Source organism: Microbulbifer regidiadema (SeqCode), from assembly GCF_052466995.1.
This window is the reverse complement of record NZ_CP174297.1, coordinates 3,429,170-3,486,840: the sequence shown is the minus strand read 5'-3', so window position 1 is coordinate 3,486,840 and position 57,671 is coordinate 3,429,170. Positions and strand designations below refer to the sequence as shown.

Here is a 57,671-nt window from a genome sequence, read left to right as displayed (position 1 = left end):
AAATAAGATCGGCGCAGTATACCTTTCCATTATCAGGTTATCCACAAGAAAGGCCGCATCTGTTGAAAAAACTCAGTGAAAAAGTCCATGTAGTCGAGTTTTTGCACAATAATTAGACAGAATCAAGGGGAGGATCGCCATAGATATCCACAGGAGGCTGTGGATATCTTGGGGCCAATAGGTGGGCATCCAGAGATACCCCTGATGGCTCAAAGACTTGTTGAGTTGACCCCATGGATACCAGCTCGTGCATCGACAAAGAGAATTTCACTCCTCTGTCCGTTGCTTTCACTGCTGGCTTTCTATACAATCCGCCGCCTTCGCAGCGCGTAGCTCCGTCTGCACCGGCTCTGTGCCGGACCGGAGTCCAGGCCGCGGCCGGGAAAGGTCCCGAGAAATTTTGAACACAAAGTCTCAGGTAGCAAGACTATGAAACGCACATTTCAACCAAGCAACTTGAAGCGCAAGCGCACTCACGGTTTCCGCGCTCGCATGGCAACTAAAAACGGCCGCAAGATCCTGGCCCGCCGTCGCGCTAAAGGCCGCAAAGTACTGTCTGCATAAGATCTCTTTTCTTTTAGAGATATCTCTTTATGCAGCAGGTGCGCAGCAGCTTCGGATTTGCCAAGACGCTGCGCCTGCTCAATGCGGCGCAGTATCGCTTGGTATTCAATGAAAACCAGGTGCGTGCCGCACACCCTCATCTGTTGATCCTCGCCCGTCCCAACTCCTTGGAACACCCGCGACTCGGTCTCGTTATTGCCAAAAAGCATGTACGCAACGCCTCCGACCGCAATCAAATCAAGCGTATAACCCGGGAAACCTTCCGCCTGCAGCAATACGATTTGCCGCCGCTGGATGCCGTGGTTCTGGCGCGCCCCGGGGTCGCAGATCTGGATAAGGCCGAGCTGGCAAAAATACTGAATAAACTCTGGCGCAAACTGGCCAAGCGGGCGCGACAGCCGCAACCTCGATCATGAAGTGGATACTGATCAAACTGATCCATGTATACCGCTACCTGGCCAGCCCCTGGGTAGGCAACCAATGTCGCTTCTACCCCACCTGTTCCCGCTACTCCGAAGAGGCTATTGAAACCCACGGAGTGGTAAAAGGGGGTTATTTAACTCTGCGCCGCCTTATAAAATGCCACCCCTGGCACCCTGGTGGACTGGACCCTGTCCCCCCAGCAGACACAAGAACACGCTCTAGGTATTAAGATGGATTGGCAACGCTACACGCTGCTCGGTGGAATTCTCGCAGTTCTCCTGGCACTTATCTTCCAGTGGAATGCATTTCAAGAGCAGCACGCTCCTGTGCTCGACCGCGAAACCGTCGTGCAAACGGGCGGCGCAACAAACAGCCAAATTCCCACCGAAATCACTGCTAGCAGCGGCGACAGTGATGTTCCCCAGCTTCACTCCCAGGTGCCCGCGTCCAGCGAAGCGAGTGTCCTTGAGAACAAGCTGATCAGTGTTACCACCGATGTCTTTGATCTGTTAATCAATCCTCGCGGCGGTGACATCGTCAAAGTGGCACTGCGCAACTACCAGGAAAAGCTGGATACCCCGGATCAGCCCCTGATTCTGTTGAATCAGACCCGCAACCACACCTATATCGCCCAGAGTGGTCTTATCGGTAAAAACGGTACCGACAGCGCCGCCGGCCGCCCCCTATTCAAGGTGGAAAAAACCGAGTACGCGATGGTTGAGGGCAACGAGACCCTGATAGTGGACCTGACTCTGCACCAGAACGGCGCCAATATCACCAAGCGCTTCACCTTCACGCGCGGAGACTACCTGATCCAGGTGGCCTATCTGGTGGATAACACCAGTGATAAACCCTGGTCTGCCGCCATGTTTGGGCAGATTAAGCGCGATACCAGCGAGCCCATCACCGACACGGGTTTCGGCATGTCGCCCTTCCTCGGCGCCGCCATACGCACCAACGAGAAGAATTACTTCAAGCAGGATTTCGACGAGATCGCCGAGAACCCCACCCGCGAAACCCTCCAGGGTGGCTGGGTAGCCATGGTGCAGCACTACTTTATCAGTGCCTGGGTGCCGTCTCAGGATGAGCGCAATACCTTTGAATTAAGAGAGCTGTCCAACGATCTCTTCCGCATGGGCTTTACCGCACCGCCGGTACAAATTCCCGCAGCCACCCAGGGCGAGCTGAGCGCTTCTTTCTACGCCGGCCCCAAGGACGTCTACCGACTGGAAGAGATCTCTCCCGGCCTCGACCTGACCGTGGATTACGGCTGGCTCTGGTGGATCGCCAAGCCCCTGTTCGGTGTCCTGCACTTTATCCAGGAGCATATTGTCAGCAACTGGGGCTGGGCAATCATCCTGCTCACCGTATTTATCAAGACCCTACTGCTGCCCCTGTCCGCCGCTGGCACCAAGTCCATGGCGCGCATGCGCAAATTTGCACCGCAGATGAAGAAACTGCAGGAGCAGTACAAGGGTAACCGGCAGAAGCTGGCGGAAGAGACTATGAAGCTCTACCGCCGCGAGAAGATCAATCCGATGGGCGGCTGCCTGCCGATCCTATTGCAGATGCCGGTGTTTATCGCACTCTATTGGATGCTCACCGAAACCGTGGAACTGCGCCACGCGCCGTGGATTTTCTGGATTCAAGACCTGTCGGCGAAGGACCCCTTCTTTATCCTGCCGGTACTGATGGGCCTGTCTATGTGGTTTATGCAAAAGCTGAACCCGACTCCCCCCGATCCGACCCAGGCCCGCATCATGCAGTTGATGCCTGTAATGATGACCGTATTCTTCCTGTGGTTCCCGGCAGGTCTGGTTCTGTACTGGATTGCCAACAACCTGATCACCATTGCGCAAACCTGGTATATCAATAAGCAGGTGGACGCCGGTAAGTACTAATCCGTACTGATCAGTTCACAGCAAAATAAACAAGGGCCGCAAATGCGGCCCTTTTCCGTTCTGTCGAGTAAACTCAGCCGATGACACAACAAAGCCTCAATCGCGACACTATTGCCGCTGTTGCCACCGCGCCCGGACGCGGCGGTATCGGCGTTATCCGCCTATCGGGCACAAGCGCCCCGCAAATTGCCCAACAAATCTGTGGGGACAAACCTCTGCAGCCCCGCTCTGCCCACTACCGAAATTTTACCCACCGAGAACAGTTGATCGACCAGGGACTCGCACTCTATTTTCCCGGTCCCAACTCCTTTACCGGAGAGGATGTGGTGGAGCTTCAGGGGCACGGCGGCCCGGTGATCCTCGATCAATTACTGCAAGCCACGATCGAATTGGGCGCTCGCCAAGCCCGGCCCGGTGAATTTTCCGAGCGGGCTTTCCTCAACGATAAAATGGATTTGACCCAGGCCGAAGCAATCGCCGATTTGATCGACGCCGGCAGTGCCCAGGCAGCGCGCAATGCCATGCGTTCACTTCAGGGCGCTTTTTCCGAGAAAATCGAAGACCTGGTGGAGAGCCTCACCCACCTGCGCATCTATGTAGAAGCGGCTATCGACTTCCCCGAGGAAGAGATCGACTTTTTGGCGGACGGTAAAGTGGCGGCCGATATAGAGACCCTACTGGCACAGATGGTCGGTGTGGAAGCACAGGCACGCCAGGGCGCCATAATGCGCGAGGGAATGCGGGTGGCAATCGCTGGCCGCCCCAATGCGGGCAAGTCCAGCCTGCTAAACACACTGGCTGGTCACGATGCCGCCATTGTCACCGATATTGCCGGTACCACTCGGGATATTTTGCGCGAACATATTCATATCGACGGCATGCCACTTCAATTTGCCGATACCGCCGGGTTGAGAGACGCCCCGGATAAAGTCGAGCAAATCGGTATTGAGCGTGCCTGGGAAGAAATCCACAGCGCTGACCGCGTATTGCTGGTTATGGATGCGGAACAGCTCCACTCCCTGGACCCCACACAAGTTTGGCCAGAATTTACCCGTCAGCTGAGAGATCTCAACAAGCTAACCCTGGTTCTGAATAAAATCGACCTCACCGACTACAGCGCCGGACTTCAGGCACATACCGAAGGCGTACCGGTCATTGCCATCAGTGCAAAAACTGGCGCCGGACTCGATGCTTTAAAAGAGCATTTAAAACAGAGTATGGGCTTCAGTGGTGCCGGCGAGGGAACATTCAGTGCCAGGCGCCGACACCTGGATGCACTCGGCCGCGCGCAAGCCTTTATACAGCAGGGTCAGCAACAACTTCACGCCAGTGGCGCAGGTGAGTTACTCGCCGAAGACTTGCGCCAGGCCCAACAGGCCCTGGGAGAAATTACCGGTACCGTTAGCGCCGATGAGTTACTCGGCAAAATCTTCGGCAGCTTTTGTATCGGCAAATAAATCCCCGCCCACTCACTAAAGTTATCCCAAGGGGGAGGCCACTTTATCCTCCCTCATCTCTCCATTCCCCCCTTCCCAACATATTTCCCACGCCTTGTGCACAGGCTTAACCCCGATTTTCAGTGTTTGAAAATTTAGTCCCCATCCTTTCCCCTACTTATTAAAAAAAAACCGCTAAAAACTTGCTGGAAAACCCAGCGCCATAAAATTTCCCTCCCCTAAAGTTATACATGTCCACGGGGATTTCCCGTGGATATCTTTTCACAGGCTTCTATCACCGATAACCCACATAAATTGAGTGGAGAAATTCACAGACTTATACAATATCCACGTTTACTCACAGCTAGCCCCCAGCTGTTATTACCAACTGCACACAAACGAGGACTTGAAATTGCCAGGTGTGGGTAAAAGAGGGGATAAGCACCTGTGTAAACAACGAATGCTATGATGATAACTTTGCCGCCACAGCTAGGCGCGCAAAGTTGTCCCGGCTGTCCACAGCGCTCTACCAGGGTTGCTCCCCCTCGGGCCAAGGGGTTATTGCCCCCTTTTTCATTGCTGTAACTTATTGATTTACAAAGGTTTTTTGTTTTTATACAGGATTCGGGGCGCCCTAATAGAAATAACTAAAGTAAATACTCTCTATAAGACATAATTTAATTTATCTATATAAACTTAAGACTGATCACAAAATTGCTTTCATCCAAAAGGTCACTTAGCAAGTCATTAACCTGATAAAGATAAAACTGGTCAGTTCAAATCCTTACTACAGGCGAGTGTTCAGGAATATGCAGACTGCTAATTGCTGACAGCTACCCACTGCCTATAAAATGTGCGCCCTCAGTTGTAACCAGTAGCAGCCATTATGGAATTCCCTAAAACCTATGATGTAATCGTGATCGGCGGAGGCCACGCAGGTACCGAAGCCTCATTGGCAGCCGCGCGTATGGGGGCTTCCACACTACTGCTGACTCACAATATCGAGACGCTCGGACAAATGTCCTGTAATCCGGCTATCGGTGGCATCGGTAAGAGTCACCTGGTGAAGGAAGTCGATGCCCTCGGTGGTGCCATGGCCACCGCCACTGATTTGGGCGGCATCCAGTTTCGCGTTCTCAATGCCCGCAAAGGCCCGGCTGTTAGGGCAACTCGCGCCCAGGCCGATAGAGCCCTGTATCGCGCTGCGATCCGCTCCATTCTGGAGGGGCAGGAAAACCTGCAGATCTTCCAGCAAGCGGCAGATGATCTGATTGTTGAAGGCGAACGGGTTGTCGGCGTTGTCACCAATGCCGGAGTGCGCTTTCGCGCCAAGACCGTAGTGCTGACCGCCGGGACTTTCCTCGGTGGCCGCATCCATATTGGCCTGGATAACCATGCCGGCGGCCGCGCGGGAGATCCGCCCTCGATTGCCCTGGCGGATCGTCTGCGCGAACTGCCTTTCCGCGTCGATCGTCTGAAAACCGGCACCCCTCCCCGTATTGATGCCCGCTCAGTAGATTTCAGCGAGCTGGAGGAGCAGTGGGGAGATAGCCCCACACCGGTGATGTCCTATCTGGGCAGCCGCGATCAGCACCCGCGCCAGGTCTGCTGCTGGATTACCCACACCAATGCCCGCACCCACGAAATTATCCAGGGCGGGCTCGACCGCTCGCCCATGTACTCCGGCGTGATTGAGGGGATTGGCCCGCGCTACTGTCCTTCCATCGAGGACAAGGTGCACCGCTTTGCGGACAAAGACAGCCACCAGGTGTTTATCGAGCCGGAAGGGCTGACCACCAACGAACTGTACCCCAATGGTATTTCCACCAGTCTGCCCTTCGACGTACAGATTGAGCTGGTGCACTCCATCAAGGGCTTTGAAAAGGCGCATATCACCCGCCCGGGCTATGCGATTGAGTACGATTTCTTCGACCCGCGCGATCTCCTGCCCTCTCTGCAAACCAAATTTATCCAGGGGCTCTACTTTGCCGGCCAGATCAATGGCACCACCGGCTACGAGGAAGCGGCCGCCCAGGGGCTCCTGGCCGGCGCCAATGCCGCCCTACAGGCCCAGGAGCGCGAAGCCTGGTCCCCACGTCGGGATGAGGCCTACCTGGGTGTGCTTGTGGATGATTTGATCACCAGTGGCACCAAAGAGCCCTACCGCATGTTTACCAGCCGCGCGGAATATCGCCTGCTGCTCCGTGAGGACAATGCTGACCTGCGCCTGACCGAAAAAGGTCGCGAATTGGGCCTGGTCGACGATACCCGCTGGGCCGCGTTCAGTGAAAAGCGCGAGGCGATCGCCCGGGAAACCCAGCGACTGCAAGATACCTGGGTGCACCCAAAGACGCCCCAGGCCGCCTGTGTAGAAAGCAAATTGCCGCAGCCGTTGGCGCGGGAGTACAGCCTGATGGACCTGCTGCGCCGCCCGGAACTGGGCTATCAGGATGTGGCGGGCCTCAAAGGGGAAGCGGTAACCGACGAGCAGGTTGCCGAACAGGTTGAAATTTCGGCCAAGTACGCCGGCTATATCGATCGCCAGCGCGAGGAAATCGAGCGCTTGCAGGCCTACGAAGATACCCCGATCCCGGCGGACTTCGACTACAGCGATATTTCTGGTCTGTCCAATGAGGTTAAGCAAAAACTGGGAGAGACTCGCCCGGATACCCTGGCGCGGGCCTCGCGGATACCGGGGGTCACGCCCGCGTCCATATCCCTGCTGTTGATCCAGTTGAAAAAGCGCGGGCTGCTCAAGCGCAAAAAAGCGGTATAAATCGGTTTTCCACAGGGTATCCCGCGAGGCCCTGCGGGGATGTGAATTTCGCGGGACTACCGGGGGATAGACCCATTTCTCACTCAATGGAACAGTTTCGTCCGCGCCTGTTAGAGGCGGCGGCACAGATGTCGGTGGCACTCAGCGAACGCCAGCAGGATCAGTTATTGGAATACCTGGCGCTTTTCGCCCGCTGGAACAGTGCTTACAACCTGTCCGCCATCCGCGACCCAGAGCAGATGCTGGAGCGCCATATTATCGACAGCCTCAGTGTGGTAAATCTCTGTGGCGAGGGGTCGTTAATCGATGTGGGCAGCGGTGGCGGCCTGCCGGGGATTCCCCTGGCGATTGTGCACCCGGAGCGCGCCATCACCCTGCTCGACAGCAATGGCAAGAAGACCCGCTTCCTGTTCCAGGTGGCCAGTAGCCTGCCCCTGCCCAATATCACTGTCATCAATGAGCGGGTGGAAGCCTTTGTGCCGGAGCAGCCTTTTGCCGGCGTAGTGTCCCGCGCTTTTGCCTCTATCGAGGATATGGTCAATGGCAGTGAGCATATGTTGGCACCCGGCGGTCGTTTTTATGCCATGAAGGGCAAGTTGCCAGAGGATGAGTTGAGCGCTCTGCCAAAAGGCATTAAGGTCGAGCAGGTGCACCGTTTGTCGGTGCCCGGCTGCGACGGTGAACGCCATATGATTCAGCTCTGTCGCACAGCATAAGTGACAGTTGTGCGGGCTTGCCGCCCGCACAATTCAGCCCCATATCCAGGGGCACAACAGCCGCCGCCCGAAGCCGAGCCGGCGTCGGGGCAAACGCACCCGGAAACAACAAAGGACAAGAACCTTGAGCAAGATATTTGCTGTGGCCAACCAGAAAGGCGGGGTGGGTAAGACCACTACCTGCGTCAACCTGGCCGCATCTTTGGTTGCCAACAAGCGGCGCGTATTGCTGATCGACTTGGACCCCCAGGGCAATGCCACCATGGGCAGCGGTGTGGATAAAAACGACTTGCAGGTATCCGGTTACGATGTGCTCGCCGCTGAACTGCCGGTGGAGCAGGCCATTGTATCCACAGACAGCGGTTTTGATTTGATCCCCGGCAACGGTGACCTGTCTGCGGCCGAGGTGGAATTGCTGAACCTGGACGGGCGCGAATCCCGCCTGCGCCGCGCCCTGGCGGCGGTGAGCAATCGCTACGACTACGTGATTATCGACTGCCCGCCGTCGCTGAATATGCTGACGGTAAACGCCCTCTGCGCGGCGAATGGCGTGTTGATTCCCATGCAGTGCGAGTACTACGCCCTGGAGGGGCTGTCGGCTCTGGTGGACACCATTACCCAGATCCAGCAGGCCGCCAATCCGGACCTGAAAATCGAAGGCATACTGCGCACCATGTACGATCCGCGCAACAGCCTCACCAGCGAAGTGTCGGCGCAGTTGCAGGAGTATTTTGGCGAGCGCCTGTACCGCACTTGTATTCCACGCAATGTGCGCCTGGCGGAGGCCCCCAGTTTCGGCAAGCCGGCACTGGACTACGACCGCCACTCGAAAGGGGCAATTGCTTACCTGGCCCTGGCTTGTGAAATCAATCGCCGCCATCCCGCCAGCCAATCTTCCAACAAGAAAAACCGCCCTCTGGCGGAAGCCGTATAAGGGGGAATTACGATGGCCACAAAACGCAAAGGACTGGGCCGGGGGCTATCCCACCTGATCAGCAATAATGCCAGCACCGCGATCGCCGAGGTCACCGCTGAGGCCGAAACCGAAACCCGCACAGTCGACGGCGAGCTGAAAGAGTTGCCGATCGAGTTTTTACAGCGCGGCCGCTACCAGCCGCGCCGGGATTTTCCACAGGAATCCCTACAGGAGCTGGCGGACTCAATTCGCGCCCAGGGCATTATGCAACCGATCGTGGTGCGCCCTGTTGGCGAACAGAGCTATGAAATTATCGCCGGTGAACGGCGCTGGCGCGCAGCCCAGCTGGCGGGACTGGATAAAGTGCCGACACTGGTGCGCAGCGTCTCCGATGAAGCCGCCATCGCCATGGCGCTGATCGAAAATATTCAGCGCGAAGACCTGAATCCGGTAGAGGAAGCTGTAGCCCTCAAGCGTTTACAGGATGAATTCAAGCTGACCCAGCAGGAAGTGGCCGACGCGGTGGGCAAATCCCGCACCGCTGTGACGAACCTGCTGCGCCTTTTGAATCTCAGCGAAGAGGTGCGCACCTTTCTCGAGCGCGGGGATCTGGAGTTGGGACACGCCAAGGCCCTGCTGGGGCTCTCCGGTGCCACCCAGCGCTCTGCCGCGCGCCAGGTGGTCGAGCGCAGTCTCACCGTACGCCAGACTGAGGCGCTGGTGCGTCGCCTGCAACAACCGGCGGCTCCCGCCCCGGAAAAACCCAAGCCCGACCCCAATATTCGCCGCCTAACTGAGCGCCTGGCAGAGAAAGTCGGTGTGCCCGTGTCTATCGATCACAACGAAAAAGGCAGCGGCCGCCTGGTGCTCAAATACACCACCCTGGAAGAGCTGGATGGAATTCTCGCCCACCTCGGTTACGCCGAGGACTGAGCCCGCAGAGAAATGCGCGTCCTGGTGGCGCGCGCAATAACTGCTGGCGAAGACTCACTGCGCGGAGTAATTCCGTGCAAAATCTCCTGAAAATCAAATATGTTGACGACATTTGCCGGTTGAATCGGCGATGCTGTTGCCGCATAATTCGCACGCCCAAATTTTGGGCGGACAGCGCAAAAAAAGTCGGCTTATCCCGTCTATGACAAAACCCCCGGTATTACGAATCGCCGCGGTACAGCTTCTGCTGGTATCGGTGGCCAGTGCGGTACTGCACTTGAATGGCAAACCGGTGACGGCGCTCTCCGTACTGATCGGCGGCGCCCTGTGTGCGCTGCCCGGAGCATATTTTGGCAGGCGCGCCTTTCGCAACGGCGGTGCGCGCGCGGCCCATCGCGTGGTAGGCAACTTCTACCGCGCGGAAACCGGCAAATTTATATTGACCATGGCAGGTTTTGCGACGGTGTTTGCCACCGTCAAACCACTGAATGCCGCAGCGCTTTTTATCAGCTACGTCCTCTGTGTAATCGTGCAGTGGATTTTGGTAGCGCGTATGGTCCGCTAGCCGGTGGATAAGAAAAAAGAATTCTTACTTTTACGATTGTTGAGGAACTATGGCAGGCGAAGCTCAAACCGCGACGGGGTATATCCAACACCACCTGCAAAACATGACTTACGGCAAGCTGCCGGCCGGGTATACCCGCGCCGATGGCTCTGTGCTGAATGAGTCTACTTGGACTATGGCGCATTCCTCTCAGGAAGCTGCGGACATGGGCTTTTGGGCCCTGCACGTAGATACCCTGGGCTGGTCTATCGGCCTCGGTCTGATTTTCTGTTTTCTGTTTGCCCGCGCAGCCAAAAAGGCCAGTGTCGGTAAACCCACAGGCTTTCAGAGCTTTGTGGAGCTGGTTGTCGACTTTATCGACAAGTTGGTTAAGGAAACCTTCCCCCACCGCAACACCATGGTTGCCCCGATGGCCCTGACCATCTTTGTGTGGGTATTCCTGATGAACCTGATGGATCTGGTACCGGTGGACTGGTTGCCGATGGCGGCCGCGAAGATCTCCGGCAACGATCACCTCTTCTTTAAAGTGGTTCCGACCACCGACCCCAACGCGACCCTGGGTATGGCGTTGGCGGTGTTCGCGCTGATGATTTTCTTCAGTATTCGCGAAAAAGGTGCCATCGGCTTCCTTAAAGAGCTGACTTTGCACCCTTTCCATACCGGCAAACTGTACTTTGACATCCTGCTGATCCCGGTCAACTTCCTGCTGGAAGCGGTATCCCTGATCGCCAAGCCGATCTCCCTGGGCCTGCGTCTGTTCGGAAACCTCTACGCCGGTGAAATGATCTTTATCCTGATCGCGATTGTCTTTGGCGTTGGCGTTCTCGGCTTTATCGGTGCGGGCCTCCTGCACATGGGCTGGGCGATCTTCCACGTACTGGTTATCGTGCTGCAGGCGTTCGTATTTATGGTATTGAGCACTGTGTACATGGCGATGGCGCACCATCGCGACGATGAACACGAGCACGATCAATAAGTTTTTAACCCTTTTTTCAACCTTTACAACAACTCTTTAACTTTGATTTGGAGAACACAATGGAAGCATTAGGTCTGGTTTACATCGCAAGTGCACTGCTGATCGGTCTGGGCGCCCTGGGCACCGCTATCGGTTTCGGTACTCTGGGTGGCAAGCTGCTGGAAGGTTCCGCTCGTCAGCCTGAACAGGCTCCGGCTCTGCAGGGCAAAATGTTCCTGATGGCTGGTCTGCTTGACGCGGTTCCGATGATCGGTGTTGGTATCGCTATGTACCTGATCTTCGCCGTAGCTCCTGGTATGGCTTAATTACGTCGTTCCAATTGCCCTTAACCCTATTTAAAGAGCAAGAGGTGTCGGTGTGAATATCAACCTGACTCTAATCGGCCAGTCGATTACTTTCCTGTTTTTCGTCTGGTTTTGCTGGAAGTTTGTTTGGCCGCCGCTTTTGGGCGTGATGAAAGAGCGTGAGCAGAAGATCGCAGATGGTCTCGCTGACGCCGAACACGCGCAGAAAGATCTGGAACTGGCCAAGCGTAAAGCTGCCGAGCAGTTGAAAGAAGCCAAAGATCAGGCGAGCGAGATTATCGATGGTGCCAACAAGCGCGCCAATCAGATTCTCGACGAAGCCAAGCAAGCGGCACAGTCTGAAGGCGATCGCCTGAAAGCTGCGGCCAAAGCTGAGATCGACCAGGAAGTGAATCGCGCTAAAGAGCAACTGCGCAGCCGTGTGGCAGACCTGTCTGTCCTGGGTGCGGAGAAGATTCTCGCGGTCAATATCGACGCTAAGGCGCACGACGACCTGATCGATAAACTGGCAGCCGAGCTGTAAGCGAGGAACCCCATGGCGGAACTCAGCACACTGGCCCGGCCCTACGCTAAAGCCGCATTCTCCTATGCGCAGGATGCCAACCACTTAAGTGGTTGGAGCACTGCGCTGGATACTGCGGCAGCGGTCAGCCAGAACGAAAAAGTGCGTGAGCTGCTGGATAACCCCCAGCTCACCAGTGAAGAGCGCGCAGATAAATTCCTGTCGATCTGTTCAGACGAGCTCGGCGAGCACGGAAGGAACTTCATCCGGTTGCTGGCGGAAAACAACCGCCTGCAGCTGCTGCCGGAAATTTCCGAATTGTTCGAAGAGCTGAAAGCGCAAGCGGAAGCCACCCTCGAGGTGGAAGTTGTTTCCGCGCACGCCTTGAGCGATGCACAGGCGCAAGCGCTGGGTGAGAAGCTCAGCGCGAAGTTTGAACGCGAAATACATCTGCACAGCTCGGTGGACGAGAGCCTGCTGGGCGGCGCGATCATCCGCGCCGGTGATACAGTCATCGACGGTACCGTACGCGGCCGTCTGGCCAAGCTCGCCGAGGCGATGAACTCCTAAATTACTCTCCCCATCGGCGTTAGTCGGCGGGGACTTGAGGAACAGAGCATGCAGCAACTGAATCCCTCTGAGATCAGTGAAATCATCAAGAGCCGCATCGAAAATCTCGATGTGAGCACTGAAGCCCAAAATGAGGGCACCATTGTTTCCGTATCCGACGGTATCATCCGCATTCACGGCCTGGCCGATGTGATGTACGGCGAGATGATCGAGTTCGAAGGCGGCGTTTACGGTATGGCGCTGAACCTGGAGCGCGACTCCGTTGGTGCTGTAATCCTGGGCGACTACAAGACTCTGGCAGAAGGCCAGAAATGTCGTTGCACCGGCCGTATCCTGGAAACCCCGGTTGGTCCGGAACTGCTCGGCCGCGTTGTAGACGCGCTGGGTAATCCGATCGACGGCAAGGGCCCGCTGAACAACAAACTGACCGACGCGGTAGAAAAGGTAGCGCCCGGCGTTATCGCCCGTCAGTCCGTTGACCAGCCTGTACAAACTGGTTTGAAAGCGGTTGATACCATGATCCCGATCGGCCGTGGCCAGCGTGAGCTGATCATCGGCGACCGTCAGATCGGTAAGACTGCTGTGGCGATCGACGCCATCATCAACCAGAAAGGCACCGGCGTTAAGTGTGTCTACGTTGCCGTGGGCCAGAAGCAGTCCTCTATTGCCAACGTAGTGCGCAAGCTCGAAGAGCACGGCGCTATGGAGCACACCATCGTAGTCGCCGCTGGCGCCGCCGATCCGGCAGCGATGCAGTTCCTGGCTCCCTACGTCGGCTGTACCATGGGTGAGTACTTCCGCGACCGCGGTGAAGACGCCCTGATCGTATACGATGACCTGACCAAGCAGGCTTGGGCCTACCGTCAGATCTCCCTGCTGCTGAAGCGTCCGCCTGGACGTGAAGCCTACCCCGGTGACGTTTTCTACTTGCACTCCCGTCTGCTGGAGCGCGCCGCGCGTGTAAACGCCGACTACGTAGAGAAGTTCACCAACGGTGAAGTGAAAGGCAAGACCGGCTCTCTGACCGCCCTGCCGATCATCGAAACCCAGGCCGGTGACGTATCCGCGTTCGTACCGACCAACGTGATTTCCATTACCGATGGCCAGATCTTCCTCGAGACCGATCTGTTCAACTCCGGTATCCGCCCTGCGATCAACCCGGGTATCTCCGTATCCCGTGTAGGTGGTGCAGCGCAGACCAAGGTGATCAAGAAGCTGTCCGGTGGTATTCGTACCGCACTGGCTCAGTACCGCGAGCTGGCGGCATTCTCCCAGTTTGCCTCTGACCTGGACGAAGCTACCAAGGCCCAGCTGGACCACGGTGAGCGCGTAACCGAGCTGATGAAGCAGAAGCAGTACTCTCCGCTGTCTATCGCGGACATGGCTGTTTCCGTTTACGCCGCCGACAAGGGTTACCTGAAAGAAGTAGAAGTTGCCAAGGTTCTCGATTTCGAAGCCGCCCTGCTCGCTTATATGAACAGCGAACACGCAGAGCTGATGGAGAAAGTGAACGCGACTGGTAACTACAACGACGAAATCGACGCAGCTTTCAAAGCCGCTATCGAGAAGTTCGTCGCTACTAGCAGCTGGTAAGAACTCCCTGGAGAGCGCGAGAGAGCGGCGTGTCCGCTCTTTCGGAATCTAACTTCCAGCGAACAAGGTAAATCACTATGGCAGGCGGAAAAGAAGTACGCACAAAAATTGCCAGCATCAAGAGCACGCAGAAAATTACTGCCGCAATGGAAATGGTTGCAGCCAGTAAGATGCGCAGGGCTCAGGATCGCATGGCACTGGGGCGTCCCTACGCCCAGCGCATACGCGCAGTGATCGGCCACGTCGCCAACGCTTCGGCCGAGTACCAGCATATTTACCTGCAAGAGCGCGAGGCCAAGCGGGTCGGTTTTATCCTGGTATCCACTGACCGCGGACTCTGTGGTGGCCTGAACGTGAATATGTTCAAAGCCGCTATTCGCGAGATGCAGGCGTGGTCCGAGAAAGGGGTCGACGTCGAAGTCTGCGCGGTAGGTAACAAGGCGGCCAGTTTCTTTAATGCCATCGGCAGCAAGGTTGTCGCAGCGGTGCGCGATCTGGGCGATGCGCCCCAGGCCAACCAGCTGATTGGCTCAGTAAAAGTAATGCTGGACCGTTACGCACAAGGCGATATCGATCGCCTGTTCCTGGTATCCAATGAGTTTATCAACACCATGTCCCAGAAGCCGCAGGTTGAGCAACTGCTGCCGCTGCCAAAGGACGAAGATGAAAAACTCATGCACGAGTGGGACTACCTCTACGAGCCGGATCCGGTTGAATTGCTGGATGGATTGCTGGCTCGCTATATCGAGTCCCAGGTATACCAGGCAGTAGTTGAAAACAAAGCCTGTGAACAGGCAGCGCGTATGATCGCGATGAAGAGCGCCACCGATAACGCCGGTGAGCTGATCGATCAGTTGCAGCTTGTCTACAACAAGGCGCGCCAGGCGGCCATTACCCAGGAACTGTCCGAAATTGTCGGCGGTGCGGCGGCGGTTTAATCCGCTGCCCCTACCAGTAATGGTCAGCCTAGAAAGAATTTAAAGCTGAGGATCCGGAAATGAGTAACGGGCAAATTGTGCAAGTGATCGGAGCGGTCATCGACGTGGAATTCCCACGCGATTCTGTTCCGAATGTATACGACGCACTGGTGGTTGAGGACAAGAACCTCACCATGGAAGTGCAGCAGCAGTTGGGTGACGGCGTGGTACGCGCTATTGCCATGGGTTCATCTGAAGGTATCAGCCGCGGTCTGCCCGTGCGCAATACTGGCGCTCCGGTTTCCGTACCGGTTGGCCTGGAAACCCTCGGTCGCATCATGGACGTACTCGGCAACCCGATTGACGAGTGTGGCCCTATCGGTGAGAAAGAGCGCTCCTCTATCCACCGCGCTGCGCCGACCTACGAAGAGCAGTCCAGCTCTACCGAACTGCTGGAAACCGGCATTAAGGTAATCGACCTGGTTTGCCCGTTCGCCAAGGGTGGTAAGGTTGGTCTGTTCGGTGGTGCCGGTGTAGGTAAAACCGTAAACATGATGGAACTGATCAACAACATCGCAACCGAGCACTCCGGTCTGTCCGTGTTCGCAGGTGTTGGTGAGCGTACCCGTGAAGGTAACGACTTCTACTACGAGATGGCTGAATCCAAAGTTGTAGACTTGGAAAACAAAGCCAACTCCAAAGTGGCGATGGTTTACGGTCAGATGAATGAGCCGCCCGGCAACCGTCTGCGTGTAGCCCTGACCGGCCTGACCATGGCGGAGAAATTCCGTGATGAAGGCAAAGACGTACTGCTGTTCGTCGACAACATCTACCGCTACACCCTGGCCGGTACCGAAGTATCCGCACTGTTGGGCCGTATGCCTTCTGCGGTAGGTTACCAGCCGACCCTGGCGGAAGAGATGGGCGTTCTGCAGGAGCGTATTACCTCCACCAAGACCGGTTCTATCACCTCTATCCAGGCGGTATACGTACCGGCGGATGACTTGACTGACCCGTCTCCGGCGACCACCTTCGCGCACTTGGACTCCACCGTAGTACTGAGCCGTGATATCGCCGCTAAAGGTATCTACCCGGCTGTTGACCCGCTGGACTCCACCTCTCGTCAGCTGGACCCGCAGGTAATCGGTCAGGAGCACTACGAAGTGGCTCGCGGCGTACAGTCTGTACTGCAGCGCTACAAAGAGCTGAAGGACATCATCGCGATTCTGGGTATGGACGAACTGTCTGAAGAAGACAAGCAGACCGTAGCCCGCGCGCGTAAGATCGAGCGTTTCCTGTCCCAGCCGTTCCACGTTGCGGAAATCTTCACCGGTGCACCAGGTAAATACGTTTCCCTGAAAGAAACCATCCGTGGCTTCCAGGGCATCCTGGGCGGTGAATATGACCACATGCCGGAACAGGCCTTCTACATGGTGGGAACCATCGACGAAGCTGTGGAAAAAGCCAACAAAGCCAAGGGCTAATCGAGAGAGGCATATACTATGGCCATGACAGTACATTGTGACATTGTCAGCGCCGAGCAGTCTCTCTTCTCCGGACTGGTAGAGATGGTGATTGTGAGTGGTATCGAGGGTGAGCTGGGTCTCTCCTACGGTCACGCTCAGTTGCTCACCGCTCTGAAAGCCGGTCCGGTGCGCATCATCAAGCCCGGTGGTGAAGAGGAAGTACTGTTCGTCAGCGGTGGCTACGCCGAGGTACAGCCTAATATGGTGACTATCCTCGCCGATGTAGCCGAACGTGAGATCGACGAAGAAGCTGCGCAGAAGGCCCGCGAAGAAGCGGAACACGCCCTGCACAAGGCGCCGTCTGACGTCGACTACGCGCGCATCTCAGCCCAGCTGGCCGAAGCCGAAGCGCGTCTGCGTACCATGCAGGCAATCCGCAAGGCGGCCGGTAAGTAAGCAGTTCTTACCTTCTCGTAAGGCCTGTTTCCAGGCGATAAAAAAAGCAGCTTCGGCTGCTTTTTTTATATCTATTTTTCGTGTGCCTCCTTAAAGCCTCCCTGTTTATATATGAGCCGCTACTCCTCTAGGTCAAAGAGCATTGATATTGAAAACCTCTATTAAAAACTACTTATTAATAACTTTCCTGCTGTGTTTAATGGTTGGATGCGGAGGCGGTTCCTCTTCAGGGAACAGCGTGGGAGAGGAAACCGATAGTGAATACCCCAGCGCAAGTATTGCCTTCCCCGCTAGCGACGGTCTGTGGAGTGATAAAGAGCAGCTTGTTGTGCGTGGTAGTGCAAATGATAATGTTGGTGTTGCCAAGGTATCAGTAAATGGCGTTGACGCAACATCAGATGATGATTTTGCAACCTGGCAGGCTGAGATAACACTTGAGGAAGGCACTACGACTAGCATTAACATTGAGGTAACAGATGTTAATGGGAATACCTCCCCAGCTGCTGCCTCAGTGAGTGTTAATAGCTATGATGGATTTAATAGCTACAGATTTTGCGGTCCGTTGGCGTTCGATAGCGATAGAAATCTGGCATATACCTTTAACCCCACTAGGGTATTAAATCTGGAAAGTATGCGGGAAGATTATATTTCCTCAGAGTTCTCCGATGTGGTCGGAGCTGAATTTGACCAGGCTACGGGTAATTTCTTAATCATCCAAAATGACCAGTTAATTTCTGTCGATCGTGAGTTTAATAGCTTAAATATCATTTCCGAGTCAGGGGATGATTCCCTGTCATTCGGGAGTAGACCACAAATTTCTATTGATGTTAGTTCTGGGGATATCTATGTACAAAATTATTTTCCGAGCTATCTAATAAAAGTAGATCCCACCACCGGGGAGCGTGAAAAAATATCTTCTTTTAATTATGAAGATGGAAGCTCTGTAGGTTATTTCAATCAGGGATTCGAAATTGTCGATGGGCGATTTTTTGTCGTGAGCGAGGATGGATTACTGGAGTTAAATCCTGTCACCTGGCAGGCAACCGAATTATCAGGAACGAGTGTAGGCTCGGGTGAGTCTCTACAAAGCTTGACAGGTTTAACTATCGATTTGGAAGCTAATTTAGCTTATGCCACCGATTTTCACGGTAAAGTACTTGAAATCGACCTAGTTAGTGGTAATCGAAAGTTATTATCATCAGTATTTGATACAGGTAGTGACAACCTGGATTTTGACTACGCGAGAAACGGAATCATTGATACAGGAAAATCAATCTTAGTTAACTCGTGCTCAACAGGGCATACTTTTTTGGTTAGCAAGGAAGATGGAAGTCGAATATTAGTATCAGAAAAAATAAGAGGAGAAGGTCCTCTTCTCTCGACTAACACTGACTTGGTGTATGATGAGTACAATGAAAGACTTCTTCTGCTTAATGACAACTATGCAGAATCTCGCTACTCTAATTTTGAATATAAAAAAATTGATCAAATAATTGCGATAGATCCACAGAGTGGTAATAGGGAGATTATATCCGGCCCTAATAAAGGAGAGGGGCTGATAGAGGGATACTTCCACGATTTGGCAGTTGATAAACGCAACGGAGATATCTATGTAATAGAGCCAGATTCCCAAAGTATAGTTAAAGTAGACCCTATAACCGGAAATAGATCGATCGCTTCTGGGGGGGATATCGGCTCTGGTGATGCATTTAATGGCGTTAGTGGTATAGCTATAGATACCCTCAAGGATAGAATACTGACAGTTTCTGGGAATTATTTAACTTCTGTAGATTTACAGTCTGGTAATCGTACCCCTATTATATCGTTCTCCACATTGGATATTTGGTATCCAAATCATCTGTCAATAAATGAATCATCTACAAAAATTTATATTTCAGATACTCTTGGAAGTGTTGTTGAATATGATTTGGAAAATGAAGTCTATGGAATCATATCGAGTAATGAAATTGGTACTGGAGAGAGTATTCACGAATTAAGCTATATAGCCTATAGCAGTGAAGATAATCTAATATTTGTAGAAGATTACAATCACACAGAAAGCGATGATGAACCAATTAACATGGAACTTTTGGCTATAGATAGAGAAACCGGAAATAGGACCCTACTTTTAAATGCCGTACAACAAGAGTGGGAGGATATGTTACTTACTCCAGCAGTAGATCAAGCTAATAATATTCTGTATATCTCTATGCCAAATCGAGGTGTTGCTGTTTTTGATGTAGAAACAAAACAATATTTAATGATATCGCAGTGATATATCTAGTCAGTATCGGCTTTATAGTCGCTACCGGACTATAAAAAAGGAGCCTTTGAATCGCTATTCAGGGGCTCCCTAGATCAAGTATAGGAAGACTATAAAAAATAGACTATTTTTTATCGCCCATAATATAAGTGCTGTGTATGGCGCGATCATCACCAAGCACCTGAAGGGCAAATAGTTTTTCTTCAATGGTTTTCACAGATTTCATTCTAAATTTCATTAAATCTGTAGCTTCTAAATCAATTACGATAAAATCTGCTTCTTTACCCTCTTCAAAATTGCCGACCTTATCATCGATATCCAGTGCCTTGGCTGATCCTAAAGTGGCTAGATAGAATGCTTTAAACGGAGAGAGGGTTTTCACTCCAGTGTTATTGCCGATAGATTTTTGCAATTGAATGACTTTATAGGCCTCATCCATAGTGTCTAGCATGGAAAAGCTGGTGCCAGCTCCAACATCCGTCCCCAGGCCCACATCAACTTTGATTTCTTCCGCTCTATTTAGAGGGAATAAACCACTGCCTAAAAACAGATTAGAAGTTGGACAAAAAGCGATGGCACTGCCAACTGCTGCCATACTCTTCATTTCCTGATTATCGAGATAGATACCGTGGGCGAATACTGAATGATCGCGATTCAATCCATACAAGTTATAAACGTCCAGATAGCTTTTGGCTTCCGGGAATAGCGATTTTACCCAGTTGATTTCGTCTTTATTCTCGGAAACATGAGTGTGCATATACACATCAGGATATTCATCCAGAAGTTTAGCGGCTTGCCTGAGTTGATCTGGCGTACTGGTCGGAGCAAATCTAGGGGTGATGGCATAGCTCAGGCGGCCCTTGCTATGCCATTTCTCGATAAGTGCCTTGCTGTCCCTATAGGCGCTTTCTGGTGTGTCCTGTAAGTATTCCGGTGCATTGCGATCCATCAGGACCTTGCCGGCGATTAGGCGCATATTCTCCCGCTGAGCGACTTCAAATAGTGCGTCTACAGATTCCGGATGAACCGTACCAAATACCAATGCGGAAGTTGTGCCATTTTTTTGTAACTGATCAACAAAGAACTCGGCAACTTCTTTTGCATGGCGCTTTTTAGAAAACCGTCTTTCAGTTGGAAATGTGTATTCTTTGAGCCACTCCAGTAACTGTTCGCCGTGGGCGGCAATCATACCGGTTTGCGGATAGTGAATATGAGAGTCGATAAAGCCGGGCAGTATTAATTTTCCACGATAATCTATAACTTTAGCGTGTTTACTCGCAATGTCTTCCGCAGAAATAATTCCAGCGAATTTTCCATCTCTAACTATTAGCCCACCATTTTCAGTGTATTCATACGCTTGATTCGTTTCCGCCGGATCGGCTGTAAAATGCAGTATGTCGCCTTGATAGATCGTAGTCTCTGCATAGACTGAGACACTAGAGCTGAAAATTAATAGAAATAATTTGGTTATGCTTGATTTTATGTTGATATTTGAGAGAAAAAATCTGACCACCTGTTTACTCCATTAGAATAATAAGCAAACCTACATATTTAGCATTTGATAACTAACGTGACAAATTTATTTCAAGTGGTTACAAAAATCTCCGGAATACAAAAAAACAAATTGATTTATTAATTTAGTAAGAATCTTTTTGAAAATAGTATTATTTGATTATTCTATCTTTCTTTTAGATAAAATTTAATATACCTCTGCTAAATTTATACCTATGCGTAGGTGGAAGGATCTCAATCCATGTTCAGATACCCAGATCATGTAACAGTTGTTGTTACTAACCTAGAGGAGGCTGTCAGTTTTTTTGAGCTTTTGATCAAAAGTTTTCTCAGCGGGGAAAAGCGTCGCGATATCTACAAGTTGATAATGTAGAAGCAGATCATTTTACCATGATACTAAAGCAGTCTTCTCCAAAGTTCGAGATACAGCTACTTCGCTATCGAAATCCAATACTCAAAACTAATCCGCTAATAATTGATTTGGCGAGACCGGGTTATAATCATTTGTGTTTAAAAGTGGATAACTTGAATGAAACTTTGGAGCATTTATCAGAGCATGGAATTAGTACGAGAAGCGGGATACTGGAATATCAAAATAAAAAATTAGCCTTTCTCTTGGGGCCAGAAAATATAACGGTTGAACTGGCCGAATGAATACTCTTGCTGAATAGCCTATACTGATAGGAATACTTCTATTGCTTAAATTGCAGTTAGTATACATAGCTTAGAGTTATCATCAGGGCAAATGCACTATAGCTCAAACTGTTTAAATACAGTTACCTCTTATACAAACTGTGCCTTTGGAGATTATTAACTGCATAGCTCGTTAACTATGATCTGTGTAGCGGAAGAGCCTACTAACGTTGATCATGCGGTACATTTGCAATGAACCAGTATAACTTTACCAGGAACCGGATCCATTTGTAGTGCGATTACCCAGGCGTTTTCATAAGCTGGTATACTCAGCAGCTAAAATCTATTTTTAGTTATCGATTTTTCCACTAATATACCTCGCTATAATTTTTTTTGCCTGTTATTTGGCATAAGCTACACAAAAAACCACATTTGTTTTTAACTCATCTAAGGTAATGTCAGGAATTGATTTTCTTACCCGGGATTCAATTTCTGGAGTTAAACGCATTAAGGTTTTTTTGTCAGAAGAGAGGTTTTCCCAGGTGTCAATATTGAAGTACTTACTAGTTAGCGAACACAAGTCATTCAGACGAATACAATTTAGATTTGTTTTTATATAGTGATCTTGTGGTAGCTGATCGACAATACCAATATGATTCCAATCGTAAAACTTAAGGTGTGCAGGATTATTTTCATTCAATACGGAAGGGTTGTGCGGGGGCATGTGGTGCCCACTCCAACCATAAAAATTGTGGTGCAGATAGACTATTTTTCCACCTTTGTTCAGTAGTTCGGCGATATCCTTAAATACCTCCTCTATTTCCAGTAAATGCTCAGTAACATTATGCAGGCATACGGTATCAAAGGTCTTTTTCCCTACAAGGTCCCGGGTTGTCCCCTGATACAGCTCAATACTCGGGACTAAATCCATAATTTCCCGCCCGGACATTGGCGCATTTACCCATTTTCTAATGCGCTTGTTGCGAACTCTCCTGGAGTCTAAATTCATAGTGGGATCTATACCGGTATAACTATTGGCGCCTGCACATAGGTACCCCATGGCATAGCCGCCAAAGCCACAGCCTATATCCAATACATTGCAGCCCTTTACATATTTATGAAGTTTTCTTGGCCATGCACAGTAGCCAAACTCAACAGCACTGGAGACAAGATCTGAATTAAAATTCTTGAGGGCATGACGTATATTGGTGCAGTTATAGAAAAATGCTATTTTGGCTTGCAGTTCATCTTTGTCCCATTCTTCTACTGGTTCAATCTTATTAAGTTGCTTTGCCGCTCTTGATCTGGAAAACCTTGAGAAGGCTGGATGCAATCGGGAGGTCCCTAGCGTGTCAATCGCCTTCTTGGCATTATTTTCTATTCGCAATATTTTTAGTTGCTCAATAACTCCCAAGGCGCGTTTATGTTCAGGATTACATTTCAATACAATCTTTATATATTTCTCAGCCTGATTTAAATCCCCCTTGGCAATATTAAGCATGGCAATGACTATTCCCATGCCTATATGGTGAGGGTGTCTGGAAATAAATGTCATGGCGTATTTGTCACAATTTAGAATTGATCCACTCTTGGATTCCGCATAGCACAGAAAATAGGTTGCCGGGTGGTATGGATTGAGGTCAGCAATGGGGCGCAATAACTCTCTTGCCAAGTCTATGTCCCCAGTTAATGCAGCTTTTTTTCCTTGTTCGAAATTGTCCAGATGATCGATTTCTAGAGTAGACATTTAATTTCCTAAGTAATAAAAAGCAGATGTATTTGACGTAGATATTAACTGGTATAACGCAATTAGCTACAGTTGCATCTATTTTAATTCAGAAACACAAATTTTCTTATTCTGGAAAAGCTACCTTCCGCCAGTATTAATAAAATAATGCGCGAAAAATTATTCATGATATGAAAATTGAAAGTATAAAAAATAAATATATTTACTAATTTGGATCTCTTCAAGTTTTATTCAAAAAAAATGGCACAGATGTTAACTGGCATAACCGGTAAAAACTGTTCGGCTGTGTTATACATTTTACTTTGTAGAGTTAACGTTTTCACTATTTGAAATGGCTGTTAATGCAACTCTTAAAAAAGGATTTAAATGTTATTTAGGTAGCTATAAGAATACTATGGAGGTGCTCTTTGAAACTATTAATAGTCGGCGGGGACGGGTTTTGTGGGTGGCCAACATCATTGCATTTGAGCAATTTAGGCCATGAAATTATTATTATAGATGACTTGTCTAGGAGAAAAATTGACACTGAATTAAAGGTGGAATCACTAACACCAATTTGTGAATTAAAAGAACGTATTGATGCCTGGTTTGAAATAACCGGAAAAAACATCGATTTTGTTGAAATGGATGTTTCTAACAGTTTTGGCGACCTCTTAAATCTTATAAGAAATGAAAAGCCAGACAGTGTGATTCATTTTGGTGAGCAGCGTGCGGCACCTTATTCAATGAAAAACTTTGCCACGAAAAACTACACAATCGTTAATAATATTTGTGGCACCCACAACATTCTCAATGCGATTGTAGAATCTCAGCTTGATATTCATCTTATACACCTGGGCACAATGGGGGTTTATGGCTACGGCCACGAAGAGCCTATCCCCATACCCGAAGGCTATCTGGATGTAAAAATAGATACGACTGATGATCGGCAGATTTTAGACTCGATTGTCTATCCGCCGAACCCAGGCTCTATTTATCATATGACCAAAACAATGGACGCCCAGATGTTTCAGTATTATGCGAAGAATGACAAGCTTCGTATAACTGATTTGCATCAGGGGATTGTATGGGGAACACAGACCGAACTCTCAAGTATGGATGAGAGGTTGATCAATCGTTTTGACTACGATGGAGATTACGGCACGGTTTTGAATCGATTCCTTATGCAGGCTGCCGTAGGATTTCCCCTTACCGTACACGGGACTGGCGGACAGACGCGAGCTTTTATCCATATCTCCGATACTTGTAAATGTATTGAGCAGGCGCTTTCGCATCCACCTTCCTCAGGTGAGAGACCGATGATTCTCAACCAGATGGCGGAGACACAAACCGTCTACGATCTGGCGGAATTAGTTCAGTCACTCACAGGTTGCGAAATAAGTTATCAGCCAAACCCAAGAAAAGAAGCGGAAAGCAATGAATTAAATGTAAAAAATGATCTGCTGCGATCTTTTGGTTGGGAGCCAGTTCTTATTAAAGATAGTCTGCTGCAAGAAATAACCGACATAACAATGCACTATCGGGATAGAGCCGACTATTCAAAAATACCCTGTGTCTCTTACTGGACGAGAAACCATGAATTCGCCGATGCTTCTTATCGAACAAATAATGGTGAAATTATTGAAACGACTTCTTAGCGGGTGATTCACCTATGTCTAATCGCATCCTTATTACAGGTGGCTGTGGATTCATTGGTTCGAACTTGATTAGAATCCTCAGCGGCCTGAATTATTATAATGAAATATATGTCTTGGATAATGAGGCAACCGGGAGCACAGCAATGCTATCTGGTATTCCTCATCAATTTATTCGGGGGGACGTCAGAAATAAGAGCGATGTGGAAAGGGCAGTAAGAGAGGTTGATAGTGTAATTCATTTGGCCGCAGATACACGTGTTATTAATTCCATTGAAAAACCTGTTTATAACTTTGAAGTCAATGTAGTTGGTACTGTTAATATTCTAGAGGCAATGCGTAAGTACAAGGTGGGGCATCTTGTTAACGCCTCTACTGGCGGGGCAATAATTGGAGAGGTCGATCCTCCTGTACATGAACTGATGCCTGTAAATCCGGCATCAGCCTACGGTGCTTCTAAAGCTGCCGCTGAGGCATACTGTTCTGCATATGCTCAAAGTTATGGATTATGCATAGCCTCGTTGCGCTTCTCCAATGTGTATGGACCCCTTTCTGTACATAAAGGGAGTGTTATAGCTGCTTTTATAAAGAAAATATTAAAAGGAGAAACCTGCGATATCTATGGGGACGGTTGGCAAACAAGAGATTTTATCTTTGTGAGTGACCTTTGTCTGGGGATAATTAAAGCTCTGGAAAAGAAAGCAACAGGTGTTTTTCAGCTCGGTAGTGGCCGACCGACCTCTGTTAATGAAGTAGTGAATCTGCTTAAAGATGTTTCCGGTTTTGATAGTAATCTTGCAGTAGCTTATCACGATTTTCGGGCTGGTGAGGTTCGCCATAATCATACCGATATTTCTAAAGCAAAAAATTATTTGGAGTTTAACCCAGAAACTTCTTTGCGAGACGGAATTAAAGCTACTTGGGATTACTTTATCGATAGGGAAAACATTCTGATGGACAGTTCCAATCAGAGGGCCCTACAGGATGCAGATTGACAATTTTCAAGTAGAATCATTTCCTAATCTTAATAAGTATGTCGGTATTGAGTCTACACAGAAACTCCGGGTTTGTATTGCTACGGAAGAAATTCTGGGTCCGGTTAGGAATGGTGGAATTGCCTCAACTTACTATCATCTCGCCAAGGGATTGGCAGCACATGGCCATGAGGTCCATGTGCTCTACCTGAAAGGTGAGATGGTAGAAAATGAAACGCCAGAATACTGGGTAGAAAAATTTTCAAATTTTGGTGTATCCCTTCATTACTTACAACATGCAACTGAGTTAATTATTGGGCCTTCAAAAATCTGGCAGTGCCGATATAGTGCAGCCTATTGCTGGTTGAGGGAGAAGGGCCCGTTTGATGTTATCCATGCCTCTGAGTGGCGGGGAGGAGTAATCTATGCGCTGATGGCCAAGAAACTGGGTTTGGCATTTCAGAATAGCCTATTTATTATAAAAACTTCTTCTCCGCATCTCTGGAATCGACACTATCAGATGCAGCCCTTTGTAAAGAGGGAGCTTTTGCCCGCGAGCTTTGCCGAGCAGAAGTGTGTAGAGTTTGCAGATATCGTGATAGGCGGTAGTGCGCATTTATTGTGCTTTATGCGCTATGTTGGTTATCGCCTACCCGCTACCACCTATGTACAGCCAAATATACTCGACTTTTCTGATGTTCCGGTTGAAGACCGACGCGCCAAGCGCAAACCGGGCGATACTATTCATACAAAAGAGCTAACTTTTTTTGGTCGTCTAGAAATGCGTAAAGGCATTGAGATTTTTTGTGCTGCTCTCGATCTTTTACAGCGTACGGGAAACTCTCCGAGTCGAGTAAATTTTTTGGGTAAGTACGGTGAGGGACTTCCAAATCAGAATAATGAAAAGGTTTCTGAGTATATTAAACGTAAATCTTCCACTTGGAATTTTGATGTTGAGTGTATAACAGACTACAACCAGTCAGAGGCGCTATCCTTCTTATGCTCTCGAGATATGATTGCAGTGATGCCATCTCTGATTGAAAACTCCACTATGGCGGTTTATGAAGCACTGGAAAATAATATTCCTTTTATCGCAACCCGGGTTGGGGGCACACCAGAGCTGATCGCAGAAGAGGATCACGATAGCTGCCTGATTAGTCCCTATGCTTATGAACTTGCAGAGCGTTTACAAGATGTGCTTAGTAATGGTCATAGAATTGCTCACCCTAGCTTTGATAATAATCAAAATCTGAAAGTTTGGTATGGCTTTCATGCATATTTGGCTGATTTATTGCCGCAAATTAATACAACTGAGGTTCTCGGTAAGCTGCATGGGACAGATTCGACTCAGAAAGATACAGAGGAAGAGATAGCAATAGCGCAGCTTGAGGTTATTGTATTACTGCGTGAGAGTAATAGTGCAATGAAATTTGCAGAAGCGTTAGTTCACGATAAACCTGACGCTGTAAAAATTTTACTTATAGATCCGGATTTGGAAAAAGTCGCGCAAGAAGCTAATCAATACCTGGTTGAATCTGGAGTGATATCTAGCGTTGTTGATTTTATTGGATTTCCAGCGGGAATTGCACTAGCTCGCAGCCTATCCGAAAGTGTGATGGATGCCTGTATTTTATGTGATGGCACTACAGTCAGATTTGGTGGGGAATTTTGTAGCAAATTGCGTATAGCCTTACAAAAAACCAGTGAATATATTATTACCAGTTTTCTTTCATTGCCCGATGATAAAATTTTAATGCCAATGGGGAGTGATATTGTTTCAGAAGTTGCCTGCGGAAACTCCATAGGAACAAATGTTTTTTGTATTCCAAGTAAAATATCTAAACAAGTAGGCCCCTTACTCCCCTATGATATTCGTTATGGTTTACTCCAAGAGTATGTGCTTAGGGCATATAAAGAGTTTTCCTGTGAATTAATGGTGATTCCTGAAACGTATTTGAAAAGTGATTGTTATTTAGATGAGCTGGAGGAGGCTAAGAGTAACGCGAATTCACTATATTTACGCTCAATGTCCCTGGTAGAAAACAGTGATATTGCATATCGGAAGCTTGCACTGCTTCCAGCGGTAGACAATAAACTTAATCCGGCTCTTTATCGCGATAAAAACCGTCATGAGGAGGAGCCGGTATGGTTGGCACACTCCGATAGACCAAGAAAAATGAGAAATCGCAATGCGAGAGTTGTTATTGGTTTGGATGAAAAAAAATCGCATATTCTATGTGTGGCCAAGGGTAAAGGGACACGAAAATTAATCGCCAATGGTGAGCCCCAGCCTATTTCTTTGGTGATTCAAGATAATGAGATCACTTTACATCGATTTTCTATCCCAGATAGATGGGATGAGGGTGATAAATTTAATATAAAATTTTTATTAGAAGACGAGGAAAATATTTATACCCGTTTTATACGTGTTATTAAGTTATCGAAGAATGTGTTTGCGGCTATTTCTGGTAGTCCAATTTTAAATCAAATGGCGATTGAAGAGATATTTAAACAGAAAGATGGGCGTAGTTTATTTCCGGCAGCAGTTAGAGGTTTTAAATCCACTACTCTTACTGAGGATAAAGTTGCAGGGGAGGAGGCAAAAAATAAATTAAAATCTACACAGGAGCAAACTGAGGCTGCTGAATCAGAGGTGCAATATGAGTATGATATTGCCCAGGTTATTTATGAGCAAAATCATAAAAATAATCAGGAAATTAAACCCCGCTTTAATTTTCCAGAAGCAGTGAAAAGATCAGGTAGCACTTTCAAAAGAATATTTAAAGGGTATACAGGATCCCCAATTAAGGGATCTATTCCTCCACGGGAACTTTTTGCAATAGATCCTCACTTTTTAGAAGGATGGGCTTGGGATCGAAGTAATATTTCTCGCAATCTTGTTGTGGTTTTGGAGCTGAATGGATATATGGTAGCTGAAACTACAGCGAACCAATATATCGAACGTTTTGGCAGTAGAAATCCAAAGCTTGCCTGGTATGGATTTCGATTTGCATTAACAGAGGAAATTAAACAAGAATATTCAGAAATTACGATTCGAATAAAAGAAAATGGGTTAATTTTACGAAATGGACGTTTGCGCTATCTTAAGCAAATGTTAGTAGCGATGTAGGATAACTAAAACAATGAAAGAGCTTTATCAGGATAGTACGCTTGGACCCTCTTCGCGAAAAAAACATATTTGTATTCTTACCGAAGATATTTTTGGCCCGATTAAAAATGGAGGTATAGGTACAGCTTACTTTCATTTGGCTGTATTTTTACAGAGGTCTGGTCATAAAGTAACTATTTGCTTTATAAATGGGTTGGCCAAAAATCCGGTAAAGATGAAAATAACAAAACAATTTTTTTTAAGACTTGGAATTAATTTTTTTAGTGTGGCACCTCAGGCGCTGGCAAAAACTACCATGGCTCGCACCATGGCCATACCTTATGCGGCCTATGAATGGCTTAGGCAGCATGAGAAAAAATTTGACATTGTGCATGTTTCAGAGTGGCGTGGCACCGGATATATAGCGCTGCTAGCCAAAAGTCTGGGTATTGCCTTTGGAAATATACACTTTGTTGTAAAGGGCTCCTCCCCAACGCTTTGGTCGGCAGAGGGGAACCAGCAGTTTCTAAAGGAAGACCGTCAGTTGGGCTGGGTGTTTATGGAGCGGAAAAGTGCCGAAATGGCGGATACGCTTATTTGCGGCAGTAAATACCTTATTGAGTGGATGGATAAAAATAAATATAAACTTCCCGAACGCAGTTTTTTTTGGCCAAATGTTTTTTTAGATGACTTGTTGCCAGATAAAAGAATAAGGATAAATGGCTCTGGCCTCGCAACCAGGGAGTGGGTTTTTTTTGGGAGACTTGAACCGCGTAAAGGCGTTATTCTTTTTGTTAATGCATTAAATAGTCTGGCTAAAAAAGGTGTGCAACTTCCTACAATTACTTTTTTAGGTGGTGATTCCTATCGATTTGATGCGCAAAAATTTATTGAAGAGAATCAGGAAAATTGGCAAGCTGAAATTACCTTTAAAAATAACTTTGATGCTATGGAGGCCATAGAGTATTTACGGGGTGAGGGGCGTCTGGCAGTTATTCCGGCATTATTAGAGAACTCTCCAATATCGGTATATGAATGTCTCGCAACGAAAATACCATTTATTGCCGCAGATACGGGTGGAACGCGAGAGCTACTTGATCCTGATACTTGTGAGCAGGTGCTTTTTGAGCCCAACCATATCGCTCTGGGGAAAAAACTGGAACTCCATATCAAAGAACTGCCTGCACCGGGGGTTAAGCATCCACGGGTAAAGAAATCCTTGGAGGTATGGAAGCGTTGGCATGAACAGGAACATAACACTCCTCAATGCAAATCTCCAGTGGACATGCAGTCTCCTTTGATTACTATTTGCATAACCCACTTTGAGCGCCCGGGTCTTTTGTATCAAGCACTTAAAAGTATTGAGCAGCAAACTTATCAAAATATTGAAGTGATTGTGGTTGATGATGGAAGTCATTCGAAAGAAGTCCATCACGCGCTAAAAATTTTGGAAAATCACTATGCCAACAAAGGTTGGCAATTTATTTACCAGGAAAATTGTTATGTAGGCGCTGCGCGAAATACTGCGGCAAAAAGAGCCGGTGGAGAGTATTTACTCTTTTTTGATGACGATAATGTCATGATGCCTGAAATGGTGGAAAAAATGCTTCGTGCGGCTATGTTTGCCGGTGTTGACTGTTTGACATGCAGTTCTATACGCTTTAGCGGCGAAGGAGAACCAAATACACCAGAGAGTAAATTGGGGACTCAAATTCGTTTTATGGGGCCAGCAAGGGCCTGGGCGACGAAAGTGAATATTGTCGGTGATGCAACCTGTTTGATAAAAACCACTACCTTTAGAAATCATGGAGGTTATACCGAGAGATATAGAACAGGTAAAGACGATATAGAGTTTTATAGTAAGCTTATTTCAGCAAATGAAAAAATATCCTACTACCCCGACGCACTTTACTATTATCGTATTGGTAATAATTCAATGAAGGCGAGAAATCTTCTTCAGGAAGAGGAGGATTTTCGCCAAATAAGTCCCTATTTGCATACATTGGATGCAGAAGAAAAAAGTCTTCTGCTGCTTAGAACGCAACAGAAAGGGAGAGGCAAGCAGCAGGGCAACAAATATAAACCGGGAGTGGTGCGGAGAACAATGCGCAGGTTGCGCAAGTTTATCCGTCTTGATTATGGACAGTAGATATTATTGCTTGGGGAAAAGCTACTGATATAGCACCGAAATCTCTCGCAGAGTAATAAATCTTAATACTAGGGATGATAGTAGACTTGCAATAGGAAAAAGCCGGAATTTAACTATGATTATTTACCGGGTAGCGACGCTTACAATGTAATAGATATGTAACTTTAATTTGTTATGGATAAGCTTTAGGAGCAAGACAAGAAAAGACAAGACAGAGGTGGGAGGTGGCCAGATTAATGATTGAGTGGGTGGTAAGTTGATCTGGTTACCATAGCAGTAAATATCAGCAGTTGCTTAAAACCAAGAGGGTGAAAGTTTGAAGGTGCTCAGATATATCGATGGAGCAAATGACAAGACTTTTCCTTTAATTTGTGTATTTCGCGACGAGATAGATATTTTCCCTGCTTTTTTACACCATTATCGCTCTATCGGGGTAACTTGCTTCCACTTAATTGATACTGGCAGTCGCGATGGTTCTGTCACCTATCTTTTAAACCAGGCTGATGTACAGCTTTACGCTGTTAAGGGTGGTTATCCACAGGCAAATGCTGGAATTGATTGGGTTAATCGTATCGCTCACGAGTATTGCCGGGGTAAATGGACTATTGTTGTCGATGCGGATGAATTTCTTCAGTTACCCGAGGTGGATGGCCGCGTATGCCTGTCCCGGGTAACTAAGCTGATGAAAAATGAGTTGGCTTTTGCTCTATATACTCCACTGATCGATTTTTTTTGTGATAACTTAAAAGAAAGGCCTTACTCAGCAAAAAATCTTACTGAATTAATGGCTAAAACCCCCAATTACGTGCCCTATAAGAACTTTAAGAAAAAACGTATACAGGCCTTTCCATTTTTTGAGATTCGCTCAAAAGTGCGGGCACAGATTTCGGGTGTGCCCAACTACTTTGTCAAATCCTATAAAATACCACTGGTATACTGGCGTCAGGATTTTCAATATATACGCTCTACTCATGTCTGTACGCCAATACCCTTAAGTGAAAACTGTGGATGTCTTTTACACTTTAAGTTTCGTGCTGGTTTTCAGCAGCGACTGATGCGGGAATTAGAAAACCCGGATCGAATGAATTCCGATGTTTACCGAATTTCAAAAGCCATCATTAAAAATCAGAGCGCTATTCCCCGCTACACCGATGATCTGCGGGAGAGCGGTGGTTTTTCCGGGAGTGAATGGCTGAAGCAGGGAAAGTTTGTCGAGGACTGGAAAAGTGAAAACTGCTCAAAAGCCCAGTATTTTGAACTGCTGACTCAGCAGAAGGGCGCCTCGGAAAGCTATCTTGCCGAAAATCTCACACGTTTAACAAAATCATTTAGCTGGCGTTTCAGTAGGCCATTGCGGCAATTTCTATTTTATCGGGGCATGTTGCGACACGATCACTACCCCGAGCGGCTGGAGAAGGATCACCCTTTGGCCGATCAGACTATTGCTATCTATGAGTCATTCTGGTGGCTGGTCACTGGAATTTTTAGGCTGCCGGTGGCGATTTACCGGGCCATTCTATGGCATAAACTGGCTGGGCGCCGGCGGGCGAAACAGCAATAAAAAAGGCCGGGGAATCGCTTCCCCGGCCTTTTACCTATCGCCTTTCAGCTTAGCGCTGAGGTCGTCAGTGTACCCAGTGGTGGCGCTCCATCTTCTCCTGTACCGCTTCTGCCGTAGGCGCGGGCATAGCGCTGATGGGCAGGCGCTCGTGGAAGAATGCCAGGCGCTCACCTGCGCCCATCTCGTTCATGGTTTCCGCCTCAAACACGCGTCCGTTGATGACCGTATAGGTAATATTTTCGGACTGGCGCAGGTTGTCCAGAGGGTTGCCGTCGATCACGATCAGGTCAGCCAGTTTACCCGCCTCGATACTGCCGATATCGCCGTCCATACCCAGGTAGCGGGCACCGTCGATGGTGCCGGCGCGGAAGGCTTCCCAGGGGGTAAAGCCGCCCTGCTCCATCATCCACATCTCCCAGTGCGCACCCAGTCCCTCACGCTGGCCGTGGGCGCCGATATGTACGGTGACACCTTCGTCGCGCAGCTGCTTGGCCTGACGGGCCACGTTAAAGTGGTTGTAGTGGGCATCCGGCGCAGTGGGGCGACGGATAGAACGGGGATTGACGATAAAGTCGGGGGTAAAGCGGGTCAGGCGCGTGTTCTTCCACACCTCGGTGCGGTCATACCAGTACTCCTCACCCCAGAGGCCGCCGTAGGCCACGACAAAGGTCGGTGTATAACCCACCTGGGTTTGGCTCCACAGTTGCTCCACATCGCCGTAGACATTGGCGATCGGCAGTGAGTGCTCGATACCGGTATGCCCGTCCACAATCATGTTCATATTGTGCTGGTACTTACCGCCGCCCTCGGGCACTACCATAATGCCGGCTTCGCGGGCTGCCTGTAGCACTTGCTGGCGCTGGTCGCGGCGGGGCTGGTTGTAGCTCTTCACCGAGATGGCACCCATTTCCTTGAGGCGGTTGACGTGGAACTGGGCGTCCTCCAGGGAGTTGATCTTGGCTTTGTAGCCCGGACCTTTGGCGCCATAGAGGATGGTGCCGGTGGAAAAAATACGCGGTCCGGTAATCAGGCCGGCCTTTTGCATTTCAGCGGCGGAGAAGATCTCGCTGCTGTCATTGGAGGGGTCGTGAATAGTCGTCACGCCAAATGCCAGGCTGGAGAACAGGTTCCAGTTCTGCTGCGGGATAATCTCCTCGCGACCCTGGGCACCGTGGGCATGGGCGTCAATCAGCCCCGGTAATACAGTTTTGCCGGTGATATCGATACGCTTCGCGTCGGCGGGAATGTCCACTTCCGCAGCGGGACCCACGGCGACAATGCGGTTGCCCCGGAACAGCACTACACCATTGTCGATAATTTCACGGGTATTTTCCGCATCGCGCATAGTGACAACCTTGCCGCCGGTGAGGGCAACGAGACCGGCGCGATTGTCAAAGGACTGCTCAAAGCTCAGGTCGATGCCTTCGGAGACCGGCTCTGGCAGCTCCTCGGGGGCACCGGCGACAAATTCGAAGGCGTCTTTCAGTTCGCGCTCGAACAGTTTGGGGCCGTGGGCCCAGCCCAAGGTGTCGCTATCGGCAGACCAGTGCAGGTTTTCACCGGCGCGCTTGGATACCTGGGTAACTTTAACCGCTTTGCTATCGGGGCCGATTACCTCGGATTTGCCGGTGTGCATAAATGGCGCGACAAAGGCTTTGAAGTCCTGGGTAAAGGCAACCCAGTTGCCGTCCGGAGATAGGCGGAAGGAGGTAATCTCAGCGCCGTGCAGATGCTCGCGCTCATCCTTGCCTTGCAGGTTGGTGCTCTTCAGCACGCGCTTGCCGCCGTCAGCGTTTTGGTACTCGGAGAAGTAGATACGCTCTTCGCTGGCGCCGAAATGCGGCTCATAGCCAGACTTCACGACCCGGCGCTGCCAGTCGCCGTCGGCGTCTGCCAGGTAAATACCCGGTTCCAGGGAGTACTCAGGGCTAAGCAGATAGCCGCCGGTAAAGCGGCGGTAGGCCACTGTGTCACCGCTGGGAGAAAAGCTTGGCTCAACGTATAGGCCCGGCTGCTTGGTGATATTTTTACCGCGACCGTTGCGAGCGGAAACTACCCTCACATGGCCCAGGTTTTGGTCGTCCCAAGAGACATAGGTGATCTCGCGACCATCGCGGGACCAGCTGGGGTAGAACTCAAAGTGGTCGTCCTGGCGGGTCAGGCGACGGCGCTCACCGCTGTCGATATCCTGGATATAAATCTTGCCCAGAGCCTGGAACGCGACCTGTTTGCCGTTGGGGGATTTCTGCGCCCAGCGGATCATCTTCACATCGAAGGTTTCCGGCGCCACGTCCACCGGGAAGCGCACCGCATCGGCTACCTGTTTTTCGACTTTCACATGGGCTTCAATCGGGGCGACGCTGTCGCCGTTGGTGGAAATACGCAGGAATTTACCGCCGGTCCACACGATCAGCGACTCGCCATCGGGCATCCAGTCGTACTGTACATAGTTGCCGTGCGGGCCGAAGATTTCCTGCAGGTCGCGCTCAAGGCCGGCGTAAACCGGTGTTTCCAGCCCGGTATCCAGATCTTTCAGGAACAGGGAGGTCCGATTGTCCTGGCGGCGAATAAAGGCCAGTTTGCGACCATCTGGAGAGGGCACCGGTGCCACTGCACCGCCGGGACCGGAGATAAAGGTCTCCTCTTCACCGTCCTGGAGGTCGTAGCGGTTGATGGCAAAAATCTCCTGGGTGGAGTTTTTGTTGTATTTCCATACAGTGCCGGGGGTGGTGTCGATAGAGTAATAGACATAGCGACCATCCGGGGAGAAAGCCGGATCGGCAATGTTTTTCTGGGCGATATCGCCGCCGATGCGCTCTTTCAGCTGGCGACCTTCACCCCCACCGTAGTGGTACATCCAGATTTCACCGGCGGGGATACTGCGCCCAGACATAAAGCCTTTGCGCGCCACCAGGTACTGGCCATCGGGGCTCCAGTTGGGCGAGTGCAGCAGGTTTTCCTTCTCTGTGGTGAGCTGGCGAAGGTTGTCGCCATTGCGGTCCATCAACCAGATGTTGTCGGCGCCATCGCGGTCGCTGATAAATACGATGTTCTCGCCATCCGGGCTGAAGCGCGGCTGCATATTCCAGGCGATTTCATTGGTCAGGGCTACTGCCTCGCCACCGGCTACCGGCACTGTGTAGATATCGCCGAGCATATCGAACAGGATGGTTTTACCATCCGGGCTGATGTCCAGGTTGCTCCAGGTGGTTTCGCGGGTATCCAGCTGGATCGGTTTGAATTCGTAGGGCGGCTGGTTGATATCCCAGGCCTCCGCCTTCTCCTCTTCTTTGGCATCGGCTTCTGCCACTGCCACTGCCCCCAGGGGCAGGGTCAACGCCAGAGCCGCCAGGGCCAGAAAGTGGCGGCGCGGCTTGTTTTGCTTAGTGGTGTTCATTGAAGTATTCCTCCGCCTGATTCTGTTCTCGGCGGTTATCTTTGTTTTGTTGGATGGGCAACTGGTTGATTTTTCAGGGGCTAAATTACCGGGATTAAAGAGGCGCGGCAATCTCAATGGGGCGAGGCGCAGGCCCCTGGGACGAGTGGTTGCCCGCTTGAGTAAAGCGGGGCGAATGGCCACAATGCACTCAGGTTTTACAAACGCTTGGAATATCGACCCTTTATGACTATCGATGTTGTGATTTTAGCTGCCGGAAAAGGCACCCGTATGCACTCTGACCTGCCCAAAGTGCTGCATCCCATTGGCGGTATCCCCATGCTTGAGCGGGTTATTGATACCGCTATGTCGCTGGGTGAAGTGCAGATTACTGTAGTAATCGGGCACGGTGCCGAGCTGGTTCGCGAGCGCTTCGCCGATCGCGGCGTCAGGTTTGTAGAGCAGGCGCAGCAGTTGGGTACCGGGCACGCAGTGGCCCAGGCCGCACCCTATTTCCGCGCGGGAGCCAACGTTCTGGTGCTCTACGGAGATGTTCCCCTGGTCAAGGCCGGCAGTTTGCAATCGCTGCTGTCGGCGGCGGACTGCGGTCCCGCCCTGATGTCAGTGGAGATGGCCAACCCTGCGGGCTATGGGCGTATTGTGAGAGATAGCAGTGGCCGCGTGCAGTCGATTGTTGAAGAGAAGGACGCCGATGCCGATACCCTGGCTATCAGTGAGGTCAATACCGGTATTTTAGCGGCGTCTGGGGACCTGCTGGCCCGCTGGCTGCCGGAGCTGTCCTGCGACAACGCCCAGGGCGAATACTACCTGACCGATATTGTCGGGCGCTCCGTGAGTGAGGGTATCGCTGTCGCCGGTGTGCTGGCCAGCGACCCGCTGGAAGTGGCCGGTGTGAACAGTCGTGCACAGCAGGCGCAGATGGAGCGCGCCCTACAGCACCAGCAGGCGACGAGTCTGATGAATGCGGGCGTGACTTTATTGGACCCGGCGCGTATCGATATTCGCGGCAGCCTGACCTGTGACACCGATGTCTCTATCGATATCAACTGTATCTTTGAAGGCACGGTATCACTGGGTAAAGGAGTAAAAATCGGCCCCAATTGCCTGCTGAAGAACTGTCACCTGGCGGATGGCACCAGGGTGGAGGCCAACTCTATTATCGAGGGGGCCGAAGTCGGTGAGACCTGCACTATCGGTCCATTCGCGCGCCTGCGCCCGGGCACAGAGCTATCAACCGGTGCCAAGGTGGGTAACTTTGTCGAGACCAAAAAAGCCAAAATCGGAGCCGGCAGTAAGATCAACCATCTCTCCTATGTGGGCGATGCCCTGGTGGGGGAAGCGGTCAATATCGGTGCCGGCACCATCACCTGTAACTACGATGGGGTGAACAAATCCCTGACCGAGATTGGCGATCAAGCGTTTATTGGTTCCAACACTGCCTTGGTAGCCCCGGTAACCGTGGGAGCCGGGGCCACAATTGCTGCCGGCTCCACCATTACCCGAGCAGTGGACCCGGAGGCGCTGGCGGTGGCGCGGGGTAAGCAGCGCAATATCAGCGGCTGGCAGCGCCCGACCAAGAAACAGAAATAACCTCGCCGTCACTGGGGGAGCCCCTGCGGGAGCGATAATTCCGGCGGGCCTTCCCACTGTTGATAGCCGCCCTTTCGATTAAACTTGCGCTTCGGGAATAAAAGGAATGGCCCGATGCATAAGCCTAGATTAAAACTGCTTGCCAGTTTTGATATTGCCTCACTGCAATATCTGGACGAGCGCGGACAGACGACCCAAGCCCTACCGGACTTCGCCACTGCCGATACCCTGATCGACTTCTACCGCCAGATGACCCTGACTCGTATGGTGGATGATCGCGCGGTCAAAATGCAGCGCACCGGCCAGCTTGGCACCTACCCCTCCAGTCTCGGCCAGGAGGCGATAGGCGTTGGCCTCGCCGCAGCGATGGCCGCAGAGGATGTCTATTGCCCCAATTACCGGGAGAGCGGCGCCCTGCTGGGGCGCGGTGTTGCGATTGAGGAAATCTACGCGATCTGGGGGGGCGATGAGCGCGGGCAGAACTTTCGCCACGCCCGCCAAGATTTGCCTCTGAGCGTGCCTATTGCCACGCAGATGCTACACGGTGCCGGTATTGCCTTCGCCCTGAAATACAAGCACGAACACCTTGGCGAACCCCTGCGTGTCGCTGTGTCGACCGGGGGCGACGGCTCCACTTCGCGGGGCGACTTCTACGAGGCGATCAATTTGGCCGGCGATTGGAAGCTGCCCCTGGTGATCGTGATCAACAACAATCAGTGGGCCATCTCCCTGCCGCGCGAAGAGCAAACCGCCTGCAAAACCCTGGCGCAGAAGGCCATCGCCGCCGGTATACCCGGCTTGCAGGTGGACGGCAACGATGTCATTGCCGTGCGCGAAGCGGTGGGAGATGCGCTGGCGCAGGCGCGCAGCGGGGCCGGCCCGGCACTGATCGAAGCGATCAGCTATCGCCTGTGCGACCACACCACCGCCGATGATGCCAGCCGCTATCAACCGAAAAACAACCTCAATGAAGCCTGGGCAAAGGAGCCCTTGCGGCGCCTGCGCGCCTATCTAGAAAACGGCGGGGCCTGGGATGATACGCGGGAGCAAGAGTTGCAGCGGGCGCTGACCCGGCAAGTGGACAGGGCGGTGCAGACCTACCGGGAAACCCCCAGGGATTCCGCCACGGCAATATTCGATCACCTCTACGCAAAGCTGCCGGAGGCATTTCTGGAGCAGTATCAACAGTTGCAGGGGGACAGCTGATGGCGGAGATCACTCTGGTAGAGGCGATTGCCCAGGCCTTGGCTTACGAGATGCAAGCGGACCCCAGGGTGGTCGTTTTTGGTGAAGATGTGGGCCTCAATGGTGGCGTATTTCGCGCGACCGAGGGGCTGCAAGCCAAGTTCGGCCGCGACCGGGTACTGGATACCCCCCTAGCCGAGACCATGATTGCCGGTATGGCGGTGGGCATGGCGGTACAGGGATTGCGACCGGTGGCTGAATTTCAATTTATGGGGTTTATCTATCCCGGTCTCGATCAGATTCTCAGCCACGCCTCGCGCTTTCGCAATCGCACGCGCGGCCGCCTCTCCTGCCCGGCGGTCTACCGCGCCCCCTACGGTGGTGGTATTCATGCACCGGAGCATCACTCCGAGAGCACCGAGGCCCTGTTCGCGCATATTCCGGGCCTGCGCCTGGTAGTGCCCTCCTCCCCGGCCCGCGCCTACGGTTTACTGCTGGCGGCAATTCGCGACCCGGACCCGGTGATCTTTCTAGAGCCCAAGCGCATCTACCGGGCGGTGCGCCAGGAGGTGCCCGATACCGGCGAAGCGCTGCCGCTGGATCGCGCCTTTGTACTGCGCGAGGGCCGCGATATCACACTGATCGCCTGGGGCGCCTGTCTCAAAGAGACCCTGCAAGCCGCAGAGCAGTTGGCGGGGGAAGGCATAGAGGCCGAGGTCATAGACCCGGCCACCCTGAAGCCTCTGGATATCCACACGGTGATCGACTCCCTGGAGAAAACCGGGCGCTGTGTTGTGATACACGAGGCGGCCAGATTCTGTGGTGTGGGCGCTGAGCTGGTCGCGCAGATCAATGAATATGCCTTCGACCTGTTGCAGGCACCGGTACAGCGGGTGACCGGCTTCGATACGGTGATGCCCTACTACCAATTGGAGCACGAGTATCTGCCGGGAGTGGCGCAGATTTTGGCCGCCGTGCGGGAGGTATTGGATTATGCCAGCGGAGGGGCACAATGAAGATTTTTACCCTGCCGGACCTCGGCGAAGGTCTGCCCGATGCGGTGGTGCGGGAGTGGCATATCAGTGAGGGAGAGACGATCGCCATCCACGATACCCTGGTGACGGTTGAAACTGCCAAGGCCCTGGTGGATGTACCGGCTCCCTGGGGCGGCACGATTGAAAAACTGTTTGCAGCGGTGGATGAAACCGTGAATGTCGGCGAGCCGCTGGTAGGATTTGTCGCCGAGGGGGAAGTGGTGCTTGAAAGCCCCTCCACAGCCACTGTTAAAACGGAAGAAGCAGATCAAGGGGATGCGCGGGCCGACAGCGGCACGGTGGTGGGAAAATTGGAACAGGGGCAGGCTGTATTGGGGGTTGAGCGGGGGCCCGAGGCGGGCCCGAAGCGCCCGGCAACCCCGAGGGTGCGGGCCCTGGCCCGGCGTTTGGGCGTCGATTTGCACTCACTATCCGCTGCTGCCCCGGTGACAGCAGCCCAGGTGCGCGCTGCGGCGGGATCGGGGGCCAAAGCACAAGCCCCGGCAAAGAGCCGCCGCCCATCGCCCCCTCCTACCCCGACTGTGCAAACGACTGCCGTCGAATCCGACCCCGAGATTATGTCGCCGGCGCGGCGGGCCATGGGGCTGTCCATGAGTCGCGCGCGGGATGAAGTGCAACAGATAACCCTGTGTGACGACGCGGATATTTCCAACTGGTGGGGCAGTGCCCCGGCGCTGCTGCGCTTGATCCGCGCGGTACAGGAGGCCTGTACCGCAGAGCCCACACTCAATGCCTGGTATCGGGATAATCAGCTGCTGCCGCAGGGCAGTATCAATATTGGCCTGGCCGTGGACTCGCCCAGAGGGCTGTTTGTACCGGTACTTCGAGAGGTGGCCGAGCGCTCCGACGGGGAGCTGCTCCAGCAGGTAGCGGACTTCAAAAACCAGGCCCACGAGACCGGCATTGCCCAGCGGGATTTACAGGGGGCGAGCATACTCCTGTCCAACTTTGGCTCTATTGCCGGTCGCTACGCCACCCCAGTGGTTATGCCACCCACTGTCGCCATTGTCGGTGCCGGGCGGGTGGGCCAGGGGGTGGTGGTGGTCAATCGCTGGCCGGCGATGCGCCCCCTGTTGCCCCTCTCCATCAGTGCCGATCACCGCGCCGTTACCGGTGGCGAGCTGGCGCGCTTTCTCCAGGTGATGTTGAAAACCCTATCGCTATAGCTATTTCTGCCCACACTCTGCCACTAGCCGACCCGCTGGCGATAAAACTGTGGGAATTATAGTTTCGTTTTGCTATCTTTAAGTTTCGAAACGAAACTTTTATGCTTATGTCCAAGCGCAACACCCAGCAGCGTCGCCACGGCATCCTCCACTTGTTGAATGAAGTGGGTGAGGCCAGTGTCGAGCAATTAGCGCGGCAGTTCGGTACCTCGGAGGTCACGATTCGAAAGGATCTGACTGCGATGGAAAACCACGGCTTGCTGCTGCGCCGTCACGGCGGGGCTATCCCAGTGCCGAGGGAGCTGGTCAGCGAGGAGGGCCCCTCCGAAATCAAGCGGGCCATCGGCCGCGCCGCCGCAGCCCTGATACCGGATCACCACCGGATTGTGATCGACTATGGGCGCACCACTGCGGCGATGATTCCGCAGCTTGAAAGCAAGCGCGGGCTGGTTGTGATGACTAACTCACTGCATGTGGCCAATGCGCTGCGGGAGCTGGAAAACGAACCGACCTTGCTGATGACTGGCGGCACCTGGGACCCGCATTTCGAGGCCTTCCAGGGGCAGGTGGCGGAACAGGTACTGAGGGGCTACGACTTCGATCGCGCTTTTATCGGTGCCGATGGCATCGACTTGCAGCGCGGCACCTGTACTTTTAATGAGCAGATAGGCCTGTCCCGTGTTATGGCGGAAGTGGCGCGAGAGGTCGTTGTGCTGGCGGAGTCCAGTAAAGTGGGGAAGCGGATTCCCAATTTGGAATTGTCCTGGGAGCAGGTCGATACCCTGGTCACAGACGATGGTCTGGAGGACTCTGTAGGTCAAAAATTGGAGCAGCTGGGCATTCAGCTGCTCTGTGCCCCGGTAGATAGGGGCAGAAACTCCCCGCCCGAACGGGTAATGGGTGGCGAGTTTTCCGGGTTAATGAGGAAATAATTATGTGCGGAATTGTGGGCGCGCTGGCACAGCGCAATGTGATGGGTATTCTTCTGGAGGGGCTGCGCCGTTTGGAGTATCGCGGTTATGACTCCGCCGGTGTCTGCCTGAGTGATGGCAGTGGCCAGCTACAACTGCGCAAGAGCCTGGGCAAGGTCGCGGACCTCGAAGCTAAATTAAGAGAGGAGAGTGCCGAGGGCCATATAGGGATAGCCCATACCCGCTGGGCAACCCACGGTGTGCCATCGAATGAAAACGCCCATCCCCACCTATCCGGCCATATTGCCCTGGTGCATAACGGCATTATCGAGAATCACCAGGAACTGCGCGCAGAGCTACAGGACAAGGGTTACGAGTTCCAGTCAGAGACCGATACCGAAGTGGTGGTACACCTGATTCACTCTCTGAGTATCGAGGGCCGCAACCTGATCGATTCGGTGACCGAAGCTACCCAGATACTGGAGGGCGCCTACGCCCTGGCGGTTGTCAGCCGCGATGAGCCGGATGTTCTGGCCTGCGCCCGTTCCGGCAGTCCCCTGGTACTGGGGGTGGGGATCGAAGAAAACTTTATCGCCTCAGACCCAATGGCCCTGCGCCAGGTGACCGACCGCTTTATTTTCCTTGAAGAGGGCGACGTGGCGGAAGTGCGCCGCAGCGGTATCGCAGTGCGGGACAAACTGGGCAAAGAGGTCAGCCGCCCGGTGCACAAATTGACCGGTGGCCACGAAGCCAGTAATAAAGGGCACTATCGCCACTATATGCAGAAAGAGATTTTCGAGCAGCCCCAGGTAGTTGCGGCCACCCTGGCGGGTCGTATCGACGAGCACTCGGTGTTGACCCAGGCACTCGGTGCCCGCGCTCAGGAAATTCTGCCCAAGGTGCAGCAGGTGCAGATAGTGGCCTGCGGTACCAGCTATCACGCGGGGATGGTGGCGCGCTACTGGTTGGAGGACTGGGCCGGTATTCCCTGTTCGGTAGAAGTGGCCAGCGAACTGCGCTATCGCAAGACGGTGGTGCGGCCGGGAACTCTGTTTGTGAGTATTTCCCAGTCTGGGGAAACGGCGGATACCCTCGCCGCCTTGCGCCAGGGTAAAGGCCTGGGCTACCTGGCCTCTATGGCCATCTGCAATGTACCCAACAGCTCACTGGTACGGGAGTCCGAATTATCGCTGATGACCGAGGCGGGCCCGGAAATTGGGGTGGCCTCGACCAAGGCCTTTACGACTCAACTGGTGGCTTTACAGCTGTTCTGTATCGCGCTGGCCAAGGCCAACGGCCTGCCGGCGGAGCGCGAGGCCGAGTTAGTCAGCGCTCTGCACCAGCTGCCCCAGTTGATGGAGAGCTTCACCGGCCTGGATAAAATTGTTAAATATACCGGTGAGGCCTTTGCCGAGAAAAAACACGCGCTCTTTCTCGGTCGCGGTGTCGAGTTTCCCATTGCCCTTGAAGGCGCCTTAAAGCTGAAGGAAATCTCCTATATCCATGCCGAGGCCTACCCCGCCGGGGAGTTAAAACACGGGCCCCTGGCCCTGGTCGACGGCGATATGCCGGTGGTGGTGGTGGCCCCCAATGATGAGCTGCTGGAAAAACTCAAATCCAATTTACAGGAAGTGCGCGCGCGCGGCGGCCAGCTGTTTGTTTTTGCCAGCCCCAAAGCCGGGTTTACCAGTGAAGAGGGCGTGACCGTGGTGGAAGTACCGGACTCCCCCGAGAGCCTGGCGCCGATTCTCTACACCGTGCCGCTACAGCTGCTGAGCTACCATGTGGCAGTGCTCAAGGGCACGGATGTGGACCAGCCGAGAAATCTGGCCAAATCGGTAACGGTTGAGTAATGGTGCCACCCTGTCGGGGTTAGGCTGACAATAAAGTCCCCCACTTTCACAGTTATCTGAGCTATGCCGAATAAAATAGGTGTAGCTTGGATACTTTGGATGTATAGAGGGTTTTATTTCTGCAGACATTACACCGAGGGTGTCAGTGGACTCCCTGAGTCTCCCCCTTTTTAGTAGCCCTTGAATAAGCTCGCCTCCTAAATAAAGCAAACTTAATCGCATGGCCAACTCTTTCAGCCTATCCGCTATGACGACGAATGCGTTGGAGTCCGTATACCGGTAGCTCTGCAAGTTAACCAAGGGCGGTTTCAGCCAGTGAGAATAACTTGCTGAAGCTTTTTACTGCGGTATACGGAAAGCCTCCGAGCGTTGGATGTGTCCGCTTAAATAATTGGAATCTAATCCTGTCACAGTCGGCAATTTGGGTAGCTTAAATAGAGAAGTCCCTTACTAAGATTTTTTCTCTGCCCAGTATCTATTATCGCCATTTTTCTTAGTAGGACACGCTGTACCTATTGCATTACGAAAAATGGTGTAAGTTTTTTTAGCACAGGCAAATCCTGTTATGCAGGCTGCAGTAACACCCGCCACTGAATGTAGTGATAAATGAGAAGCGTCCCTAGTATATACTGCTGTAGCAAGGTCCTGAGTCATTTCTAAAGCGCGTTTAACCTTGGCAAAACCTACTTCGCTCTCTAGGCCTGCTAGGCCTCCTATAGTAGCAGTTCCTGCTGTTATATTTGCCACTGTATTGAGTCCTTTCATTCGGGCATCGCGGTTATGAAAAACATCGAGTGGATTAATATTTATACCTGACATATGTATACCAGCTTGCTCACAGAGCTTCTTCAGTTTTTTTTCAGTGATTCCACTTCCCCCATTAGGTCCCCGTGGGTTGGAGAAAAAGACCTGCTGTCTTGCCATTGTATTCTGGTTTGCGAGTTTACCATTATCACCCTTAAATGGATGAATACCTGGCTGCTTGATTAGAAGCTCCAGCGCCTTTACAAAAGTACCCGTTCCCTCGCCGTGTACTAGCCAATTGATTGGCATACAATGACCTTGTCCATGCGCAATCCATGCCGCAAGTGATTGTGCATTTTTCGAGTCATAATATCTACCGTCTTGCCAGAATAGGGCGTAGTGACTTTCGTCAGAGAGCTGGTTTCTTAGGTATCTTTGTACTGAGCTCTCATAAGCTTTACGAATATGTTCGATTAATTCCCAGCCGGCCTCTTCTTTATTTTTAAACTTACCGCTGACCGCCACGTAATGGGCTTTATCCCATTGGTGATTGTAAGGCAGTTGTTCCTTTGGTGAGTTTGAGGTTTTAAATGAATCACTTATCTGGTCATAGTATACATAATACAGACCAGTATCTTGCTTTTCCTCTGGAGTGGGAAAGTTGCCCTCTATAAGTCTGTCTACTACGACATCTCCGCATTCCAGAATAGAATAGTGGATTTGGGCACCATTGAGTGTTAGCGTTTTGGGGTTCGAAAAACTACGGGGGCCAGGTTTTATTGCTATGTCATAGAGCGCTCGCGTTAACTTGCACATGTAGTAATTTGATTGGTGTCCTTTCTTTATTTCTTTCCACGCATCAAAGCCCGAACTGGGTACCCAAACATTGCGATTAATATTGGGGAGTTCTCCATTTTCAATAATTTTTAAATAATCTGACATTGTTAGTCCTTTACGTTTTTGGATTTTAATAGTTTTTTAGTGTAATTGTTTGTTTGATGCTTTTAAGCCTGTCAGGCTCTTGATGAATTATCCAATTTTTTCCGGTAAAAATATCGCGTTTTACCTAGCTTAGGGTGGCCAGATCAGAGTAGAGTTGGTATTGCCCAGTACTGCGGCAATAAAAAATATTGATACTCTGCGGTGCCCCCAGTCCGGGCCCTACCAAACTGTTACTGTGTACGCTGAATAGCAGCCTGAAGGTTAGCCGGAGCTATCCATAGTGATAGTTTTACTCTCGTGGCTCTGATTTGATAAGAGCGGAGGAAATAACATATGCAGATCAGTCCTTTGATCATTGTTGAGCCAGTTTTATAAGTTTTTCTGTAAATATATTTATTTTGTCTGTGCCTGACCTCTATAAGTTTGACCTTGCATAAATCTGAACTCTTTTAAAGGATTAGATTAAATTCTATAAAAAATATTAACTTGCCATTTTTAGCGAAGTTAATTTCTGTTTGGCCTGTTTATATGCGGCCGGATTCAAGGTGTATATATTTTCATGCTCCTCAGGATAATTCTTATAACAATATTTATCACAGTCTCAAAGTCTTGGAAAGATTTGCTCGGTTAATATTTTATCTTTTCATTGAGGGTGTCAGTTTGTTTGCTTCTTATTTTCGAAATTTATTTACTTTTAAAAAGCTTTAAAGAAATAAATATTGAAAAGAAAATGTGTATAAGCCCGGAGAGGAAAGGTTTGTTTGTCATATGTATGAAATATGCTTCAGTAAAACCAATCAGTTATACGATTTTACTCTCGGCTTACACTGGCTATATGCAGCTGCGTTTAACGCGCTGTAAATTAAGCAGGTATCGATAGTGGATTTCTTTTATTGATATTGCACGGTCGGATCCAGTGACTGGTGCTAGGAGAATGCCAATGCGGCACAGCAGCTGATTTATTATGATCCGCACTGGGTATTATACATAGCCAGTCCCAGTCACTTATTGCTATAGAGCCTGTAGTTGGGTAAGACGCCAAGCCGCTGGAGGACAGGGTGGGTTTTTCGGCAATACAGTCGCGTTTTTTGCTGGCTAAATATTGACCACTCTACTCCACTAGCTTCAAATAGTGATCCAGCTGAAAGGGCTGCCCTTTAGGTATATTCAGGCGCCCGCCGTCTTACTGCCGGGCTTACCCCGCCAGTTGAGTACTAGGGAGCTTCCCGAAGTTATTTGGCTGAGAGCGGATTGCTGTCCTCTTGCTTATAATGAACCTTCCCCGCCCATTGCTCGATCCCGCTTGGTACGAAACAGAGAAGTTGACCACCGGGGGTATATCGGCCCCAGCGCACTCCTACAGATTGTGGATAACTTAGTGGAGAGAAAAAGGCGGGGCCACAGGGCAAATACTGATCTCTATCGCTAGACGGTTGGAAGGGGGGCGGCAGTGGATTGGATAAGTGGGCCGCGCTCGACCCCTTGCGCCCGCGACGCCGGGCAACAAGGCTTTATGTGGATAAGGTGAATAGGGATTGCGGGATTTATCCCCAGGACCGAAAAACTGAGACTGGAGTTTTTAGCCTTGTCTGTCTGCGGCTTGAATAGTGCCAGCAGTGGGCTGATTACTAGGAAATCTTGTCTGTGTATAAGATTCTGCCTTCAGGCTGCTGGAGCAAGATCAAGGCGCTTGTCAGTGAATAATCTCCTGAGTTTTCCACAGAGGGCGACTCACCGGTGCCACCACCTCGATTTGTGGATAACTGTGTATAGAGTTATCGACAGCAATTGGAATTTAAAAAAATAATTGAAACAGCTTCTGTGAGAAGGCGGTTTTTCTTGTGGATAATCCTGCTTAGGATACCCCCAATCTCTGTTATCCCAATGAAAAAGGATCAAGCTGATGATGAAAGCGGTCGGTTATCAACAGTCCCTGCCAAGCACCGATCAAGCGGCGCTACAGGATATAACGCTACCTGTGCCCCAAGCCTCCGCTCGGGACCTGTTGGTGGAGGTGCAGGCCGTTTCCGTGAACCCTGTGGACACCAAAGTCAGAAAGCGGGCCAGCCCCGATGCGGGTCAGTGGAAGGTATTGGGCTGGGATGCGGTTGGCATCGTGAAGGCCGTGGGTTCGGAGGTGACTTACTTCGAAGTCGGTGACCGGGTCTGGTATGCGGGAGATATCTCCCGCCCCGGCAGTAATGCCCAGTATCAGTTGGTGGATGAGCGCATTGTCGGCCGGGCCCCGAAGACGATCGACAATGCCGAGGCGGCAGCCCTGCCCCTCACCGCGATTACCGCCTGGGAAATGCTGTTCGATCGCCTGCAAGTGGAGGTGGGTAAAGGCGCAAACAACAAGTCACTGCTGATTATTGGTGCCGCCGGTGGTGTGGGCTCCATTATGGTCCAGTTGGCTCGGCGCCTGACCAATCTGACCGTAATCGGCACTGCCTCGCGACCCGAGACGCAAAGTTGGCTTGAGGCGCTCGGGAGTCACTATGTGATCAATCATCAACAGTCGCTCAGTGAACAGTTGAGCCGTGCGGGCATCGATAGCGTCGACTATGTGGTTAGCCTAACCAATACCGAAGAGCACTTGGCGGAAATCATTAAAAGTATTAAACCCCAGGGGAAATTTGGCTTGATTGATGACCCCGATTCCCTCGATGTGATGGCACTGAAACACAAGAGTATATCCCTGCACTGGGAATTTATGTTTACCCGCTCCCTGTTTACTACCGAGGATATGATTGCCCAACATGTCCTGTTAAATGAGCTGGCAGAATTAATCGATCAGGGATTAATTAAAACCACAATGGGGCAGCATTTTGGCAAGATTAATGCGGATAACCTGCGTAAAGCCCATCAGCTTATCGAATCCCAGTCCGCTAAAGGAAAGGTTGTTTTGGAAGGTTATTGAAAAAGCAATTTTTATCTATCCAGCCACCGCTCAGTGTGGCTGGATAGAAGATAAATTTTCTATATTTTTATTTGACTTCTGCCCTGTACAAATAAATATAAAAAATAGACATAAAAGTCATTTTTTATATTTCTCTAAGAATCAAAAATTAAATTTTTATTACTTTTTTTCCTGTCGCACAATAAATAAAACTCGTGCTATAACCATACCCTGACATTTCTTAGGGATTAATAGGGGTGCTCGATGGTTGCGATAGCAAAAAATAGAAAAAAAACCGGTATCGATACTGCTGTTATGAATGGCGACATCCATATGTTATTGGATCAGCCCACCCAGCCGCCGGAACAGGTGCGTGAAGAGCGCAAGAAAAAACTCACAGCGGCTTTGCGTCTGTTTGGCAAATATGGCTTCGATGAGGGCGTTGCCGGCCATATTAGCGTTCGCGATCCGGAGTACGACGATTATTTTTGGGTTAACCCCATGGGAGTCTCGTTTAAACAGATAACCCTGTCGCAGCTATTGCTGGTTAACCATCAAGGTGAGGTGGTTGAGGGCAGCGGTTACCTGAATGGGGCCGCGTTCACGATTCACTCCCATATCCATAAAACCCGCCCGGATATTGTCGCCGCTGCCCACGCCCATTCGATCTATGGAAAAAGCTGGTCTAGCCTCGGACGCCTTTTAGACCCTATTACTCAGGATGCCTGTGCTTTTTACCGGGACCACGGTTTACTGGATACTTTTTCCGGGGTGGTATTGGAAATGGGAGAAGGCGAGGCCCTGGCCAGGGCGTTGGGACCGCACAAGGCCCTTATTCTTCAGAACCACGGTTTACTTACCGTCGGCAAATCTGTGGATGAGGCCGCCTGGTGGTATATCACTATGGAAAAGTGCTGCCGGGCGCAATTACTGGCGGAGGCGGCGGGACAACCTATACTGATTGATCCCGAGGTGGCGATACGCACCCGCGCAGTTGTGGGCACTGAGCTGGCAGGATTGTTTAGCTTTCAGTCTCTCTATCAGGTTATCTGTGCGGAGCAGCCGGATATGTTTGCGTAAGGGGCCTGAAAATTTACGTCCCGTAAAAAGCCGCCTCTCTACCCTGTTTCTGTACTCGCTTAAACGGCCGGATATTGACTGAACAGCAGTTACTACTGCACAGGGGTCTGTGCCGATAAGAGGTGAGTGGGAATATTAGTGACTAATGCACTACCTGGTTCTAGCGCTGGTGCTGTTATTAGCGGTGGCCATTACCCTGGTGATTGCCCGCCTGTCGCCCTTGCCTATTCCTCTGCCCCTACTGCAAATTGCTGCGGGCACCCTGCTGGGAAGTTGCTTCGGGGTAGAAATCTCCCTGGAGCCGGAAGTATTTTTCCTGCTGTTTGTCCCGCCGCTGTTATTTATTGCCGGCTGGCGAATACCCAAGGGCGCCCTATTTCGGGATATCGGTGTTATTGCCACCCTGGCTATTGGCCTGGTGCTTTTTACCGTTGTGGGTATGGGTTACTTTATCGCCTGGTTAGTGCCGATAATGCCACTGGCGGTAGCTTTTGCCGTGGCTGCGATTTTGGCGCCGACCGATCCCGTGGCGGTATCCGTAGTACACGGCGGTAGCGCTATGCCTGCGCGTTTGGAGCATATTCTTGCCGGCGAATCCCTGTTTAATGATGCCTCGGGCCTGGATATTTTCCGCTTTGCGGTGGTTGCCGCCCTCACCGGGACCTTTTCGCTCCCCCATGCACTGAGCGGTTTTTTCTGGGTTGCCGCCGGCGGTGTGGGGATTGGTGCGGGAGTGGCATTTGCCTGTGGATATACCTTGCGCTGGCTTGTCAGGATGGGGGGCGAGGATGCGACGGTACAGGTTCTGGTGAGCCTGCTGGTGCCCTTTGCCGCCTATATTGCTGCGGATAATTTGCAGGTGTCGGGTATTTTGGCCGCTGCCAGTGCCGGGATTGCCACTCACTACACCACCTTGCGCGGAATGGAAATGTCCACCACGCGAATGGATCGCCGCGCGGTGTGGAAAACGGTGCAGGCTGTATTGGACGGTATTATTTTCGTTTTATTGGGAGAGCAGCTGGTTCGAATTACCACAGCCGACGTTTCCGGTGTGCGCCATACGGGTGAGTGGACCATTATTTTTTACGTTTTGGCAATATTTATTGTCCTGCTTTTTCTGCGTTTTATTTGGGTGTGGGTCTCGCTGTATCTCGCCGACTTTGGCCGAAAAATAGAATCTTTTGCTGCACACTTTTTACTGGTTAGTATCGTGACCATTGCCGGCGTCAGGGGTGCGATCACCCTGGCGGGTGCTTTTTCCCTACCGCTGCTTTTAGCCGATGGCAATCCCCTACCCGGTCGCGATTTGGCCCTGATTATTGCCATCGGGGTTATTTTGTTATCACTGCTGCTGGCCAGTTTTGCTCTGCCTATGCTTTTGCGCCGCTTACCGCAGACGCCACATTTCGCTGCTATTGGCGATGAAAAAGTGGCGCGTATATCCGCTGCCAAGGCGGCAGTGAATCAGCTGGTCAATATGCGCGAGGAGATAGAGCGGGGTGAAAAAGATCGCGATCTCGCCTTTGAGGCGGTGGATCATCTCTTGGCGATATATCGGCGGCGAACGGCGTTAGGGGAAGATGACAGCGAGGATATTATCTGGATGCGCTCAAGGGTTGAGCGCCACTACCACCTCGCCGCCCTCTCCGCCGAACGCGAGCAGCTGTTCGAGTTGCGCATCAGCAGAAAAATCGATGATGAGCTGCACCGCAAACTGGTGCTTGAGGTCGATCTGATTGAGGCGAGTTTAATTACCCGGGAATAGCGCTTTAGATGGAATTTGTAGAACTGTATTCAGAGCGGGGGCAGTCTGCTTTTCGCTGCAGAAACCTTATCAGCTCACAGGCGCAGCCACTGGGCTATTACTCCCTGCCCTACCCGGCCAAGCAATTACTGTTCCGTGAGTTCTCCCGGGGCCAGCGTTTCGATTGGCACTGCGCCCCGCAGGCGCAGTTTATTCTCTATCTGGAGGGCGAGGTGGCAGTGACGAGTGGCTCTGGAGAACAGCGAATTTTTACTGCCGGCGATATTCTATTGGCCAGGGATTTACAGGGGCGGGGACATATCAGTGAGTGCTTGAGCGCGGGCAGGGCTGCCATCGTTGTGTTGAATGACAGCACCCCCAGCCGCTAGCGGCTCACTGTTTTTCCGTCTCCACTTTGCGCTCTTCCCAGTAGTGATCCAGATGCAGATCCTTGTCGCGGCGGTCTTGCTGTAGAGCTTGCAGCAGCTGTTCGCGATAGATCCGGGTTTGCGCAATATGCTGGGATTCATCGCGCCAGTAGGGGAACAGCGCTTCCAGCATACGCTGGTCGTGCCGCTTGAACTTCAGCGCGGCGCGGCGCGCCTGTAGTGGGCTGAGTCCCAGTAGTTCCAGTGCTTTTTCCCCAATCGTCAGGGCCGAATCCACCGTCTCGCGGAAGATATGGCGCACTCCGGCTTCCATCAAAGCATACTGGTGCATGCGGTTGCGGGCGCGGGCGAGGATGATCACATCGGGGAAGTGCTTTTGCAGCTGGGCCACGATTTCCAGGCAGGCGGCCTGGTCGCTCAGGGTGAGGATAACCAGCTTCGCATTTTGGGCGCCGGCGGCGCGCAGCAGGTCCTCTCGCGAGGCATCGCCGTAGTAGGCCTTGATGCCATAGCGGCGCACCAGGTCCAGCTGTTCGGCATTGCGTTCCAGCAGGGTGGTATTGAAGCCGCAGGCATTCAGCAGCCGCCCGGCGATCTGCCCAAAGCGCCCATAGCCAATAATAATTACCGGTGAGTCTGAGTCCACCGGTGGCGATGTGTCCAGGTCGGTGGGAATTTCCGGGCCGCTAACAAAGCGCGGTTGGATAAACTGTTCGTACACCAGCAACAGCACCGGGGTGAGGGCCATGGTCAGGGCAATTTGAGCCACCAGCAGATTGCCGATATCGGCATTCAGCACCTGCAGTTGGGTAGAGAAGGCCACCAGTACAAAGCCGAATTCACCGGCTTGCGCCAGTGACAGGGCGAACAGCCAGTCCTCCCCCTTCGACATGCGTAAACTGCGCGCCAGGGCAAAGAGTACGGCAAATTTCACCAGCACTAACGCCAGGGCCAAACCGATCAGCAATAGCGGATTGTCCCCGATCAGGGAGAAGTTCAAGCTGGCGCCCACGGCGATAAAGAAGAGCCCCAGCAACAGGCCTTTAAAGGGTTGTATATCCGCCTCCAGCTCGTGGCGGAACTCGCTTTCGGCCAGCAGTACCCCGGCGAGGAAAGTGCCCAGTGCCGGTGACAGGTCCAGCCAGGTCATCACCGCCGCTGCCGCAAATACGATCAATAGCGCACTGACGGTAAACAGCTCGCGCACCTGGCTACCCGCCATCAACCGCAACAGGGGGCCGAGCAGGTAGCGCCCGGCGATCACGAAAGCGAGCATGGTGCCGATAACCGCCGCTGCGTAATACCAGCCACTCAAGCCGCCTTCGTGGGGGCTGGCAGCGGTGCCCGCAAGCAGCGGCAGCAGTGCGAGAATGGGAATAACGGCGATATCCTGAAACAGTAAAACCGCAAATGCCGCGCGCCCGCCCTGGCTTTTGAGCAGGCCCTTTTCACTGAGGGACTGCAGCACAATCGCCGTTGAGGACAGTGCCAGAATCAGGCCGATGGCGACCGAAGAACGCCAGTCCATCTCGGCAAAGGCGAGTACCAATCCGGCGATCGCCGCAGCGGAAAACAGTAGCTGGGCGCTGCCGGTGCCGAGGATGGCGCCGCGCATTTTCCACAGTTTTTTCGGCTGTAGCTCCAGGCCGATCAAAAACAACATCAGCGCAACGCCAAATTCGGCGATGTGCATTTCTTCGCTGGCATCGCCGACCAGGCCCAGGGCACTGGGGCCTATCGCCACCCCGGCGAGCAGGTAACCGAGAACTGAGCCGAGGCCCAGGCGGGTGGCAATGGGTACCGCAATCACTGCGGCAGCCATAAAAATTACTGCCTCAATAAGGAAGCCGGAGTGTTCCATTAAATTGTTATCGCTATTTGACTATCGGTTGTTGGGGGTTGTCGCGCTCCGGTTCAGAGAAGGCGCGGCTGCGGCGAATCAAAGGCGCTATGGTAGAGCCCTGTACGACGATAGAAAAGAGCACCACGCCATAGGTCATGACCACCCACAGGTAGCGCAGGTCCTGCCCCTGAACGAAAGCGCTGCCGGGAGGAATAGATAGCGCCAGGGCCAGCGCCAGGCCCCCCTTCAGCCCGCCCCAGATTAAAATCCGGTTGGTATAGGGGTGGTATTTGCGGCGCCTCTTTAAATACAGGAAGGGAATGCCGACGGCGAAAACCCGGGCGGTGAGGACAATCACAATACCCACTGCCATCAGCAGATAGTCGGAGGGGCCCAGGTCGATAGTGATCAGGAACAGTCCCACCAACAGGAACAGCAAACCGTTGAGGAAGTCCTCGGTGATGTTCCAGAAATTATCCAGCTCGTGTTGGCTCACGCGGGAAAAGCCGCGCTCGCGGGTAAAGTTGCCGATAATAATACCGCTCACCACCATCGCCAGGGCACCGGAAACGCCGAGTACATTGGCCAGAGAAAAACCGGCGGTGGGGATCACCATGGTCAACATTAATTCCAGGCTGTGATCGTTGGTGCAGCAAATGGCCCAGTGGAAAACGCCACCAATAATCAGCCCCAGCAGAATGCCTCCCAGGGCTTCTACCGCGAACAGCTCTGCCACTGCCGGCACTGTGGGCTGGCCGCCCTCGAACGCGAGTGCGTAGATCACTGCGAAGACCACAATACCGAAGCCATCGTTAAACAGGGACTCTCCCTCCACCTGGATAGAAACCTGTTCTGGCGCCTTCAGGTTTTTCATAATGGCCAGTACGGCGATGGGGTCGGTGGGCGAGATCAGCGCGCCAAATAACAGGCAGTAAACAAAAGCGACCGGCATATTGATCAGCAGCAGGAACCAGTACAGCAGGGCTCCGACCACAAAGGTGGAGATAAGGGTGCCGACGATAGCGAGCAGGCCGATCTCCAGCTTCTGATTGCGCAATTCCAATAGGTCGATATGCAAGCTGCCGGCAAAGAGCAGGAAGCCGAGCATTCCCTTGAGCAGGATATCTTCGAGATTGAGCAGCGGCAGCAGCTGATCTGCCCAGATGCGCAGCTCCACCACCCCCAATTTCCCCAGAGCGGTGACCAGTAGCGACAGGGCCAGGGCGCCGGCGGTAATGGCAATTGTGGTTTGAGCGCGCAGGACGTATTGATTCAGGAAGCCCAGAAAAACGGATACGGCGGCAAGAAAACAAAAGGTGTAATAAACTTCCATGCCGTGTGTGGACTCCAGCGCTAAAGTATTTTCGAATGGTGTTATGCCGTACTGGGGAGCGCCCCGGCGGCAATTTATATGATGGTAAGTGTGCCGTTATTGTAGTCGTACAGAGGCTGCTCGATTTCCCTTGAGTGGATATGGGGCAACAGGATTACACCGGGGCGGGTCGCGCGGGCACAAGCGGCCAACTCCCTTGTATATGGGCGCGCAATTGTAGCGGCTCTCGGGCGCCGCACAACCGCCTTTTTCATTTTTGCGCCCGAGGGGATCAGCTCTGCCCCCCCCCCGATAAAAAGCGCACGATTGCTTTAGCTTTTTTAATAGTATTTCGTTACTTTTCTCGAGTCGGGCTAGCCCCTGCCTAGCACAGAGGTTAGCGCGACAGCGTCTACACTGGTTGTTAGTCCATACCTGCGCATAGATCGAGGAAGTGGTAGTGAGACATTCGACGTTATGCGACGCCGCAAAGTTGGTTGGTCGGGTGCTGATGTCGCTGCTATTTATTTCTGCCGGCTGGAATAAAATTGGCGGCTACGAAATGACAGAGGCCTTTATGGTATCTCTGGGGATACCCGCTCTGCTTCTGCCACTGGTGATTGTTATAGAACTGGTGGGCGGCATTGGAGTGCTACTGGGGATATTTACCCGAATCTCCGCCTTTCTCCTGTTTCTATTCTGTCTGGCTGCGGCTTTTTTGGTACACCTGTCCCCAGGGGATGCAGCAGAAATGACCAGCTTTATGAAAAATATCACTATCGCCGGCGGCTTCCTGATTCTCACCTGCGCCGGTGCCGGCCGCTTTAGTTTGGATCACTACATGCGCGGCAAATAGGTTGGTGCAAAACAGCGGGAGCGAGGCGTAGAGCCTTTCTCGATATTCTCATTTGCAGATTGAAATATGCGCAGTTTGCCAGATCGCCCTGCTCTCCGGTTTCCAGCAGTGAATAAAATATAAGAGGGGCCCGCAGAACAGCGGGCCGGGATAAAGACAGGCGTTTAACGGGGAGTAAAGCGCCGGGTCGCTGGGATCTCGGACTCGATCGGTTGGCGAACTTTCGCGACAAACAGTGCAGACAGCAGCGCTACAACAGCACAGCCCGCCATAGATCCGGCAATGGGGGTCAGGGTTCCCGTGTGCAGACTGCTCGCCAGTCCACCCAATATCCCGCCGGTAATAAACAGCGCCGCGCCGTACAGCGCGTTGGCACTGCCGCTAATTTTGGGGAAGAACTCCAAGTAACAGGCGGCGGCATTGGGGCCGGTAATTCCGATACAACTGATTACCAATACCAGGGGGATCATCCACAGGGTCAGTTCTTTAACCCCAGTCATGGTAACCAGCAGCAGAAGGCCGCAGCCCAGCAGTTGCAACACAATACCCGCCAGCAGAATATTGCGCGGCTGAAAAACGTTCAGCAGGCGGATATTCACCTGAACCATGCAAATTAGCCCCAGTACGCAGATACCGAAGAACAGCGGAAACTGACTGGCACTCACTGCGAAATAATCCATAAACACAAAGGGGGCGGTGGTGATGTAGATAAACATCGAGCCGCTGACACAGGACTGGGTAAGCAGAAATCCAATCGCGCGGGGGTTGCGCAAAACCTGACTGTAGCTGGCCACAAGAGAGGTCAGCGGCATCAATTGGCGGCGCGCGCGGGTAAAGCGGGGGACGGTCTCCGGTAGCAGCAGCCGCACCAGTACGAGCATGGCCAGAGCGTATAGCAGCAAGAATACAAAAATGCTCTGCCAACCGCCGGCGGCCAACAGTGCAGAGCCGATCACCGGGGCGATCAGCGGTGCAATCAGCATAATGGTACTGATCAGGGAGATAATTTTTGCCGCCTCGCGGCCGCTGTGTAGATCGCGCACTATGGCGGCGCAGATTACTGTGGCAAAGCCGCCGCCAACCGCCTGACAAAGGCGCAGGATAATCAGCTGGTCTACATGATCGGCAAACAGGACCAGCAGGGAGCTGGCGATATAAATACCGAGACCGATAGCGCCCACAAGACGCCGCCCCCAGCGGTCCGATAAGGGCCCGCCAAATAGCTGCCCGAGGGCAAAGCCCAACAGGAAGCTGGATACCGAGTACTGCACCCGCTCCACTTCTGTGTCCAGGGCCGCTGCCATCGCTGGAATTGCCGGCAGGTAGCTGTCGATGGAAAAAGGGGTCAGGGAAACGAGGGCGGCCAGCCACACCACCAGCCAGCGCGGTGCTTTCTCGTCCGGAGTCGAAGGGATGGGTTTCATTTTGTTGCTCTGGTACAGCCTGGAGGGATCTTCCCTGGCGGGAAATGGCTATGGTAGAGACGGGCGGGCACATTATCCAGTGCCCGCTGTGGATAAGGGGGAGTTTAGTGCTTGTCTTCGCGCAGTGTGTACAGTCCCTGTTTCAGCTTCAACAGGTGCTCCTGCAACTGGGGGCCTTTGCGCTGGGCTACACCGATGGCGAGAACATCGATCACCACCAGGTGGGCAATGCGCGAGGATAGCGGTGTGTAGATCTCAATATCCTCCTCCACATCCACTTCCAGGGGAATGCTGGCCTGCTGGGCCACCGGCGAGCCGCTGGGGGCCAGGCCAACCACCAGAGCGCCCTGTGCCTTTGCCATGCTCATAGAGCGCAGCAGCGCCTTGGTGCGACCACTCTGGGAGATCGCCACGACCACATCGCCGGCTTGCATGGACATGGCCGACATATTCTGGATGTGGTGGTCGGAGTGGGCGGCGGTGGCCAATTGCAGGCGGAAGAATTTGTGCTGGGCATCGGCGGCAACGGCACCGGAGGCGCCAAAACCGAAGAACTCCACTCGCTTGGAAGCGGCCATCGCCGTGACGGCGGCCTCCAGGGCGCGGTCGTCGATCTTATCGCGGACTTTCAGCAGGGTATCTACGGTGGAGTCAAAGACCTTGCGCTTGTACTCGGCAATGGTG

44 protein-coding genes (1 of these 44 cut by a window edge) are annotated in these 57,671 nt (G+C 51.8%); 35 read left to right on the top strand and 9 right to left on the bottom strand.

Features of this window, described 5'->3' with window-relative positions; translation table 11 throughout:
• The first annotated feature begins 429 nt into the window (after positions 1–429).
• The 19 genes from rpmH (at position 430) to ACJJIK_RS15155 (ending at position 19,290) form a co-directional block, all read left to right on the top strand.
• Complete coding sequence (rpmH, locus tag ACJJIK_RS15245) at positions 430–564, top strand: 50S ribosomal protein L34 (RefSeq protein ID WP_020413885.1); 135 nt, start codon at positions 430–432, stop codon at positions 562–564.
• 29 nt (positions 565–593) lie between these two features.
• Positions 594–980: a ribonuclease P protein component gene (rnpA, locus tag ACJJIK_RS15240; protein ID WP_444929127.1), complete on the top strand. Its 387-nt coding sequence runs from the start codon at positions 594–596 to the stop codon at positions 978–980.
• Positions 977–1,216: a membrane protein insertion efficiency factor YidD gene (gene yidD, locus ACJJIK_RS15235; RefSeq protein WP_444943234.1), complete on the top strand. Its 240-nt coding sequence runs from the start codon at positions 977–979 to the stop codon at positions 1,214–1,216. Before rnpA ends, yidD begins: the two co-directional genes overlap by 4 nt.
• Position 1,217: 1 nt before the next feature.
• Positions 1,218–2,888: a membrane protein insertase YidC gene (yidC, locus tag ACJJIK_RS15230; protein ID WP_444943233.1), complete on the top strand. Its 1,671-nt coding sequence runs from the start codon at positions 1,218–1,220 to the stop codon at positions 2,886–2,888.
• Between the two features lie 80 nt (positions 2,889–2,968).
• Complete coding sequence (gene mnmE / locus ACJJIK_RS15225) at positions 2,969–4,345, top strand: tRNA uridine-5-carboxymethylaminomethyl(34) synthesis GTPase MnmE (protein ID WP_444943232.1); 1,377 nt, start codon at positions 2,969–2,971, stop codon at positions 4,343–4,345.
• 865 nt (positions 4,346–5,210) lie between these two features.
• A complete protein-coding gene (gene mnmG, locus ACJJIK_RS15220) occupies positions 5,211–7,100 on the top strand; it encodes a tRNA uridine-5-carboxymethylaminomethyl(34) synthesis enzyme MnmG (RefSeq protein ID WP_444943231.1) in 1,890 nt (629 codons plus the stop codon).
• Positions 7,101–7,186: 86 nt separating this feature from the next.
• Positions 7,187–7,816 (top strand): 16S rRNA (guanine(527)-N(7))-methyltransferase RsmG, encoded by a 630-nt coding sequence (rsmG, locus tag ACJJIK_RS15215; RefSeq protein ID WP_444943230.1) that lies wholly within the window; start codon positions 7,187–7,189, stop codon positions 7,814–7,816.
• A 124-nt stretch (positions 7,817–7,940) separates the two neighbouring features.
• Entirely contained in the window at positions 7,941–8,750 is an 810-nt protein-coding gene (locus tag ACJJIK_RS15210) for a ParA family protein (RefSeq protein WP_444943229.1), read from the top strand.
• A gap of 12 nt (positions 8,751–8,762) precedes the next feature.
• Positions 8,763–9,665, top strand: a complete 903-nt coding sequence (locus tag ACJJIK_RS15205) for a ParB/RepB/Spo0J family partition protein (protein WP_444943228.1) — start codon at positions 8,763–8,765, stop codon at positions 9,663–9,665.
• A gap of 202 nt (positions 9,666–9,867) precedes the next feature.
• Complete coding sequence (locus ACJJIK_RS15200) at positions 9,868–10,230, top strand: ATP synthase subunit I (RefSeq protein WP_444929119.1); 363 nt, start codon at positions 9,868–9,870, stop codon at positions 10,228–10,230.
• A 49-nt stretch (positions 10,231–10,279) separates the two neighbouring features.
• Entirely contained in the window at positions 10,280–11,206 is a 927-nt protein-coding gene (gene atpB, locus ACJJIK_RS15195; RefSeq protein WP_444929118.1) for a F0F1 ATP synthase subunit A, read from the top strand.
• 59 nt (positions 11,207–11,265) lie between these two features.
• Positions 11,266–11,511 (top strand): F0F1 ATP synthase subunit C, encoded by a 246-nt coding sequence (gene atpE / locus ACJJIK_RS15190; RefSeq protein WP_444929117.1) that lies wholly within the window; start codon positions 11,266–11,268, stop codon positions 11,509–11,511.
• 52 nt (positions 11,512–11,563) lie between these two features.
• The gene (locus tag ACJJIK_RS15185; protein ID WP_444929116.1) at positions 11,564–12,034 is read left to right on the top strand and encodes a F0F1 ATP synthase subunit B; all 471 of its coding nucleotides are present in this window, start codon (positions 11,564–11,566) and stop codon (positions 12,032–12,034) included.
• A gap of 12 nt (positions 12,035–12,046) precedes the next feature.
• Positions 12,047–12,583, top strand: coding sequence for a F0F1 ATP synthase subunit delta (locus ACJJIK_RS15180; RefSeq protein WP_444929115.1), 537 nt, complete (start codon positions 12,047–12,049; stop codon positions 12,581–12,583).
• A 48-nt stretch (positions 12,584–12,631) separates the two neighbouring features.
• Positions 12,632–14,176 carry a F0F1 ATP synthase subunit alpha gene (gene atpA, locus ACJJIK_RS15175; protein ID WP_444929114.1) on the top strand — a complete coding sequence of 515 codons (1,545 nt, stop codon included), beginning with the start codon at positions 12,632–12,634 and terminating at the stop codon, positions 14,174–14,176.
• A gap of 77 nt (positions 14,177–14,253) precedes the next feature.
• Positions 14,254–15,114, top strand: coding sequence for a F0F1 ATP synthase subunit gamma (atpG, locus tag ACJJIK_RS15170; protein WP_108735089.1), 861 nt, complete (start codon positions 14,254–14,256; stop codon positions 15,112–15,114).
• 59 nt (positions 15,115–15,173) lie between these two features.
• Entirely contained in the window at positions 15,174–16,577 is a 1,404-nt protein-coding gene (gene atpD, locus ACJJIK_RS15165) for a F0F1 ATP synthase subunit beta (RefSeq protein ID WP_444929113.1), read from the top strand.
• Positions 16,578–16,595: 18 nt separating this feature from the next.
• Positions 16,596–17,015 (top strand): F0F1 ATP synthase subunit epsilon, encoded by a 420-nt coding sequence (locus tag ACJJIK_RS15160; protein ID WP_444929112.1) that lies wholly within the window; start codon positions 16,596–16,598, stop codon positions 17,013–17,015.
• Positions 17,016–17,163: 148 nt separating this feature from the next.
• Positions 17,164–19,290, top strand: a complete 2,127-nt coding sequence (locus tag ACJJIK_RS15155) for a hypothetical protein (protein ID WP_444943227.1) — start codon at positions 17,164–17,166, stop codon at positions 19,288–19,290.
• 112 nt (positions 19,291–19,402) lie between these two features.
• Here the strand turns inward: ACJJIK_RS15155 and guaD are convergent, their stop codons facing one another.
• Together guaD and ACJJIK_RS15145 are read right to left on the bottom strand one after the other, a co-directional pair.
• Positions 19,403–20,791 (bottom strand): guanine deaminase, encoded by a 1,389-nt coding sequence (guaD, locus tag ACJJIK_RS15150; protein ID WP_444943226.1) that lies wholly within the window; start codon positions 20,789–20,791, stop codon positions 19,403–19,405.
• 1,032 nt (positions 20,792–21,823) lie between these two features.
• A complete protein-coding gene (locus ACJJIK_RS15145; RefSeq protein ID WP_444943225.1) occupies positions 21,824–23,170 on the bottom strand; it encodes a methyltransferase domain-containing protein in 1,347 nt (448 codons plus the stop codon).
• A gap of 407 nt (positions 23,171–23,577) precedes the next feature.
• On the opposite strand from ACJJIK_RS15145, the gene ACJJIK_RS15140 reads away from it, so the two are divergent.
• The 5 genes from ACJJIK_RS15140 to ACJJIK_RS15120 all read left to right on the top strand — a co-directional run bounded on the left by ACJJIK_RS15140 (position 23,578) and on the right by ACJJIK_RS15120 (position 32,597).
• Positions 23,578–24,807, top strand: a complete 1,230-nt coding sequence (locus tag ACJJIK_RS15140) for an NAD-dependent epimerase/dehydratase family protein (protein ID WP_444929108.1) — start codon at positions 23,578–23,580, stop codon at positions 24,805–24,807.
• Positions 24,808–24,821: 14 nt separating this feature from the next.
• Positions 24,822–25,799 carry an NAD-dependent epimerase/dehydratase family protein gene (locus ACJJIK_RS15135; RefSeq protein WP_444943224.1) on the top strand — a complete coding sequence of 326 codons (978 nt, stop codon included), beginning with the start codon at positions 24,822–24,824 and terminating at the stop codon, positions 25,797–25,799.
• Positions 25,789–28,908, top strand: coding sequence for a glycosyltransferase family 4 protein (locus ACJJIK_RS15130; RefSeq protein ID WP_444943223.1), 3,120 nt, complete (start codon positions 25,789–25,791; stop codon positions 28,906–28,908). Before ACJJIK_RS15135 ends, ACJJIK_RS15130 begins: the two co-directional genes overlap by 11 nt.
• A gap of 13 nt (positions 28,909–28,921) precedes the next feature.
• Complete coding sequence (locus tag ACJJIK_RS15125; RefSeq protein ID WP_444943222.1) at positions 28,922–31,036, top strand: glycosyltransferase; 2,115 nt, start codon at positions 28,922–28,924, stop codon at positions 31,034–31,036.
• Positions 31,037–31,358: 322 nt separating this feature from the next.
• Positions 31,359–32,597, top strand: coding sequence for a glycosyltransferase family 2 protein (locus ACJJIK_RS15120; protein ID WP_444945072.1), 1,239 nt, complete (start codon positions 31,359–31,361; stop codon positions 32,595–32,597).
• A gap of 64 nt (positions 32,598–32,661) precedes the next feature.
• Here the strand turns inward: ACJJIK_RS15120 and ACJJIK_RS15115 are convergent, their stop codons facing one another.
• Positions 32,662–35,994, bottom strand: a complete 3,333-nt coding sequence (locus tag ACJJIK_RS15115) for an amidohydrolase family protein (protein ID WP_444943221.1) — start codon at positions 35,992–35,994, stop codon at positions 32,662–32,664.
• 225 nt (positions 35,995–36,219) lie between these two features.
• On the opposite strand from ACJJIK_RS15115, the gene glmU reads away from it, so the two are divergent.
• The 6 genes from glmU (at position 36,220) to glmS (ending at position 43,754) form a co-directional block, all read left to right on the top strand.
• On the top strand, positions 36,220–37,584 hold the full coding sequence (glmU, locus tag ACJJIK_RS15110; RefSeq protein ID WP_444943220.1) for a bifunctional UDP-N-acetylglucosamine diphosphorylase/glucosamine-1-phosphate N-acetyltransferase GlmU: 1,365 nt from the start codon (positions 36,220–36,222) through the stop codon (positions 37,582–37,584).
• A 114-nt stretch (positions 37,585–37,698) separates the two neighbouring features.
• Entirely contained in the window at positions 37,699–38,790 is a 1,092-nt protein-coding gene (gene pdhA, locus ACJJIK_RS15105; protein WP_444929102.1) for a pyruvate dehydrogenase (acetyl-transferring) E1 component subunit alpha, read from the top strand.
• Positions 38,790–39,785 carry an alpha-ketoacid dehydrogenase subunit beta gene (locus ACJJIK_RS15100; protein ID WP_444943219.1) on the top strand — a complete coding sequence of 332 codons (996 nt, stop codon included), beginning with the start codon at positions 38,790–38,792 and terminating at the stop codon, positions 39,783–39,785. Before pdhA ends, ACJJIK_RS15100 begins: the two co-directional genes overlap by 1 nt.
• Positions 39,782–40,990 (top strand): dihydrolipoamide acetyltransferase family protein, encoded by a 1,209-nt coding sequence (locus ACJJIK_RS15095; RefSeq protein WP_444943218.1) that lies wholly within the window; start codon positions 39,782–39,784, stop codon positions 40,988–40,990. The genes ACJJIK_RS15100 and ACJJIK_RS15095 overlap by 4 nt, the downstream gene beginning before the upstream one ends.
• Before the next feature lie 107 nt (positions 40,991–41,097).
• Positions 41,098–41,922: a DeoR/GlpR family DNA-binding transcription regulator gene (locus tag ACJJIK_RS15090; protein ID WP_444932361.1), complete on the top strand. Its 825-nt coding sequence runs from the start codon at positions 41,098–41,100 to the stop codon at positions 41,920–41,922.
• 2 nt (positions 41,923–41,924) lie between these two features.
• Positions 41,925–43,754, top strand: coding sequence for a glutamine--fructose-6-phosphate transaminase (isomerizing) (glmS, locus tag ACJJIK_RS15085; RefSeq protein WP_444929099.1), 1,830 nt, complete (start codon positions 41,925–41,927; stop codon positions 43,752–43,754).
• A 450-nt stretch (positions 43,755–44,204) separates the two neighbouring features.
• Here the strand turns inward: glmS and ACJJIK_RS15080 are convergent, their stop codons facing one another.
• Entirely contained in the window at positions 44,205–45,440 is a 1,236-nt protein-coding gene (locus ACJJIK_RS15080) for a hypothetical protein (protein WP_444943217.1), read from the bottom strand.
• A gap of 1,903 nt (positions 45,441–47,343) precedes the next feature.
• Here ACJJIK_RS15080 and ACJJIK_RS15075 point away from each other — a divergent pair.
• The 4 genes from ACJJIK_RS15075 to ACJJIK_RS15060 all read left to right on the top strand — a co-directional run bounded on the left by ACJJIK_RS15075 (position 47,344) and on the right by ACJJIK_RS15060 (position 51,552).
• The gene (locus ACJJIK_RS15075; RefSeq protein ID WP_444929097.1) at positions 47,344–48,360 is read left to right on the top strand and encodes a zinc-binding alcohol dehydrogenase family protein; all 1,017 of its coding nucleotides are present in this window, start codon (positions 47,344–47,346) and stop codon (positions 48,358–48,360) included.
• Positions 48,361–48,654: 294 nt separating this feature from the next.
• The gene (locus ACJJIK_RS15070; RefSeq protein WP_444945071.1) at positions 48,655–49,419 is read left to right on the top strand and encodes a class II aldolase/adducin family protein; all 765 of its coding nucleotides are present in this window, start codon (positions 48,655–48,657) and stop codon (positions 49,417–49,419) included.
• Positions 49,420–49,564: 145 nt separating this feature from the next.
• The gene (locus tag ACJJIK_RS15065) at positions 49,565–51,184 is read left to right on the top strand and encodes a Na+/H+ antiporter (RefSeq protein ID WP_444943216.1); all 1,620 of its coding nucleotides are present in this window, start codon (positions 49,565–49,567) and stop codon (positions 51,182–51,184) included.
• 8 nt (positions 51,185–51,192) lie between these two features.
• Complete coding sequence (locus tag ACJJIK_RS15060) at positions 51,193–51,552, top strand: hypothetical protein (protein ID WP_444943215.1); 360 nt, start codon at positions 51,193–51,195, stop codon at positions 51,550–51,552.
• 4 nt (positions 51,553–51,556) lie between these two features.
• Here ACJJIK_RS15060 and ACJJIK_RS15055 read toward each other — a convergent pair whose 3' ends face one another.
• The 3 genes from ACJJIK_RS15055 to ACJJIK_RS15045 form a co-directional block, all read right to left on the bottom strand.
• The gene (locus ACJJIK_RS15055; RefSeq protein WP_444943214.1) at positions 51,557–53,413 is read right to left on the bottom strand and encodes a monovalent cation:proton antiporter-2 (CPA2) family protein; all 1,857 of its coding nucleotides are present in this window, start codon (positions 53,411–53,413) and stop codon (positions 51,557–51,559) included.
• 13 nt (positions 53,414–53,426) lie between these two features.
• Positions 53,427–54,728 (bottom strand): cation:proton antiporter, encoded by a 1,302-nt coding sequence (locus tag ACJJIK_RS15050; RefSeq protein WP_444929092.1) that lies wholly within the window; start codon positions 54,726–54,728, stop codon positions 53,427–53,429.
• Positions 54,729–54,802: 74 nt separating this feature from the next.
• Positions 54,803–54,982 carry a hypothetical protein gene (locus ACJJIK_RS15045; RefSeq protein ID WP_444943213.1) on the bottom strand — a complete coding sequence of 60 codons (180 nt, stop codon included), beginning with the start codon at positions 54,980–54,982 and terminating at the stop codon, positions 54,803–54,805.
• Between the two features lie 185 nt (positions 54,983–55,167).
• Here ACJJIK_RS15045 and ACJJIK_RS15040 point away from each other — a divergent pair, with 185 nt between their 5' ends.
• Positions 55,168–55,563 carry a DoxX family protein gene (locus ACJJIK_RS15040; RefSeq protein ID WP_444943212.1) on the top strand — a complete coding sequence of 132 codons (396 nt, stop codon included), beginning with the start codon at positions 55,168–55,170 and terminating at the stop codon, positions 55,561–55,563.
• 164 nt (positions 55,564–55,727) lie between these two features.
• Here ACJJIK_RS15040 and ACJJIK_RS15035 read toward each other — a convergent pair whose 3' ends face one another.
• Positions 55,728–56,987 carry a multidrug effflux MFS transporter gene (locus tag ACJJIK_RS15035; RefSeq protein WP_444943211.1) on the bottom strand — a complete coding sequence of 420 codons (1,260 nt, stop codon included), beginning with the start codon at positions 56,985–56,987 and terminating at the stop codon, positions 55,728–55,730.
• Between the two features lie 104 nt (positions 56,988–57,091).
• A protein-coding gene (gene hexR / locus ACJJIK_RS15030) for a transcriptional regulator HexR (RefSeq protein WP_444929085.1) crosses the window boundary here: on the bottom strand, positions 57,092–57,671 show its 3' portion. Its footprint extends 275 nt past the window's final position; the window shows 580 of its 855 coding nt (coding positions 276–855); the start codon falls outside the window, past its right edge; the stop codon is at positions 57,092–57,094.

Excerpts from the sequence above, each read along its gene's own strand:
- rpmH (WP_020413885.1), top strand. The coding sequence starts at position 430 with ATGAAACGCACATTTCAACCAAGCAACTTGAAGCGCAAGCGCACTCAC.
- rnpA (WP_444929127.1), top strand. The coding sequence starts at position 594 with ATGCAGCAGGTGCGCAGCAGCTTCGGATTTGCCAAGACGCTGCGCCTG.
- yidD (WP_444943234.1), top strand. The coding sequence starts at position 977 with ATGAAGTGGATACTGATCAAACTGATCCATGTATACCGCTACCTGGCC.
- yidC (WP_444943233.1), top strand. The coding sequence starts at position 1,218 with ATGGATTGGCAACGCTACACGCTGCTCGGTGGAATTCTCGCAGTTCTC.
- mnmE (WP_444943232.1), top strand. The coding sequence starts at position 2,969 with ATGACACAACAAAGCCTCAATCGCGACACTATTGCCGCTGTTGCCACC.
- mnmG (WP_444943231.1), top strand. The coding sequence starts at position 5,211 with ATGGAATTCCCTAAAACCTATGATGTAATCGTGATCGGCGGAGGCCAC.
- rsmG (WP_444943230.1), top strand. The coding sequence starts at position 7,187 with ATGGAACAGTTTCGTCCGCGCCTGTTAGAGGCGGCGGCACAGATGTCG.
- ACJJIK_RS15205 (WP_444943228.1), top strand. The coding sequence starts at position 8,763 with ATGGCCACAAAACGCAAAGGACTGGGCCGGGGGCTATCCCACCTGATC.
- ACJJIK_RS15200 (WP_444929119.1), top strand. The coding sequence starts at position 9,868 with ATGACAAAACCCCCGGTATTACGAATCGCCGCGGTACAGCTTCTGCTG.
- atpB (WP_444929118.1), top strand. The coding sequence starts at position 10,280 with ATGGCAGGCGAAGCTCAAACCGCGACGGGGTATATCCAACACCACCTG.
- atpE (WP_444929117.1), top strand. The coding sequence starts at position 11,266 with ATGGAAGCATTAGGTCTGGTTTACATCGCAAGTGCACTGCTGATCGGT.
- ACJJIK_RS15180 (WP_444929115.1), top strand. The coding sequence starts at position 12,047 with ATGGCGGAACTCAGCACACTGGCCCGGCCCTACGCTAAAGCCGCATTC.
- atpA (WP_444929114.1), top strand. The coding sequence starts at position 12,632 with ATGCAGCAACTGAATCCCTCTGAGATCAGTGAAATCATCAAGAGCCGC.
- atpG (WP_108735089.1), top strand. The coding sequence starts at position 14,254 with ATGGCAGGCGGAAAAGAAGTACGCACAAAAATTGCCAGCATCAAGAGC.
- atpD (WP_444929113.1), top strand. The coding sequence starts at position 15,174 with ATGAGTAACGGGCAAATTGTGCAAGTGATCGGAGCGGTCATCGACGTG.
- ACJJIK_RS15160 (WP_444929112.1), top strand. The coding sequence starts at position 16,596 with ATGGCCATGACAGTACATTGTGACATTGTCAGCGCCGAGCAGTCTCTC.
- ACJJIK_RS15145 (WP_444943225.1), bottom strand. The coding sequence starts at position 23,170 with ATGTCTACTCTAGAAATCGATCATCTGGACAATTTCGAACAAGGAAAA.
- ACJJIK_RS15135 (WP_444943224.1), top strand. The coding sequence starts at position 24,822 with ATGTCTAATCGCATCCTTATTACAGGTGGCTGTGGATTCATTGGTTCG.
- ACJJIK_RS15130 (WP_444943223.1), top strand. The coding sequence starts at position 25,789 with ATGCAGATTGACAATTTTCAAGTAGAATCATTTCCTAATCTTAATAAG.
- ACJJIK_RS15125 (WP_444943222.1), top strand. The coding sequence starts at position 28,922 with ATGAAAGAGCTTTATCAGGATAGTACGCTTGGACCCTCTTCGCGAAAA.
- ACJJIK_RS15115 (WP_444943221.1), bottom strand. The coding sequence starts at position 35,994 with ATGAACACCACTAAGCAAAACAAGCCGCGCCGCCACTTTCTGGCCCTG.
- glmU (WP_444943220.1), top strand. The coding sequence starts at position 36,220 with ATGACTATCGATGTTGTGATTTTAGCTGCCGGAAAAGGCACCCGTATG.
- pdhA (WP_444929102.1), top strand. The coding sequence starts at position 37,699 with ATGCATAAGCCTAGATTAAAACTGCTTGCCAGTTTTGATATTGCCTCA.
- ACJJIK_RS15100 (WP_444943219.1), top strand. The coding sequence starts at position 38,790 with ATGGCGGAGATCACTCTGGTAGAGGCGATTGCCCAGGCCTTGGCTTAC.
- ACJJIK_RS15095 (WP_444943218.1), top strand. The coding sequence starts at position 39,782 with ATGAAGATTTTTACCCTGCCGGACCTCGGCGAAGGTCTGCCCGATGCG.
- ACJJIK_RS15090 (WP_444932361.1), top strand. The coding sequence starts at position 41,098 with ATGTCCAAGCGCAACACCCAGCAGCGTCGCCACGGCATCCTCCACTTG.
- glmS (WP_444929099.1), top strand. The coding sequence starts at position 41,925 with ATGTGCGGAATTGTGGGCGCGCTGGCACAGCGCAATGTGATGGGTATT.
- ACJJIK_RS15080 (WP_444943217.1), bottom strand. The coding sequence starts at position 45,440 with ATGTCAGATTATTTAAAAATTATTGAAAATGGAGAACTCCCCAATATT.
- ACJJIK_RS15075 (WP_444929097.1), top strand. The coding sequence starts at position 47,344 with ATGATGAAAGCGGTCGGTTATCAACAGTCCCTGCCAAGCACCGATCAA.
- ACJJIK_RS15070 (WP_444945071.1), top strand. The coding sequence starts at position 48,655 with ATGAATGGCGACATCCATATGTTATTGGATCAGCCCACCCAGCCGCCG.
- ACJJIK_RS15065 (WP_444943216.1), top strand. The coding sequence starts at position 49,565 with ATGCACTACCTGGTTCTAGCGCTGGTGCTGTTATTAGCGGTGGCCATT.
- ACJJIK_RS15060 (WP_444943215.1), top strand. The coding sequence starts at position 51,193 with ATGGAATTTGTAGAACTGTATTCAGAGCGGGGGCAGTCTGCTTTTCGC.
- ACJJIK_RS15055 (WP_444943214.1), bottom strand. The coding sequence starts at position 53,413 with ATGGAACACTCCGGCTTCCTTATTGAGGCAGTAATTTTTATGGCTGCC.
- ACJJIK_RS15050 (WP_444929092.1), bottom strand. The coding sequence starts at position 54,728 with ATGGAAGTTTATTACACCTTTTGTTTTCTTGCCGCCGTATCCGTTTTT.
- ACJJIK_RS15045 (WP_444943213.1), bottom strand. The coding sequence starts at position 54,982 with ATGAAAAAGGCGGTTGTGCGGCGCCCGAGAGCCGCTACAATTGCGCGC.
- ACJJIK_RS15035 (WP_444943211.1), bottom strand. The coding sequence starts at position 56,987 with ATGAAACCCATCCCTTCGACTCCGGACGAGAAAGCACCGCGCTGGCTG.